Origin of the sequence: Streptomyces sp. NPDC055955, from assembly GCF_042270245.1 — a bacterium.
Lineage (GTDB): Bacteria > Actinomycetota > Actinomycetes > Streptomycetales > Streptomycetaceae > Streptomyces.
In genome coordinates this window covers 455418-511677 of record NZ_JBHJYS010000004.1, presented here as the reverse complement: position 1 = coordinate 511677, position 56260 = coordinate 455418, and the positions used below count along the sequence as shown (strand labels likewise).

Sequence of the window (56260 nt, the reverse complement as noted above, 5' to 3'; positions counted from 1 at the left end):
GGAGGCGTCGCCCGGATCGCCGGCCACGGCAATGCCCAGCGGTGGGCGTGGCTCCATGCGGGCCTCGGCGGCGGTGACGTACTGGAAGTGGTGGCCGCCGTCGCCCGCCGCCCCACCATGCGGTGGCTGCCACCCCTGCCAATGCTCCAGCTGCGGATCGGCGGCACCGACTGGCCACGCGACCCGTTGCTGACCGCGCCACTGCTGCACGCGCGGATCGGACTGCCCGACTGGTCGGTCACAGGCAGCACCGCGCGGCGCAGGATACGCGTCGATGTGACCCAGGACCCGGCCGACTGCGTGGCGCTCTCCTACGCCGACCCCGACGGAACGACCGCCACCTGCACCAACACCGAACGCGCCACCGTCGACGTGGTCGTCGAACGCCGCACCGGGCTGAACCGCTTCGAGGTGGAGCACCGCTGGCATCTGGATCACACGGGTCACGCGGAGGTGGGAACGCGCCCATGAGCCCCGTGCTCACGGCTCACCTCCACCACGACGCCCCTCTCCGGCTATCTCGAAGCGGGGCGCATGCCTCTACGCCGGCCCGGCCTTCACCCTCGGGCGGTGGTGACTCCCAGGCCGTCCATGTAGTCACGGACCCGCGTGATCAGTCCGCCGTGGACGCGCAGGATCAGGAGACCGGGGACGGTGAAGGTGGTCTGCTTGGTCGGCAGCGTCCCCAACACGACGTGCTCGGCGATGATCACTTCCGGATCGGCGGTCTCGTGGTCCGCGATCTTCCTGACCTCCTGCACCTGGACGGGGCTGCCGCCCCAGGCCGCGCGGTATCCCGCGCGCACGGCCTCGCGCCCCTCGAAGCGCGGGGGAAAGCCGGGAGAGGCGAACGGGAACTCATGCACCGCGTCCATGGCATAGAGATCGGCGAGATCGTCCGGGGACTTGTCGAGCATGGCCTGGTAGTAGCAGGCCAGCACCTCGCGAGGGGTGCGGACAGCAGGCAGTTCCAGATGCGACACAGAGGCCACTCCATTCGCTCAACAGCTCTTGACCTACCCGCCGTTCAGGTCGGCCGTCAGTTCGGTCAACGCCTCTGGCGTGCATCGGTTTCCACTCCTCGCCGGCCTCGCGCCGACCGCCGTCGAGCCATCGAGGCGCGCACCCCCACAGGGCCCGGGGCGTTCGCACAGAAGGATTCGAGCGCACCACTGTTCGCGCCGTGGCAGCCGCGGAGGGCGTCGACCCGCCTTCATCATGCAGCACTTCGGCTCGAAGGGTGACTTGTTCACCCAAGCGGTGCAGGCGATCACCGCGCCACTGAAGCCCACTGGAACTCCTCGCCATTCACACGGGTCACGTGGGCCTGGATCACCTCGGCCCGCTCACGAGCCGGACGCCGCGCGGCAACGGCGCAACCCGGACCTGCCGCAGGTCCTCTGCCTCCGCGCAGGGCGTCCTTGGCACGTACCGGACCTGCGAAGACAGCACCCACCGGGTCACCGTTCGCTTCCGTTGGAGTGAAGAACGCGATGAGCCGCTGCCTGCCACGCCCTCGACGCGTCATGGTTCCTATGGAACAAACGGGAACGAAAGGATCACCTCTGTGCAGGTAAGGCGTATCGGAACGATCCTGAGTGCTGCGGCGCTCACCATGATGACGATTCCGGCGAACGCTCACGCCGCGGCAGTCGCCTGCGGCGGTGGGGTGTCGACGGGCCGGCTGGCCGTCAACGGCTGCATCAGCGCCCAGCGCGGGAAGGAAGGCAGGGTCTACACGCGGGAGATCACCGCGTACCTCAAGGCGCGCAACACGGGACCGAGGGCCGTGAACGTCGCCTATGAGGCGTTCTTTCGTGTCGTCGACGGTGGCTACTGGGTGAAGTTGGGCAGCGGTCGCACCTATGTCCCGGCGGGTGGGACCGTCGACCCCACGGAGGTGGGGAGCTCGACCAGGGTGTGCGCGCCTGGCGTGAGGGTCGAGATTCGCGTACACGCCCGCGCCGACGGCGCAGCCTGGAGCGGATGGTCCACCGCCGGCACGGCGCAGTGCCAGACCTGAGCCGCTGAACATGCGCCCGACACCCGGGAGTTGATACTGGCCGGCTCGCCGTTCGGCTCACACGTTCCATGGTGGCCAGCTCCCCACCGGGCCGTTCACAGGCGGGTTACGGACCAGTCTGTCAGACCGTTGAACAGGCGATACCGACAAGGATGACCACGGCAGCCAGGCCCAGCATCGCGTAGCGGATCAGCCCTGCCACATCGCGCGCGGGCTGACCGTCCAGCGGACACTCGCACAAGCCATGGCAGTCGTGGGGTGAGTCGAGCCAGTACGCGCCGGTGAGGCGGGCGTACACGTCGTGTGTGACACCTTCGGTCTCCATGCCGCATCCAACGACCGGACCAGGGGCGCGGCATGGGGCCGTCAACCAGGTGGTCCACAGTTCATGTATTCGGCTCATGTATGCGCCGGGCTCTGGACCGCAGGCGGTTCGGTCATGCCCGGCGGGCCCTGCCCGGTGAGAGGGCAGCCGCGCCTGCTGAGGACGGAGCGCCCGTAGGGGCAAGCAGCTCGGCAACGAATTTCAGCAGCCACGCGATCGGGGCGCACGCGACCACGAGGACGGCAGAGATGCTTGATCGCGGAACGCCCCGCTGCGGTTGCGCGGTCGCCCCGCTGCCGGACCGGGGAGCCGGGCCCGGCGCTCGCGGCGGTGCCCGCGCCCGGGCTGCTTCGGCTCAGGTCTGCGAGTCCATCAGGGCGGTGGCCTAGGCATCAAGCCGCTCCTCCACTACTCGCGTCGTCAGGTCCGTCCTTCCTGCCTCGCGCCATGGCTGCGACACAAATTCCACTTCCTCCGAGAACGCCAGTCCGTCCCGCACCCGCCAGTACAGGCGGTCGCTGGCGGCTGCGGCCAGTCCCCCGCCGGCCTCCTCGTACGCCTCAGCGAACCGCAGGCCCCACGCCGGGCGGTGCAGCAGCGCGAGATTGGTGGAGCAGTGCGCCACGTCGAGATCCGCCGGGCCCCATGAGGTCCCTGCCCAGTCGACGACCCCCGTGATCCGGACACCCGCCGGCTTTGCGGGCCGCACGTCGAACAGCACGTTGCCCGATTGGAAGTCGCGGTGCAGGAAGCGCCCTTCATAGGGCGGCACGGGATCGCGGATCACATCGATCGCCGCGGCCCATGCCGCCGCGTCGGCGTGCTGTGCGCGGAGAGCCGGCGCTCGAGCAGGACGGAACCGTGATCGCGCGTCGGCCGGCGCACCGTCCGTCATGAAGGTTCCGCTCGACCCGTCACCGTTCCCCGGCTCGACCCGTCACTGTTCCCCGGCGGGCGTCGTCGCCATGCCGTAGCGGACGAGAGTGGTGGGCACGACGACGCGACGGGTGGTGTCGCGGGCACGCGCCTCACCGAGCCGGGACACGAGCAACCTGCCTGCCTCCCTGCCGAGTTCGTCGCTGTCGTACGCCGCGATGATCAGCGGCAGTCCGAGTACGTCGGCCAGTTCGAAGTCGTCGAAGCCCGCGAGTGCGGTGGTCGTACCGGCGCCACGGATCGCGCGGAAGGCACCGATGGTGTTGCGGTTGTTGGAGCAGAACAGTGCCGTCGGCGGCTCCGGCAGAGCCAGCAGTTCGGCCGCGGCACGCGAAGCCTCAGCGGTCTGCTGCTGGCCGAGCCGTATGTAGTCCGGTTCGCGTTCGATGCCCGCGTCGACGAGTGCGTCGGTGAAGCCGCGCAACCGCTCGGCGCCCGTATAGACAGCAGGCGGAGAACCGAGAAAGCCGATCCTGTGGTGTCCCGCGTCGAGCAGGTGTCGGGTGGCTGTGCGGGAGCCGCCGTAGTCGTCGACCAGGACGCAGTCGGCGGTGAATCCGCTCGGCGGGCGGCTGGCCACCACGACCGGTAGGCCGTTGGCCGCCGCGGCGGCCAGGTGGCGCTGGTCGTCGTCGGCGGGGACGACGATGATCCCGTCGACCCGTCGCGCGATCAGGTCCGCCACGAGGCCACGCTCGCTGTCGAGGCCGTGTCCCGTGTTCCCGATGACCGTCTTCAGGCCGTGCTCGGCCAGGACGGCGTCGACGCCGAGAGCGAGCCGGGAGTAGAAGGGGTTGGCGAGGTTGGTGACCACGAGCCCGACGAGCCCGGTGCCGCTGCCCAGGCGCAGACTGCGGGCCATCTCGTTGCGGTGGTAGCCGAGTTCGGCGACGGCGGCCCGCACTCGTGCGGCGGTGTCGGGCAGCACCTTGGGGTCGTCGCGCAGGACACGCGAGACCGTCATGGCGCTCACGTGCGCTCGCTGCGCGACGTCGCGCAGTGTCGGTTGCGGGTCCTTCGCCCCACGGGTGTCGGGCATGGTCGCGGTCTCCCCCGTCGTCAGTCGCGTACGGCAACGGCGCGGGCCGCGCCGATCAGCGCGGCGTCCCCGGCGAGGCCGGCCGGGTGCACCGCACGAGTATGCCGCCTGGGGCGTCGCGGCTCATCATCCGAGCCTGTGGCGTCCGGCGTCCAGCCTCCGTCCGCGAGTCCCGCGTGCAGCTCGGGGGCGACCAGGTCCCAGGAGCCGGCCATCGAACCGCCGACGACCAGTGCCGTCGCCCCGAAGGCGGTGAGCCGCGGTCCGAGGGCGGCGTCGAGGGTCACGAACGCGTCGTCCAGGACGCGCCGGGCCCGCCGTTGACCAGCTCTGGCCAGGTCGGCGATGTCGCCCGCGTCGGCTGACTGGTCTCCGAACCGGGCGAGGACGGACCGGCGGGACCCGGTCTCCTCCAGCGGTGAGCCGTCGGCCCCGGTGAGGTCCATGCGCCCGTCGGGCGGCACCCCCGGCCCGCGTGCGACGATCCTGCCGTCTTCGAGGAAGGCCGACCCGACACCGGTGCCGGGGGTGATGCCTTGCGCGTAGCCGAAAGGGCTCGGCGCCGGCGTGCCGCCCGACCCGGCCTTCGGGCAGGCCGACGACGGCCGCCGCGGCATGGGTGCCGCCGATTTCGATGACCGGGATCAACGGACGAGGGCCTTGACGACCCGGACCGGCCCCCCGTCCGCCGCACGCACGGAGTACCGGCCCACGGCGGCCGGAACGGTGAGCGTCTCCGCGTACGCCAGCTCGTGCCGGTCGCCTGCCGCGGTGAGCACGCTCACGCCGTCCCCCTCGACGACGTTCAGGATGTGGAACCGTCCCGCGGTGTCGTCCTCGGCTTCGGCCCCGGCCTCGAATGCATACCTCCTGACTTCGTAGAACATCTCCTCCAGTGCGCCGATGACCTCTTCCCGCCAGCCTGGTCCGGTGCGCACGGTGCGCGGTCGCTGCACCAGGTCGCGGGCGACCGCCTCACCGCGTCGCCCGGTCTCCAGGTTGGCGAAGCCGTGCTCGTAGGGCAGCGGGCGCGGGTTGCCGTCGGCGTCGGGTCGCAGCCAGTCGTAGAACCGCAGGCTGTACAGGTAGGGCGTGGCGCTGATCTCCAGAACGAGGTTGCCGGCCCCGCTGGCGTGCGGGGTGCCGGCGGGGATCATGAACAACTGGCCTTGTTCGGCGGGAAACGTCAGGACGTGTTCCTCCACGTCGAAGGGTGTCCCGTGTGTGGCGGCCTGCCGGACCTGCCCGCGGAACGCCTCCACGTCCGCGTCTTCGCGCAAGCCGAGGAACACCTTGGTGTCGGAGCCGCCGAGCGTCATGTAGTACGTCTCGTGCTGGGTGTACGGCCAGCCGAACCGCTCGCGCATGTACGGCTCTTGGGGGTGGCAGTGCACCGAGAGGTTGCCGCCGCCGACGGTGTCGAGGTAGTCGAACCGCAGGGGGAACGACGTGCCGAAACGGGCATGGACCTCCTGGCCGAGGACGCGGTCCGGCTCCAGGACGCACAGGAGCTGGAACGGCACCTCGGCCTGGGCCTGTGGCCCGGTACCGACGAGGATGCCCGCCTCGGGCGCGATCAGCTCGTAGCCGAGGGCGGTGTTGCGCGCCTCGGGGCTGAACCCGAGCGTGCGCTGCGCCCAATTGCCTCCCCATGGGGTGGAGTTGAAGTAGGGACGCGTGCGCACCGGCTTCGTCGCGAGAGCGGCGTACGTGGCCCGGAGGCCGGGTCCGTCCAGCGACACCGGGTGTTCGGGGTTCTGCACGTCGAGCCAGCCGTCGAGCCGGTGGACCAGCTCATCCCGATGCCGGTCGAGCATCGGCCAGTCGCTGTAGAACAGCCTCCGCAGGTCGGCTTTCTCGCCCGGAAGGCCGAGGTTCACTCCGTCGGTGCCCGCGACCGCGGCCGCCTCCGCGTACCGCTTCGGCACGTCGGCGTACCAGAGCAGATCGTGGTCGACGAGCGCGGCACCGGGCCCGTGGACGATGAGGAGTCCCTCGTCCGGCGGAGTCGGCGTCGGGAGCGTGTCGAAGAGGTCGTCGAGCGGGTTGTCGGCGAGTTTGCGGAAGTAGGGGTCGTCCTCGTCCTCCGGGCGCTCGGTGCGCTTGCGGATCTCGGCGGGTGGCGCGTAGTGGGCGCGTACGTCGAGCAGGGCGACCGGGGTGCCGCGGACGGTCAGTTCGCGGCACAGCTGCTCGCCGAGCGCGTCCCAGTCGACGGACGGCGATCCTTCCACGGCCAGCACTGCCGGTCCCGGTGGGAGTTGAGCGGCCACCGCCTGCCAGCCGGTGCTCAGAACGGCCTGTGGAGCAGGGGTGTATCGCGGGTCGAGCCGGTACACAAAGCCTCCTTCGGGCAGGGGTGTCAGCGACGGAAGAGCACCGCGGCCGTCCCGAGGGCGGGCAGGTCCACGCTCACCTCACCGTCCCGGACGGTCAGTTCGTCCCCGGCCCGGCCGTGGTAGTCGGCGCTTCGGGCCTCGGAGACCGGGAAGAGTGCGCGCACCGGGCACGTGACGGGTTCCTCGGCGAAGGACTGCAGGCGCAGCAGCACGGCGCCGTCCGCGTCGGGGGTGGTGGCTCCGACGAGACGCACGCGCGGGTCCGTGACCGTCACGAAACGCAGTTGGTCGGCCGCCTCGTCGGACTCGGGTCCGCGGGCCCGTACGGCGTGCAGCGGACGCGAGAGGCCGGCCGCGGTGCGCGGGCCGAGGCCGGCGGCGTCGGCACTGCGCGTGCTGGAGAGGCTGTAGCGGAAAGTGAACTCGAAGGCTTGCTCGCTGGGGAAGTTGGTGTCCCAGAGGTTGTTGTGGATCCAGGAGTAGACGGTCGCCGGCTCGTCGTGGTTCATGGTCTTGGGGAACGGAGCGTACGGCAGGGCGATATTGCCGAACTGGACCAGGGGTGCGTCCTGCGTGGCCCAGGCCACGGCGAGATCGTCCTCCTGCAGAGTGACCCAGCGGCGCACAGCCCTCATGTGCAGCGCCGAGCCGGGGACGACCGGCAGCCCGGTGCCGGTCGCTCCGCCGGAGGCCTCCATGCGCACCGTGGGCGCCTCGAAGGCGAACGGAAACGCGAAGTAGCCGCTCTCCTTGCCGAGGGTGGCGTCCTTGTCGACCTGGTTCTCGATGTCGAGGCGGCCGACGCCGCGCGGCAGGGTGAGCGTGGTGCGCACCCGGTTGGCGCCCGGCGGACGGGTCTCGTACGTGAGTGTCTCGGCGGTGGCCGTGGACCGGCGGGCGATGAGGGCGGCGGGCGGGGCGACGGAACGCTTGCCCAGGTGTTCGAGACGGTCCGAGGCCGTGGTGCGGCTGGAGTTGTGGTTGAAGCCGCCCGCGGTGGTGTAGCTGTCGTGGATGTAGGCGTTGAAGCCGGTGATGGCGTCCGCGCGCACCAGCTCGCGCCCGCTCGCCTTGTCCACGACGGACGCGATGCACGCAGTCGCCAGGTCGACCCGGACGGCGAGGTGTTCGTTCTCCAGGAGCAGCGGATCAGGGTGCGCGTGGGCTGCGGCGGCGCTGCGGGCCGGGTCCTCGCGTTCGCTGCCACCGGTGGGGTTCCAGCCGGTGGCGGCCTTGACCGAACCCTCCTCCCCCGCGCTCGCACCCTCGTCGTCGACCGCGAGCACGTCGAGGCGGACGGAACCGGCGGGCGGCACGTCGTCGACGCGGACCAGCAGGAAGCGGCCGGCGTCACGGTGGGTGTCGTTGACCTGCGGACGCTCCTCGTGCCGCAGACGCTCGCCGGTACGGGCGTCCTGCACGGCCACGGACCGTTCCGGCGGGACGCTGGATTCCGGGAGGAAGATCTCCGCGACTTCGGTGCGCGGCCAGGAGCAGGTGTTGACCACGTGGTACGAGGCCGGGACGTCGGCGGGACGGGAAAGGCGCTGGCCCAGACGGGCGCCCGCCCGGTTCAGGAGGGACTGCCCGTCGTCGTGGGCGCGCAGGGCCTGCCCGTACTTCCAGTGCCACTGCTGCTCGCCGGAGTGGCCGTGGTCGTGGCCGTGCGTCCAGGGGTCTCCGGCACCCCAGGTGTGCTCGTCGAACAGTGAGACCGCCTCGTACACACCGGCCGCGTCACGGGTGTCGTCGGCTGCTCCTGAGGCGTCGAGGACGCCCGCGAAGGTGCCGAGGGTCTGCGCGTCGGCGACGACCGCCTGCGCGGTACGGGCCAGGGACAGCGGGTGGGCCCCGGAGCCCACGCCGTCCACCCACCAGTCGGTCCAGTCGCCTTCGAAGGTGCGGATCCGGTCGCCGAGCCGGGACTCGGCGTCGGTGAAGAAGTCCTCGTTGCGCGAGAGCCTCAGCTGTGGGTAGGCCCAGGTCTCGTTCCAGCGGCGCACCGTGTCGGCGATGATCCGTCGCGGCGGGGCGTTGTCACCGAACTTGCCCTGCACGCGCAGGTGCAGCACGTCCCACGGGTAGGGCTCGCGCTTGATCTCCTCCTGGTCCATGGTCCAGCCGAAGACACCGCCCCGGTAGGGGTAGGGGTTCGTGGCGAGTGACGTCAGGTAGGCCGGGAGCAGGTCGTCGACGCTGGAGTAGTCGGTGTCGAAGCCGAGCAGCGGGCCCTCCATGTAGGCCAGGCCGTGCGGCGTGTCGGTGACCCAGACGAGCAGGCTGTTCCCGCTGGGCGCACGCCAGCGGAAGAGGCGGGGCAGCTTCTCCCCGCCCACCAGGTGCGGGACCGACCGCCCGGCCCAGTTGTGCGCCACCGAGAGGTACTTGACGCCTGCCGAGCTGAGCGCGTCGACGAGACCGACGACGGAACCGGGCACATCGGTCTGCATGGCCGAGGTGAAGGGGATGCCGTACTGCTCGCGCACGTCATGGGCCAGGCGCAGCAGTTCGTGCAGTTCGTCGGTGGAACAGGTCTCCGTGTGCAGGTTGAACGGCATCGCGGTGAGTTCGATCCGGCCCTCGCGCACCCGCTGGACGAACTCCTCGACCTGTTCCGCCGGCCGTGCGTCCGCCCACTGCTTGAAGGACCACAAGGACTCGACACACCAACGGAACCGGGACTCGGGTGCCCAGTCGTCGGTGGCCTGGGTGAGCTCCAGGCAGGAGTCGAGGAACGAGAGGTGTTCGGCGAGCACCCGGCCCTGCGGGTCGGTGTAGCCGATGTCCAGGTGCGAATGGTGCACCAGGTGGATGGTCCACTGGCGCTGGGGGGTGAGCGTCACGTCGATCCCGTCGGCGCCCGCCCCTTCCGGCAGGGTCAGCGTGACCCGCTGCGCCGTGTCGACGGCGGGCAGCAGCAGCCGGACGGAGCCGTTCGGCCCAGCGATGCGCTCGGCGGGCAGCAGCGCCCCGGAGGCGGTGCGCACGGCGAGGTCGGCCGGTATCGAGGAGCCGTTCACCGCTTCCACCCGGAGGGACTGCAGCAGGCCACCCCCTTCCGCCCGGCGCATCAGCGGCTCGGTGGTCAGCCGCAGCGGGCTCCCGCCCAGGCTACCTTCCGCGCTGACGACGTAGCCGCGCAGACTCTCGCGAATCCGGTCGTTGTCCCAGTCGGTGGTGCGGACGAGGGCCCGTGTGGTCATGCGGACATCTCCAAGTCTGGTGAGATCGGGTCGAGTCGGGAAGCTTCGGGTTCAGCGCGCGCTCGCCGTGACGCCGCGCAGGAACAGGCCCCGGAACGTCAGGAAGACGACGAGCGTGGGCAGCGAGACGATCAGCGCGCCGGCCAGGATGACCGGCGGGCCCGACGATGCGTAGGCGTTGTTGAGCGCGGTGAGGGCCGCCATCACCGGTTGGATGTCGGGGCTGCGGCTCAGCGTGATGCCGAACAGCAGGTCGTTCCAGACGGCGGTGAACTGGAAGATGAATGCTGCCGCCAGGCTGGAGCCCATCAACGGCACGTGGATGCGCCAGAAGATCCGCCGGAAGGAGGCACCGTCGATCATGGCCGCCTCGGTGATCTCCGGCGGCATCGTGGTCATCTGATTGCGGACGAGGAAGAAGGCGAAGGGGACGGCCCACGCCGCGTACACGAGCATCAGGCCGAGCCGGGTGTCGTAGAGATTGCCGTCGGCGTACATGCCGAACAGCGGGCCCAGGAACATCTGCAGCGGGAAGAGCGTCCCCGAGTAGATGAGCCAGAACCAGAACGCCGGTCTGGGAACGGGCAGCACGACCACGGCGAACGCGGCCATGGCGGCGACGATCACGGCGGCGGCGCCGCACACCACGGCGTACACCAGCGAGTTGAGGAAGCTGTCGCCGATGCCCGCCTGGCTCCAGGCGGTCGAGAGGTTGTCCCACAGCGCGAAGCCCTGCGGGGCCCAGTCGGGCCGGCCGGCGTACGCGGCGACCGGCGTCAGCGCGTTGACGGCCAGGAGGTACACGGGGATCAGCCAGAGCACCACACAACCGGCGACGAAGAGATTGCGGAAGGTCCTTCCCACGGGATGTCACTCCTTGTCGGGCGGCTCGGTTCAGCGCGGGGACGTCTCGGGCATCTGCCGGCGCAGGTACATCCACGAGGACGCGACGACGATGACGGACAGGACGAGGGCGACGGCGGAGCCGTAACCGACGTGGAAGAGCCGGAAGGACTCGCGGTACATGGTCAGGGCCAGGGTCTCGGAGGAGCGGGCGGGGCCGCCCTGGGTGAGCACCCAGATCATGTCGAAGGCCTTGAGGCTGTTGACGATGGCCATGCCGATCACCACCACGCTCACGGAACGCAGTTGAGGCAGGGTGATGTGGCGGAACATCCGCCATCCGGTGGCGCCGTCCAGCTCGGCCGCCTCCACGGTCTCCCGCGGGATGGCGCTCAGACCGATGGCGAACAGGACGACGTTCAAGCCGGTGGCCTGCCAGGTGCTGGCCACGATCATCGAGATCGTGTTCTGCGGCCATTCGAGCAGCCAGGGCCGCGCGAACGAGTCCAGACCGAGGCCCTGCAGCACTTGGTTGAGGGAACCCTCGGACGTGAGGATGAACTTCCACAACACGGCGGTCGCGGCACCCGAGATCGCGCACGGCAGCACGACGACCATCTGCGCGATCCGTCCGAAGCGCATGCGGTGCGTCGCCACTGCGATGGCGAGACCGGCCGCGACGGGCAGCAGGAGCGTGCCCGCCACCCACATCACGGTGTTCAGCAGGGAACGGCCGAAGATCGGATCCTCGGCGAGCCGCACGTAGTTGTCGAGGCCCGTGTAGTGGCTGGTGAAGCCGTTGTCGTCGAACAGGCTGCCGTAGACGCTGCGGAAGAACGGGTACACGAGCAGCACGCCGACGAGGAGCAGTGCGGGCAGTGCCCAGGGAAGACCGGTGAGGGGGCTGCCCATCCGGCCGCTGCCGCGGGCCACCCCCTTCGTCTGATGCGGTGTGCGGGTGGGAATCCGGCGTCGTACCGACGGCGCCTTGGCCGGCTCGGCCGCGCCGGGCACGCTCACGATGTCCGTCATGAGTCCTCCGCCTCCTTCCAGACCGCCCAGGCCTCGTCGGCCCGGCCCTGCATGGTCCGCAGCACCTTCCGGTACGAGGACGGGTTGATCAGGAATCCGGCCAGGTCGTCGACCGTGGACTCGACCAGCTCGGGCGGTCCGAGCTCCCAGAAGCGATTGAGCAGGCGTGCCTTGTTCTGCCGCACCGTCGTGGCCACGCCGTCGATGATCGTGTTGGCGGGCGGCACCGTCGGGTTGGGGCACCCGTCCTGCAGCGTGTGCGAGAACGCCTTCATCACCTGCGGGTGCGGCCAGGCTCCGGCGGCCCGGTAGGCCTCGTCGCGGTCGGGGCCCTTGACCGTGCAGACCAGGGCACTGGTCTCGAAGACGGTGGCAGGGCGGACCCGGGTGTTCTGCATCGGCAGGACGAACGCGTCGACGTTCTTGCCGGGCTTGCCACCGACGCCCACGAAGGTGCCGCCCAGCCAGGTCCCGCAGGGCACCATGCCGACTCTGCCGTGCACCACACCGGCGGCGGCCGCGGCGTGGTCCATGTCCATGGAGGTGAACCAGTCCTTGTCGAAGAACGACGCGATGGTGCGCAGGGCTCGCTCGGCGCGTGGATCGGTGTAGCGGGCCCGCCCGTTGAGGAGGTCTTCGTAGAACTGCGGGTCCTGACGGCTGAGGATCTCCTGGAACCAGATGAACGCGGGCCACCGCCCTGCGGTGGTGCCGTGCAGCGGGGTGATGCCCGCACGCTTGAGCCGGCCGGTGACGTGCAGGAAGTCGTCCCATGTCTCGGGCTTCCTCAGGCCGTTGGCACGGAAGACCTCGGGGTTGTAGAAGAAGACGTAGTAGGCCAGGTTCATCGGAAGGCCGTAGACGCGGCCTCGGTAGCTGACCGCGGAGCGCAGCGCCGGGTCGGCCCAGCCTTTGCGAGCCGCGCTCTCCCAGTGGTCCGACAGGTCGACGATGCCCCCGGTGCGGGCCAGATCCTGAAGGCGATACCCGGACCAGTACTTGAGCATGTCGGGTGTCTTGCCGGTGCGCAGTGAGGACTTGACGACCTGTTCGAAGGACTCGAGGGACGGGATGACCTCAGGGACGAGCTGGAGGCCGTCGATCGATCGCATCGCCTCGCCGGCCGCCTTGAGGGGCACGGCCCATGACGGGTTGTCCCCGTGCAGCGCCACCTTGCCGGGCGGGCTGTCCGGCGGCGGTGCCGCACGCGGTGACCAGTGGAGCCGCAACGGCGGTGGAGGTGCCGGCCACGGCGGCGCGCAGGAGCGTTCGGCGGCTGGGAAAGGTACGTCCGGTGGACGTTCGGGCGGGTCCGATGGGCGGGTGACGGCCTGTCATGGGGCGGCTCCCTCAGGCTGTTGACCAAGATCGTGTTATCGCTAACACTCGTTGCGGGGGAGCTTGGTCCCCGGTCCGGGCCGATGTCAATGGCCGCGTCACATCGGATCTCTGAGGGCCTTCTCGCCACGGGAGTTGCGGCCGGAGGACCCGTGACGAGACTGGGCATCGCCCTCTTCGCCTTCGTGCCACGGCCTCACGGCCGCGCATCAGAACGCGGGGAGGGCAGATGGCGGCGGGTTCGCCGCCGCTGCCGAAACGGCGGCACCGGGTCCTGCGAGGGCGGGGCACGGCGGGGGCGATGGGCACGCTTGAAATACGTTCGGCAACGAAGCATCTTATTGGCGACAAGCAGGAATGATTGAGCCGGTTCGATCAAGCCGAATCAGTGATGAATGAGGCCCGGGAGCCGCACGAGTTGACCAATCACAGACCCTTTGTTCCTGGGCGCGGTCATCGTAAGCGTGGTGGCTGTTCGGTGCCACGGCCGGCCGATATACAGGCCCTTTTCCTCGGGGCTCGCTCGGCCCGCCAGGCTGATGTGGAGCGTCTGCGACATGGACAAACGATGGCCGCCTGAGCTGGCTGCCCAGGCCCGTTGTGGTGCCTGCCCGTCGACGTTTTCGACTGCTGGCGACAAGCGGCGGACGAGCGCCGCCGATGGCCTTATATCGCCCTTGAGCCCTGACTTTCCCCATGAGGCTCATGCCGGCATCCCGGAGAGAATTGAGGAATTCAGAGCGGGGTCGGCCTTTTCGATCGCGGAATGTCGGTGGAGGACGAAGTGCCGTACCAGGATGGCATGTTGGGATAGGCGCAGGTGCTGACCTCGCGCCAGTACCGCTCGACCAGGACGATCACGAGTATCGGCAGCGTGCCGTCGGTGCAGTCCAGTACGCCGCAGGCGGTGACGACGACGAGCTGCCGCCTGAGGGGGACACGGTCCCGTCCGTGGCCCACTCGTGTCGCAGCGGTTGCAGGTGACTGGTGCCCGCGCAGCGCCCCTGTTTGACCTTGACACGGTGACAAGGTCTTCACTGCCTGCCAAGGAGGTGGTCTCCATGACGATCACAGGGCAGGACACGGATGCGGTGCGAGCGCTCCGGGGGTTGGAGGACGACCGTTCGTCCGTGCGGCTGCGGGCTGCTCTGGCGGTCGGCACGACGCCTGACCCTCGGTTCGTCGACAAGCTCGTCGAGCGATGCGCGATCGAGCCCGAGTTCTTCGTCCGCGACATGCTGACCTGGGCGCTCGTCCGCCATCCGGTGTCCATGACGCTTCCCGTACTGCTGCGCGAAGTCCGCTCGGAGCATGCGCAGGCACGAAGCCAGGCGCTGCACACACTGTCCAAGATCGGGGACCCGCGGGGTTGGCCGGCGATCACACGTACGCTTCTGTCCGATGCCGACGACGAGGTGGCGCGCAGTGCCTGGCGGGCGGCCGCCGTGCTGGTACCGGAAGGCGAGGAGTCCGCGTTGGCCGCGGTGCTGGCGACGCAGCTCGGGCGCGGTGGACGACAGACGCAACTCAGTCTCAGTCGGGCGCTGGTCGCGCTGGGTGAAGTGACGGTGCCGGCTCTGCGTGCTGCGGCAACGGCCCCTGACCCGCTCATGCGCGCGCACGCGCTCGCCACGCGACGGCTGCTGCGCGAACCGGACGCCGGATTCGAGTGCGCCATCGAGGAGGCGAAGCGCGTCGTGGCTCTCGGCGGGCGCGGCCAGGAGGGAGGATAGGACGTGTTGATCGGTGAGGTGGCGCAGCGGTCCGGAGTCAGTGCCCGCATGCTCCGGCACTACGAGTCGCTCGGTCTGGTGCGTCCTTCCGGCCGCACCGGCTCCGGCTACCGGGAGTACTCCGGAGAGGACATCCGGCGGATCTTCCATATCGAGAGCCTGCGGTCGCTGGGACTGTCGCTGCGGGAGATCGGACGCGCGCTCGACGACCCCGGCTTCACCCCCTCGGCGCTCGTGGACGACCTCATCCGTCAGACACGTGACCGCATCGCGGCGGAGACCGAGGTGCTCAGGCGGCTGCGCCGCATCGATGCCGCGGCCCCCGCCGACTGGGAGGATGTCCTCCAGGTCGTCGCGCTGCTCCAGGCGCTGGGATCGAAGAACGCCAACGCGCGCCAACGCGCGGCGCTTTCCGCGGCCGGCGAGGTTCCGATGCCGGTGGAAGCCCTGGTCGAGGCGGTATTGAACGAGACGGAGCCGAACGTCGCCGGAGCCCTTCGATGGGCGCTGGCGCGATCGGGCCACGGCGGCCCGGCACTGCTGGCGGAAGGCCTCGCATCACCGGTGGCCGCGGTACGGGAACGTGCCGTTCGGTCCCTCGCCGAGATGCCGGGTGGTGAGGCCACCGCACTGCTGCGGGACGCTCTCGCGCATCCCGACGTCGTGGTCCGCGACCATGCGGCTCTGGCGCTCGGGACCCGTGGAGCGGACGCCGTGGTCCCCACGCTCGTCGACATGATCGCGGAGGGAAGAAACGACACCGACGCTGCCGATGCACTGAGCGTGCTGGCGAACGACGCCGCGACGGCGGAGCGGATCGCGGCCCGGATCGTCGAGCGCCTCGCCCACGACACGACGCAGGCGCCTGCACGCGGACGTCTGACCCAGGCGCTGGCCGGAATCCCGGGCGCGACGGCGTCACATGCCCTCACGGAGCTGTCGCGTGACGTGGACCGTGCCGTCGCGCTGACCGCGGCGCACCTTCTTCAGCTGCGCGACGCACAGTGACGGATCCGCCCAGGGGCGCCGCGTTCGCGGCTCGCGGCGCGGAGGCGCCCCGGACTGATCGTCGCCCACCGAACGCGGACAGCGGACGGACGTCCTGGCCCGGTTGCCGCAGCACTGTGCGCCGGCGGACGGTCGCATGTGACGGCCAGAGCCGCGTCCTGCGACACCTGTTGAAAGGGAACGGCATGAACCCCACATACGTCGGCGCCGAAGCGGCCCGGCGCTCCCGCTAATCGCTGATGTCCGCGTTGCTCACCAAGATGTCCTCCGTGGCCTGCCAGAGGCGGGGCAGGAACTGGATGACCTCTTCGGCGCGGTGGAAGATGTCCCCGGTGGAGCTGATGCCGAGGTCGCTGACGGCTTCCAGGAAAGCCGGCATGCGGGCGTGGTGAAGCTCTGGGGCATCGGCGGCCAGGACGGTGTGACAGCGGGCGAAGGTCGCGATGCCTCGCGCTGATCCTCTCGCTACCGTTCCCCCATTCCCCGCCCACGCCAAAGATCATCTGCCGAAGCTCCTCCGTGGGCGGGCCGGGAACGCTTGAATGAACGCGAACACGTGAGACTCGAATCGGGGGGAAGCACGGTGCGCAAGTCGTATTACGCGGCACACGTCTACATGATCGTGGGAGTCGTCTCGGGGCTCTTCTACCGGGAGTTCACGAAAGCCGAGGACTTCGACGGCGAGACCCAACTGGCGCTCATGCACACTCACTTGCTGGCCCTGGGCATGATCGTCTTCCTGGTCGTCCTCGTCCTCGACAAGGTCTTCCAGCTGTCAGGGACAAGACTGTTCACCGCGTTCTTCTGGTTCTACAACACCGGCATCGCCCTCTCGACCGCAATGATGGGGGTCCACGGAATCCTGACCGTGCTCGGTCGCGACGAGGACCACATTCCCGAGGCTGTGCCGCTGACCGCCGGACTCGGCCACATCCTGCTCACCGTCGGTCTCATCCTGCTGTTCGTCCTGCTCGGCAAGCGCGTCAACGAACACGTGAAACAGACCGAGACGAACAGCGAGCGAACTGAGGCCACATCCGTGTGAGGCAACAGCCACGGATGAGATGAGCACAGCGAGCGGGGGCGACTTCGCTCGCTGAACGGGCGACACGCCCGTTCAGCGCCGCCAACTCATCACCCCCGCTCCGCCACATGGCGGGACCCTTCGTGGACTTGCCGGTCAGGCAGCGCCGCTCTTGATCCTTTTACGGGCTCCGAGGATTCTTCCGGACGGACCAGGTCCGCCATCGTGACCCCTCGAAGCCTTCCGGTCGGGTACGCGAGCGTGGAGCAGGCCACGAGCGACCAGTTCCAAGGTGACCGCGACAGCCACCGTCTGTACCGCCATCAGCGCGATGAGGACGAAGAGTTGTACCGCGCCCGCCTGGACGGGCGAGGAGCCGCCGAGGAGCATGCCGACGTAGGCACCGGGCAGGGTGACCAGGCCTACCGTGCGGGTCTGGTCGAGGCCGGGGATGAGAGCGTCCGACGCGGCCGGGCGCGCGATCTCCAGGCGGGCGTCACGTTCGAGGAAACCGAGAGCCATGGCCGCCTCGACCTCGCCACGACGGGCCTCCAGTTCCTCAAGAGCGCGCCGTCCGGCGATCACGGTGGCGGTGAGGGCGCCGCCGATGAGGATTCCCGTCACCGGGATGAGCGCGATGCCTTTGAGCGGCAGCAGGCCGGTCAGCAGGAGCGGCGCGAGCGTGGGCAGGACGCCTGCGGCGATCGGGAGGGCGGACCACCATCCGGTGCCGTTCCGGGCGATGCGACGGCCTGCGGTGAACGTGGCGACGGTGAACATGACCAGCACGAACGCGAGCAGCAGCGGCACTTGGTGCATCACGGCGCCGACCACCAGCGAGACGACGGCGAGCTGGGCGGCGGCCCGTACTCCGGCCGTGACGATGTCCTTCCAGTAGCGGCGCCGGTCGCGGGCGTCGGCGAAGCGGGCGAGGGCCGCGGTGCCTGTCGCCATGGCGAGCAGGGCCGCCATGATGATGCCCAGAGTGGCGTTGACCGGGAGCAGCATGGCCTCTCCTCAGGATCGGGCGAACATGTCGCCGGCCGGACGGCTCGCCCCGCGTGTGGTCAGGGCGCGCACGGCCTCGCGCCAGTCGGCGACCAGGCCGAAATCGCAGTGCTGGAAGATCGGGGCCTCGGGGTCGTGGTTGATCGCCACGATGGTACGGGCCCGTTCCACGCCGACGAGGTGGTCGCGGCTTCCTGAAACGGCGATCGCCAGATAGAGGCGAGGGGCGACGGAGCGTCCGGTGACGCCGAGCTGGCGTCCGTGGGCGAGCGCTCCCGTGTCGGTTACCTTGCGGGTCGCCGCGAGTTCCGCTCCCCACTGTCCGCGGAGGCCGTCGAGTTCGCCGTAGGCGTCCGCGGGGACGCCGGCGCCGAGCCCGATGACGACGTCGGCGCGATCCAGCGCGTCGTGGTCGTAGGCCGGGTGCGTGCGCAGGATGCGGATGCCGGCTTCGGCGACGACATCGAGCACGCGTACGGGCAGGGAGCTGCGCGGGCGTGCGGTGGGCAGCGGCAGGCTGCCCGTCTGGACGGTGGCGATCCGGACCTGACCGTGGGCCGTGATGTCGGCGAGCACGTCGCCTGCGGGCTTCGTGCCGATCAGGTGGAGGGGTGCGGGCTCTTCGCGGAGGGCCGTCAAGCCGGAGACCGGGTTGCCTGCGGGCTGCGTGTCCGACCGCTGCAGTGGTGCGGCCTCGACGCGGAGTGCGGTGAGGTCGCTCATCAGTCCCGCCCGGAGGTACGTGCCCAGGCGTGCGAGTACCTCCCGGTCCCAACTGGCCGAGGCACCCAGCACGGCCTGACCCTGCGCCGCGGCGAGACGCTGGCACTCGTCGGCGAGTCGGGCTGCGGCAAGTCCTCCCTGGCCCGGCTGCTGACCGCCGTCGACCGGCCGACCGCGGGCGAGGTCACCGTCCTCGGCACGCGTATCGACCAGCTGCGCGGCCGTACCCTGCGCGCCGCACGCCGAGGCATCCAGATGGTCTTCCAGGACCCGTACTCCTCACTCGACCCCCGCATGACGGCCGGCGACATCGTCCGCGAACCGCTCCTCATCCACCCGAACACCGCCCCACGCGCCGCGCATCGCCGGTACGTCGCCGACCTCCTGGAGCTGGTCGGACTCAACCCCGACCATGCGAACCGCCGCCCGCACGAGTTCTCCGGCGGACAGCGCCAACGCATAGGAATTGCCCGGGCGTTGGCGCTTCGCCCCGAGATCCTCGTCTGCGACGAGCCGGTCTCGGCCCTCGACGTGTCCGTGCAGGCCCAGATCGTCAATCTCTTCACGACGCTCCAGCGCGAACTCGGTGTCGCCTACCTCTTCATCGCGCACGACCTGGCCGTGGTCGAGCACATCGCCGACCGGGTCGCCGTCATGCGCGACGGCCGCCTGGTGGAGCAGGGGCCGACCGACCAGATCTACGACCGACCTCAACATCCCTACACGCAAACACTCCTGGCCTGCGCGCCCGCCCCTGAGCGCCCGTCGACCGCGGCGCCCGGGAAGCCGCCCGCGTCCGCCGAGGAGACCGCCCTGGACAGCCCTTCGCCGTGACACCGTCCCAGAGGGGCAGGTGGAGCAGAAGCGGCACATCACCGTGCGCTCGATCGACGGCGCCCCGGCCCCCGGCCGCGGCGCCGTCGATCGAGCGGACCTGCGAGCGGCCGGCCACCTGATCAGCCACTTCGGTCAGGTCCTCTCAGTGAGGCACGGCCTCGTTGCAGAAACCGGTGACGAGGTCCGGCCGAATGCGCACGACAGCGTCCTTCGCCCGCCCCGCCCATGGAGGGGGCCGCTCCTCGTCGCCGTTCACGTTCCGTTCCTCGGCCTCCCCTTCGAGGCGGGCGTAGCCGGTGACGACCACGCTCCACCCGAGCCGGGTCTCGGAGTCGATGACATCCGCTTCGTAGGCGACGACGACCGCGGGAGCGCCGGGATCCGTCAGCAGGGAGCCGAGGGCTGCCCTGTCGTCGAGGCGCACGACGACGTCGTCCCCCTCCACCAGGTGGTGGGCGGGGCGGACGGCCGGCAGGGCGTGCTGGGTGAAGACCATGCGTCCGGACGAGACCGCGCCGAGCAGCCCGAGCGCCTCATCGCGGTCCAGCTGCCGCGTTCGCCGGTCGCGCTCCGCGCTCCCCTCGTGCCGCACATGTGTTCCGGTCGGCTCACGCTCCCACGCCTGTTCCGCCTTGTGCGTCTCGACTCGGTCGTCCCGCTCGGCCGGCAACGGGGACGGCGCGGCAGGGACGGCGCGCCGCTGCGAGGTGCGGTTGCCACTGCCACGGAACAGGGCGGCCCACGAGACGGTCGCGGTGACCAGGAGCAGGAAGCTGAGCGACAGGGCAAACCAACCCCATCCGCTCGCGCCATGGTCGATCCAGAGCATGTCTCCATCCTTCCGATGAAGGCTGCGTGGTGCTGTCGCGGTGTCCGGGTGACCGAGCCTCCGGTCTCAGCCAGTGTCCCGCCGTCCCCTGTTCCGGGCTTGAGCCGGTCGGGCCACGACGGGGGCCGGTCGGCCCAACCCGGAGGGTGAGGCCGGCTTCCCTCATACGGAACGGTGCGGCCCCGGCCTTGCTGGGACACTGGTGATTCCGGCCCCATGCCGCAGCGACCAGAGGTACGGGCGCGCACGTCTCACCCGCGGTCCGGCGGGCGGGACGAGTGCCCCCGTCAGGCCAGTGCATAAATGTCCGGTCAGGCCTGAACCCATCCGCCGTGCGCACCGCACACAGGGCCACCGGGCCGGCTGTCCCCGTGGCAGAGCGAGGACAGGGCCGATCGGCCCCAGATGGGGACGCCTGGCCCCTGCTGCCGTCCACCCGGCCGGGGCGACCCTGGACGTACAGGTCGTCCTCCTACGCATACGGGCGGCAAGGGACGGGCCACCACGCGCCCCTCCTCCTCGACAGCAGACCGGACGAACCCGCCGGAGCAGCCTCAAACCCACAACTTTGAGGAGCCTCATGGACCACCACATCACCGTCGGGCTGGACGGATCCCTCGAAAGCACCGCAGCAGCCCGCTGGGCCGCTCGCGAGGCCGAGCTGCGCGGCGTGGAACTGCGCATCACCCATGCCGAGGAGTGGTTGTCACCGCTCGGCGTTGCCCCGGCCGCCTCCGAGATACGTCGTGAATGGGCCGAAGCCCTGCTCAGCGAATCGGCCGACGCTCTGCGCCGTGATCACCCGCGACTCGGCATCACCAAGCAGTCGGTCGACGGCCCGCCCGCGCCTTCGCTGGTCACCGCCGCGTCCACAGCGGACATGCTCGTCCTGGGTTCCCGTGCGCTCGGCACGGTCGCCGGGTTCGTTCTCGGCTCGGTGGGGATGGCTGTGCTGCAGGCCACCGAGCAGCCCGTCGTGCTCGTACGCCGCTCAGGGGACGCGCTGCCGAACCCCGACGGCGAGCAGCCGGGTGGCCTGGTCGTCGGCGTCGACATCGGCGTTCCGTGCGACGACTTGCTGGCCTTCGCGTTCGCGGAGGCGTCATGCCGGTCCTGCCGGCTGCACGTCCTGCACGTGTGCCAACCGCCACCGCTGTTCGGGTACGGAGGCGCCTACGACCCCGGTGTCTACGCGGAGGTCAAGGAGAGGGCGACCACGAACCTGCTCGACACCGTCAAGCCCTGGCGGGACAAGTTCCCCACCGTCGAGGTGGCTGTCCGGACGCCGGTGGCGCACGCCGCGCACACGCTGGTGGGCGCCGGCGCGGAGGCCGACCTGATCGTCGTCGGCCGCAGGATCCGCCCCTCGCCGCGGGGCCCTCACATCGGCTCGACCACCCACGCCGTGATCCACCATGCCACCGCACCGGTCGCCGTCGTCGCACACGACTGAGGCCGGCCGCACAGACAAGGAGCCTCCCGTGCCGACAACACTCCTGGCCCCCGCAACCGTCGTCCCCCTCGTCGAAGACGCCATCGCGGCGCCCTCCATGCACAACGCCCAGCCCTGGAGGTTCGCCTTCAAGCCGGAGGCTGCCCTGCTCGAGCTGTACGCCGATCCCGACCGGACCATGCCACGCTCCGATCCCACCCTCCGAGCCCTCCACCTCGGCTGCGGAGCGGCGTTGCTCAACCTGCGCGTGTCCGCGGCGTTCGCGGGCTACGAAGCCGCTGTCGAGCTACTGCCCGACAGCAAAGACCCCTGGCTCCTCGCCAGGGTCCGGCTCCAGTCGTCGACCAGCACGGACTGGGACCTGGCCACGCTCCACATGGCCGTACGGAACCGGCACTCCAGCCGTTTCCCTTTCACCGACGAGGAGATCCCCGCCGCACTGCTGGACGGCCTGTGCGCCGCCGCCCGGATCGAGGGGTGCCACCTGCTCGTGCCCGACGCCTGGCACACCGACACCCTGCTGAGCCTCGTCCACGACTCCGAACACCGGGAGGAGATGGACCAGGCGGTCCGCGACGAGACGTCGGCATGGACGGACGTGGAACCGGAGACGCGGAACGACGGCATTCCCGCCACTGCGTTCGGCCCCCGTCCGACCGGCGGGTCCGCCCCGGTCCGGGACTTCGGCCGGTCGAAGCCGGTACCAGGACGCAATTGGGCCACCTTCGAGAAGGATCCGTGCATCGCCCTCCTCGGCACCACCGGCGACGCCCCGAGGGACTGGCTGCAGGCGGGACAGGCGCTGGAACGTGTCCTGCTCCAGGCCACCGCTGACGGCCTCGTCAGCTCCATGACCTCCCAGCCGCTGGAGTGGCCGGAACTCCGATGGGCGCTGCGTGATCCCGTCACCTCCATGAGCTACGCCCAGATGGTCCTCCGGCTGGGCTACGGCCCCCAGGGCCCGGCGACCGCCCGTCGGCCGGCCAGCGAGGTCCTTGACATCATCTGACCGCAACGCAATGCCCCCGACCTGCGACGTCCGGTTCTGGAGCGACGCGGGCCCGTGGTCTGTCGACGGCTCCTACGAGGCGTCGGTGTCCAGCCATCCCCTGTAGGGCCTGAGACCGTCCTTCGGGTTGGGCTCCGCTCCGACCGCGCGCATGTCCGAGTAGGCCGTGGCCTTCAGTTGCCCGGCCATGTTCTCCATGGCACGTGACACGGCGAGGTCGTCGCCGATCTCGGGAACGTCACTGTCCTCGGGGTTACGGCGGGCGTGGCCGTGCCCGGTGAGTCTGGCCGTCCCGGTATCGAGTTCCAGGCGCGCCTTGGTGGTGCGGTCCTCTTCGACCACGTAGAGATGGATCTTCCATTCGGCGGTGTGCGGCATGGCGAGCCTCCCAAGGTCACTCGAGGGTGTGGCCGACTGACCGGGGCGGGCGGCCGGACCAGCGCCGTTCCGAGGGCTTCCCCCCTCAGCTTCCCACCCCGCGGCGCCCGTGGCATTCCCCTCAGCGGGAAGCGGTGAGGCCGGCGCTGAGCTGGTGTGCCCCCGATCCTGGATCCGCCTGGGGTGACGGAAGCCCCCGGTGCCGGCGCCCCGGCTCCGGCGGGCAGCGACACATGCGCGGCCTTCGCCGACAAGGTCATCCGCCATCCACGCGGGCAGGCGGAAGGCCGCCGCGAAGCTCAGGGCAACGGGCGCTCGGCGGCCATCCCCGATGCACAACTCGACTGGCGCGACTGACCGCCCTCGCTCCCTTCTCCGCCCGCGCTAGCCTCGGCCTCATGATTGTTTGGCTCAACGGCACCCACGGCGCGGGCAAGACGACGACCAGTGCGCTCGTGCAGCAACTGCTCCCTGATTCACGGGTGTTCGACGCCGAGAAGGTCGGCGAGACACTTATGGACATCACACCGGCGCTGCCCGCGACCGACAACTTCCAGCACTGGCCACCGTGGCGGCAGCTCGTCGTCGAGACCGCCCGGCGCGTACTCGACTACACCGACGGCACGCTGGTGATGCCCATGACCGTCCTGGTCGAGGAGTACTGGCGCGAGATCAGCTCAGGCCTCGCCCAACATGCCATCCCGGTACGGCACTTCGTCCTCCATGCCGACCAGGACACCCTCCGCGGACGGATCGAAGGGGACACCGTCATGGGCCCCTCCCCATTCCGACTCGCCTACCTCGAGCCCTACGCCGAGGCGGCCCGCACATGGCTGCACAAGGAGGCCGAGGTCATCGACACGACCAGCCTCACCCCCGCCCAGGCCGCCCGGCAGGTCGCTGAGGCTGTGAGCGGAACACCTGATCGGATGCGCTAGAGCACGCGTCCGCGCCGCCGTCGAACTGCAGCTCCGAGGGCGGCGCGGACGCGTCGAGTGCCGGTCGCCCTCTTGCCCGGCAAGACCGGCAGAAGCCTGAGTGCCGGTCGCCCTCTTCCAGGACAACCCGGACCGAAGCGCACCGGGCGGAGCGGGACGCCGCTGGGAAGCAGCGCCGGGCACACCCTTACCGAGGCCGCGGAGTAGAGGGCGTACGTGGGCCCCGGCGACCCGCCAGACCCCCTCCCGGACTCCGATGGGCGCCGCGTTCGGTCTCGGCGGGCCGCTCCGGGTGCTCGCCCTCCTCGCCACCAGCGCCCGGCTCCCCGCCTCTCGATCCGACGCGGCCACCAGCACCTTCATGGCGCTCACCCCCACACGCGGCCGACCACGGAGGTCGGCCGCGCCACCGCCACCGCCACCGCCACCGCCACCGCCACCGCCACCGCCAGGAACGACACCTTGGATGTGACGGGCATCACTTTGTGCTCTATGACATCCGCAGGTCATCATATGACCCGATCGCTGCTCGTGACTGGAGCAGCGCAACGACACGTACCAGTCGACGAGTCAACGATGACGAGGGCGGACATGAACGACCAGGAGCGGCCGGCGCGGCCGCGTGTGGGCGTGGTGGGGCTCGGGGCCATGGGCCTCGGCATGGCCCGCAGCCTGCGCACCGCCGGATACGACGTAGGCGTCCACGACCTGAGGCCGGAGGTGGCCGCCGGGTTCGCCCGTGACGGCGGGACGGCGTTCACCTCCCCCGCCGAACTGGCGGCCGAGGTGGACGTCCTGATCGGCGTCGTGGTCAACGCGGCGCAGGTCGAGGCGGTCCTCTTCGGCGACGGCGGGGCTGCCGAGCGGCTGCGCCCCGGTTCCGTCTACGTCATGTGCTCCACGGTCGACCCGGACTGGTCCGCCGACCTGGAGGACCGTCTGAGCGCGTCGGGCGTGCTCTATCTGGACGCGCCCATCTCCGGCGGCGCCGTCCGCGCGGCCGCCGGTGAGCTGACGATGATGACGTCGGGCAGCGCCGCCGCGTACGCGGTCGCCGACCCGGTGCTCGAAGCCATGAGCGCCACCGTGTACCGTCTCGGCGACCACGCCGGTCTCGGCTCGAAGGTCAAGATCGTGAATCAGCTGCTCGCGGGCGTGCACATCGCCGCTGCGGCCGAGGCGATGGCTCTGGGGATCAAGGCCGGCGTTCCGGCCGAGGCGCTCTACGAGGTCATCACGCACAGCGCCGGTAACTCCTGGATGTTCGAGAACCGTATGGCCCATGTGCTGGCGGGCGACTACACGCCGCTGTCCGCCGTCGACATCTTCGTCAAGGACCTGGGGCTCGTCCTGGATTCGGCCCGGCCGCAGAAGTTCCCGCTGCCGCTGTCCGCCACCGCCCACCAGATGTTCCTGCAGGCGTCCGCCTCCGGGCTCGGCGGTGAGGACGACAGCGCGGTCATCAAGATCTTCCCCGGCATCGATCTGCCGCAGCCCCTGAACCAGCCCCTGCCGACCGACCAGCCCAAGAAGGAGGACTGACGTGAGCGTCCGCCTCGGGTGCATCGCCGACGACTTCACCGGCGCCACCGACCTGGCCAACAACCTGGTGCGCGCCGGCATGCGCGTGGTCCAGCTGATCGACGTACCGGGCGAGGGCACCGACCCCACGACTGATCCCGCCGCCGACGCGGACGCGGTGGTCATCGCTCTCAAGTCGCGTACGGTCCCGGCGGCCGAAGCCGTCGAGGCGTCCCTTCGTGCCCTTGAGTGGCTGCGCGCCGCGGGCGCCGAACAGATCTACTTCAAGTACTGCTCCACCTTCGACTCGACGCCGGCCGGCAACATCGGCCAGGTCACCGAGGCCCTGATGGACGCGCTCGGCACCGACTTCACCGTCGCGACGCCCGCGTTCCCCGACAACGGGCGCACCGTCTTCAAGGGGCACCTGTTCGTCGGCGACGTCCTGCTCGGCGAGTCCGGCATGCGCCACCACCCGCTCACGCCGATGACCGACTCCAATCTGGTGTCCGTGCTCGACGCCCAGACGACGCGGCCCGTCGGCCTCATCGACCACAAGGTGGTGGCACAAGGCGCCGACGCGGTCCGGGCCCGGATCGCGCAGCTGCGGGACCAGGGGGTCGGCGCCGCGATCGTCGACGCCGTGTCCAATGACGATCTCGTACGGCTCGGTGCGGCGGTCAAGGAGCTGCCTCTGGTGACCGCCGGCTCCGGTCTGGCGATCGGGCTGCCCGCGAACTGGGGTTTCGAACCGTCCTCGGACGCCGCCCAGCTGCCGCCCGCCTCCGGCCGGCAGGCCGTCGTCGCCGGTTCGGTGTCCGCCGCCACGAACGGCCAGGTACGGGAGTTCCTCAGCACCGGCCGCCCCGCGTTCAGCGTCGACCCCCTGCGGATCGCGGCCGGCGAGGACGTCGCCGCCGAGGCGCTCGCCTTCGCCGACAAGCACCTCGCCGACGGGCCCGTGCTCGTCTACTCGACCGAGTCGCCGGACGCGGTCCGCTCGGTGCAGGGGCAGCTCGGCGCCGCAGAGGCGGGTGCGTTGGTGGAGCAGACACTCGCCCGCGTCGCCCAGGGACTCATCCAGCGCGGCGTACGGCAGCTCGTGGTCGCGGGCGGCGAGACCTCCGGCGCGGTCGTGCAGGCGCTCGGCCTCACCGGCCTGCGCATCGGCGGGCAGATCGACCCGGGTGTGCCGTGGTGCGCGGCGCCGCTGCCCGACGGCGACACCCTTCACATCACGCTCAAGTCGGGCAACTTCGGCGGCCCTGAGTTCTTCACCACAGCCTTCACCCTCCTGACCGGGGAGTCCCAGTGACACAGGACATCGAGACCCAGGCCCGCAGGACAGAGGACACCGACACGGCCGCCGACAGCGCACGCGCCGAGATCGTCCGCGTCGGCACCACCCTGTTCGCCCGCGGCTACGTCCACGCCAGCGCCGGCAACATCAGCGCGAAGCTCGACGACGGCCACCTCATCACGCCGACCGATGCGGCCCTCGGCTTCCTCGACGCTGGCCGGCTCGCCCAGGTCGACGGCGCCGGTGAGCGGATCGCGGGCGACCGTGCCAGCAAGACGCTCACGCTGCACCGGCGCATCTACGCGGCCGACCCCGCCGCCCGGTTCGTCATCCACACCCACTCCACACACCTGGTCGCGCTGACGCTGGCCGGCGTGTGGCGGCAGGACGACGTGCTCCCGCCCCTCACCCCGTACTACGTGATGAAGGTGGGCCACGTCCCGCTGATCCCCTACCACCGGCCCGGTGACCCGCGCGTCGCCGACCTGGTCGCCGAACGGATCACCTCCCGTGCGGCGAACGGCACTCCTGTCCGGGCGGTGCTGCTCGACCGGCTCGGCCCCGTCGTCTGGGGCCCCGACGCCGCGTCCGCGCTGGCCGTACTCGAAGAGCTGGAGGAGACCGCGCGCCTGTGGCTGACGACCGGCCGCAGGCCCGAGCCCCTGGCCGACGACGCCATCGCCGAACTGAGGACCGCTTTCGGCGCCTCCTGGTAGAACCCCGCTTTCGCTCCCGCTCCCGTCCCCATCCGCTCGAGAACCACTGAGCCGCACAAGGAAGTGCCCCTCATGTCGACGACCGTGACAACGGCCGAAACCCCTGAGCTCGCCCGCGAGAACGCCGTGTTCCGCAAGGTCATCCGGCGCATCGTCCCCTTCCTGATCCTGTGTTACGTCGTCTCGTACCTGGACCGGGTCAACGTCGGCTTCGCCAAGCTGCAGATGTCCCAGGACCTCGGCTTCAGCGAGGCGGCGTACGGCCTCGGCGCCGGCCTGTTCTTCATCGGCTACTTCCTGTTCGAAGTCCCCTCGAACCTGATGCTGCAGAAGGTCGGCGCCCGCACCTGGATCGCCCGGATCATGATCACCTGGGGCGTGGTCTCGGCGTTGTTCGTCTTCGTCCACAACGAGGCGACGTTCTACGTGCTCCGGTTCCTGCTCGGCGCCGCCGAGGCCGGTTTCTACCCGGGCGTCATCCTCTACTGCACGTACTGGTTCCCCTCCGCGCGGCGGGCCCGGGTGATCGCGATGTTCATGTCGGCCATCCCCGTGGCGGGCATCTTCGGCAACCCGCTCTCGGGCTGGATCATGGACGTCTTCGAAGGCACCGGCGGCTGGAACGGCTGGCAGTGGCTGTTCCTCATCGAGGCGCTGCCCGCCATCGCGGTGGGCGTGATGACGCTGTTCTACCTGGACAACGGTGTGCGCGACGCGAAGTGGCTGAACGACGACGAGAAGACCGTGATCGAGCGCGCACTCGCGAAGGACACCAAGCACCACGGCGAGCACGGCAAGACGTGGGACGCGTTCCGCGACCCCAAGGTGTGGCTGATGTGCCTCATCTACTTCTTCTTCGTGATGGGCCAGTACGCGCTCACCTTCTGGATGCCCACCTTCGTCGAGTCCACCGGCATCAAGGGCGGCTTCGCGATCGGCGCGCTGAGCGCCGTGCCGTACCTGGCTGCGCTCATCGCGATGAACCTCTTCGGCCGCTCCGCCGACAAGCGGCGCGAACGCCGCTGGCACCTGGTCATCCCGAGCCTGATGGGCGCCGTGGGCTTCTCGCTGGCCGCGAGCTGGACCGGGTCGACCGCCCTGTCCCTCGTCGCGCTCTCGATCGCCGCCGCGGGCGTGCTGACCTGCGCACCGCTGTTCTGGTCGCTGCCGACCGCCTTCCTCAGCGGCACGGCGGCCGCCGCCGGACTCGCCGTCATCAACTCGGTGGGCAACCTGGCCGGCTTCGTCAGCCCGTACATGATCGGCTCGCTCAAGGACGCCACCGACTCGACGGCGATCCCGATGTACGTCCTGGCGCTGGGCCTGGTCATCGGCGCCGCGGCCGTCCTCGCCACCAAGAAGAGCGTCGTCAACCGCTGACCGAGCCTGCCTCACACCTACGGAGTCACCATGCCGAGGTTCGCCGCGAACCTGTCCACCCTGTATCCCGAACACGACTTCCTCGACCGCTTCGCAGCGGCCGCTGCGGACGGCTTCGAGGCCGTCGAGTACCTCTTCCCGTATGCGTACGAGGCGGCCGAACTGCGGCGCCGTCTCGACGCGCACGGCCTGCGGCAGGTGCTGTTCAACGCGCCGCCCGGAGACTGGGACGCGGGTGAGCGCGGGATCGCGGCGCTGCCCGGACGCGAGGCGGAGGTGCGCGAGGGCGTCGACCGCGCCCTGGAGTACGCCGCCGCGCTCGACTGCCCGCGCGTGCACATGATGGCCGGCCTGGTACCGCAGAACACCGACCCGGCGCCGTACCGCGCGACATACCTGTCGAACCTCGCCCACGCCGCGGAACGGGCGGCGACCGCCGGCGTCGACATCCTGATCGAGCCGATCAACGGCCGCGACATGCCGGGCTACTTCCTGAACCGGCAGGCCGACGCCCACACGATCGTGAAGGAGGTGGGCGCCCCCAATCTGAAGGTCCAACTCGATCTGTACCACTGCCAGATCGTCGAGGGCGACCTCACCGCGACCCTCCGCCGCGACCTGCCCACCGGTCGCGTCGCCCACCTCCAGATCGCCGGCGTACCCGACCGTCACGAGCCCGATGCCGGGGAGCTGAACCTCCGTCATCTCATGTCCGTCGTCGACGAGCTGGGCTTCGACGGCTGGATCGGCTGCGAGTACTTCCCCAAGGCCGGCACGAGCGAGGGTCTCGGCTGGCGTCACACGTTCCAAGGAGACAACGCATGAGGATCGTCATCACGGGTGGCTTCGGCTTCCTGGGCCGTCAGGTCGCACAGGCACTGCTGGAGCAGCGCACGTTCGACGGCGCCCCCCTCACCCGCCTCGTGCTCGCCGACCTCTTCGTACCGCAGGACTCGCCGCTGGCCGCCGACCCGCTCGTGGACGTGGTCCAGGGCCAGGTGACCGAACGTCTCGGCGAGCTGTTCGCGCAGCCCGTGGACGTGGTCATCCACCTCGCGGCCGCCGTCTCCGCCGAGTGCGAGGTGGACTTCGACCTCGGTATGGGCGCCAACCTGGACACGACCCGCGCCCTCCTCGAGGCCGCGCGCGCCCAGTCGGCCGCCGGCGGTCCTAAGGTACGGGTGGTCTTCGCCAGCAGCGTCGCCGTCTACGGCTCGGACGCCGCGCTGCCCCTGCCGGAGGTCGTCAGCGAGTCGACGCTGCCCACGCCCCAGTCCAGCTACGGCGTCCAGAAGCGGATCTGCGAGCAGCTGATCGCCGAGTACACCCGCCGCGGCTTCCTCGACGGCCGCGTCACCCGCCTGATGACGGTCTCGGTGCGCCCCGGCAAGCCGAACGCGGCGGCCTCCGGCTTCCTGTCCGGCATCGTTCGCGAGCCGCTGGCCGGCCTCGAGGCGACCTGCCCGGTCAGCCCGGACCTGCGGGTCGCCCTCGCCTCCCCGCGCCGCACGGTCGAGGGCATCCTGCGCGTGGCCCAGGCCGAGCGCGGCGAGGGCCCCGGGCAGCTGTCCGGCAGCCTCCCGGTCAACCTCCCGGCCCTCACGGTCACGGTGTCCGAGATCCTCGACACGCTGCGTCAGGTCGCCGGGGACGCCGTCGCCGACCTGGTGAAGGTCGCCCCGGACCCGGCCGTCGAGGCCATCGTCGGCTCCTGGCCGGCCGCCTTCGACAACGCCCGCGCCGCCCGGCTCGGCCTTGAGCCCGACGCGGACTTCGCAGCCGTGGTGCGCCAGTACGTCGCCGATCACGCGCAGGCGGTCACCGCCCCGGCGGCCGAGCCCACGCCGATAGACTGACCACCATGTTTACCAAGGTGGACGGGCCCGTCCGACTCGCGGACCGCGTCGCCGCGATGCTCGCGGACGAGATCGAGTCCGGACGGCTGACCACGGGCGACAAACTGCCGACCGAGGTGGAACTGGTCAAGCAGCTCGGTGTCAGCCGCACCGTCGTGCGCGAGGCCGTGTCCCGGCTGAGCAACGCGGGCCTGGTCGAGCCGCGCCAGGGGCGGGGCGTCTTCGTCCTGCCCCGGCGCACCCGGCCGCTCGACCTCGAGGGCGACACCACCGACACGGCCGACACCAAGGCCAAGGTGCTGCAGATCGTCGAGGTCCGCCGCGCCATGGAGGGCGAGGCGGCCGAACTCGCCGCCACCCGCGCCACCGCCGCCGACCACGCCCGGATGCGGCAGGCCCTGGACGCGATCGACGCGGCGGTCGCGGCGGGCGGCGACGGCGCGGACGAGGACCTGGCCTTCCACCGCTCCATCGCGGAGTCGACCGGCAACGCGGTCATGGTCTCCACCGTCCGCTACCTCGGCGAGGTCTCCCGCGGCGGCATCCGCGTCACCCGCGCCAACGAGGCCCGCCGGGACGACTTCTTCGACGCAGTCCGCGAGGAACACCACGCCATCCTGGCCGCCATCGAGCAGGGCAACGCCAAGGCGGCCCGCACGGCCGCCCGCCGCCACCTCAAGCACGCGGCGGCCCGGCTCCAAAAGGCAGGCCCAGAGTTCTGGGACTCGACACAGGACCTGGACGTGGAACTCGACGCGGCCGAGTGATCCCCTTCAAGTCCCGCCGCGCGAGCGGCGGTTCGCGGAGGGCACTCGGTCGATCCGGGTAGCGAGCGCCTAACGCGTGCGGATGACGGGGCAACCCGTACGGCATCATTGCCGCCCGTCCACCAGAGTTGGTGCTGCCGGTACCCTCCCTGGCCCGCCACAAGCGGGCCGGCATCCAGGGCGCGCGAAGCGGGGACCGGAAGGCTTGGGTGACGCTCGGCCCGGTCCAGCGCATATCCGGGTGGCCGGTGCCGGCAGGCCGGCGACCCATGCATTCCCTCAAGGGCCTGTCGTCACATTCCCGTCGTCCGCCCGAGGGGCGGGCCCGGCGGCGTCTGGTGCGTGCGATCGCAAGGCGCCGGAGAGTCCTTGTAGCGGAGCTACCAGGGCTTTTCGGCAACGCCGCATGGGGGTCCCCCCCTGCTCGACCAAAGCCGAGAGCTAGGGGGAGTGCGTGCCAGACGCCGCCGGGCAGACGGGAATTTGACGACAGGCCCTAGGGCGCATCCGTCGAGGCCGTCGGGCGATCACCGCTCCGCCCGACGACCACCGGTCCGCCCGACCGGCGTTCCCCTGGCTCTGTCGGCAGCCATGCGGACACTCCGCGCCCACGTACCAGAGGCAGCGGTACTCGGCGCCGCGACACCGGGACGCGATTCCTCCCCTGCATGAACGCGGGGCACCCGCACAGGAAGCCCTCCCTTGGATCTCACACCGCCTCCAGTCGGTACACCCCTCCCCGCCGGTGAGCAATCCCGGGATGGCGAACTCCGGCACATCCCGGTCACTGCCTGACGGCAGCCGCTCATCCTGGCCACCCGCGTCGGTTCTCGGGGTGGCTGCGCGGGATGCGCGCCAGGCTGGCGCCCAGAAGCGCCCGGCCGAGTGAGGTGGGCGCGGTTCGGTGCCCTCCGGCGAGCGGGGTACCGGTTTTTGCGAGACCTTGAGGAGGAGGGCGCCCCACAGTGGCGACGCGTGTCCAGGGTGACACTCACACCCAGCGAGAAAGGCGAGCCACGGTGAGCGATTCCGATACGGGTGCCGGGGGGCGGAGCCAGGGCGAGACGGCCCAGCTCTCGACGATCGAGTTGAACGTCAACGATCAGGTGCGACGGCTCGAGGTGGATCCACGGACCTCGCTGCTCGACGCGCTGCGCGAGCACCTGCGCCTGAGCGGGACCAAGAAGGGGTGCGACCACGGGCAGTGCGGCGCCTGCACCGTGCTGGTCAACGGCCGGCGTGTCAACTCCTGTCTGGCGCTCGCCGTGATGCATGAGGACGACGAGATCGTGACGATCGAAGGCCTGGGTGATCCCGACGGCCTGCACCCGATGCAACGCGCCTTCGTCGAGCGTGACGGCTTCCAGTGCGGCTACTGCACTCCTGGCCAGATCTGCTCGGCCGTCGGCATGCTCGCCGAGGTGGAGGCGGGCTGGCCCAGCCACGCCACCGCTGACGTGGCCGCGCCGCGAATCGCGTTGACCGATGAGGAGATCCGCGAGCGGATGAGCGGCAACATCTGTCGATGCGCCGCCTATCCGAACATCGTCGCGGCCATCCGTGGCATCGCGGAAGGAAGCCCGGAATGAGGTCCTTCACGTACGAACGAGCCACGGACGCACAGGCCGCCGTCGCCGCGGTGTCCCGCACAGGCGCGAAGTTCATCAGCGGCGGCACCAACCTCCTCGACCTGATGAAGCTCGACATCGAGAGGCCCAGCCATCTGGTCGACATCAGTCGGCTCCCCTTGCGGGCCATCGAGGAACTCCCGGACGGCGGACTGCGTATCGGGGCCCAAGCGGCGAATTCCGATGTGGCCGCCGATACCCGGGTGCGTACCCGCTATCCGATGCTGGCGGAGGCACTGGTGGCCGGCGCCTCGGGCCAGCTGCGCAACAAGGCGTCCACCGGGGGAAATCTGTTGCAGCGCACTCGCTGCCCCTACTTCTACGACACCGCCGCGGGCTGCAACAAACGGGATCCGGGTTCCGGCTGCTCGGCGATCGGCGGGTTCAACCGGATTCACGCCGTTCTCGGTGCCAGCGATTCCTGTATCGCCACCCACCCCTCGGACATGGCCGTCGCGATGACCGCGCTGGAGGCGGAGATCGAGCTGCTCGACGCCGACGGATCGGTACGCCGCGTCGCCATCGCGGACTTCTACCGGCTGCCGGGCGAAACACCGCACATCGAGACCGTGCTGCGTCCTGGCGAGATGATCACGAGCGTGCTCCTTCCCCCGCCCCCGTCGGGCCGGCAGATCTACCGCAAGGTGCGAGACCGGGCGTCGTACGAGTTCGCGCTGGTCTCGGTGGCGGCTGTCGTCTCGACCGACCAGGGAGCGATCAGCGAGGCGCGGGTGGCCTTCGGCGCTGTGGCGCACAAGCCCTGGCGCTCCGTGGAGGCCGAGGCCGCGTTGGCCGGCCGTCCCGCCACGATGGCCACCTATCGCGCCGCCGCCGAGACCGCGATGCGCGACGCCGTGGGACAGGGAGACAACGACTTCAAGATCGAGCTGGCCCGGCGCACGCTGTGCCGCACGCTGGCGCAAGCGGCTCAGGCGAGCTGAGGAGACGAGATGATCGGGCAAGCTCTGAACCGCGTGGACGGCCCGTTGAAGGTCGCCGGCCGGGCCACCTACACCTACGAGCAGTGGGGAGCCGGCCAGCCTCTCTACGGGTTCATCGTCGGCGCGACGATCGGCAAGGGCCGCATCACCCGGATCGACACCGAGAACGCCGAACGCGCACCCGGCGTACAGATGGTGATGACCCATCACAACGCCCCCGCGCAGGGTGCCCGTGATGAGTCCATTCAGTTCGAATACTGGCGCGCCCAGCCGGTGCTGACCGGCCCCGATATCCACTACTACGGCGAGCCGGTGGCACTCGTCGTCGCCACGACCCTCGAACAGGCCCGAGCGGCGGCCGATCTGGTCGAGGTCGAGTACACCAGCGGGCGGGGACGTTTCAACTTCGCCGAGCAGGAAGACGAGGTGTACATCCCGAAGGTGGTCAACGCCGGTCTCCCCACCGACACCGCGGTCGGCGATTTCGATGCCGGGTTCGACAGCGCGGCGGTCAAGGTCGACCAGCAATACACGACGCCGTACGAGTTCTCGATGCCGATGGAACCGCACGCGTGTCTGGTGGAACCGCGCGACGAGGACCTGGTCGTGTACGTCAGCTGCCAGATCGTCGACGCGGCGCGGGCCTCGGTCGCCGCCACCCTCCGGATCGACCCGGAGCGGGTGCACGTCGTCACCCCCTTCGTCGGCGGTGGATTCGGCTCCAAGCTGGGCATCCATTCCGAGGCGATCCTGGCGGCGCTCGCGGCTCGCGAGTTGCGCCAACCGGTGAAGATCGCGATGACCAGGCAGCAGATCTTCCAGCTCGTCGGCAACCGTGCCACAACCAGGCAGCGGGTTCGACTGGGCGCGGAGCCGGACGGACAACTGACCGCGATCGCCCACGACGTCACCATGCACACCAATCCCGACGTGGAGTACGCCGAGCAGACCGCCGCCACGACCCGCAGTCTCTACGCCGCGCCCCACCGGTCGACCACCCACCGGCTGGCACCGCTCGACCTGCCGCCCGGGACGGACGTACGCGCGCCGGGCGAGGCGCCGGGCATGCTGGCGGTCGAGTCGGCGATGGACGAGCTGGCCCATGCGATCGGGATGGACCCCGTCGAGATGCGGATCCTCAACGAGCCCACCGTCGATCCCGAGCGGGACGTGCCGTACAGCGACCGGCACCTGGTCGACTGCCTGCGCGAAGGCGCGCGACGGTTCGGCTGGGAGCACCGACCCGCCACCCCGGCGAGCGCGCGCGACGGGCGCTGGTTGGTCGGCTACGGCATGTCGGCCGCGATCCGCGGCCACTTCCAGGGGCCGACGGCGGTGCGCGTGCGGTTGGAGGCCGACGGCACCGCCGTCGTCCAGTCGGACATGACCGACCTCGGCACGGGCACGTACACCGTCCTGACCCAGGTCGCGGCCGACGGGCTCGGACTGCCGCCCGAGCGGGTGCGGATCGAGCTGGGGCGTTCCGATTTTCCCACCAGCTGGGGGTCCGGCGGCTCGTGGGGCGCGGCCAGTTCGAGCAATGCGGTGCATGGTGCGTGCATGGCCCTGCGCGAGCAGCTCCTGGCAGCGGCGCGCGGCGACACGCGCTCGCCGCTGCACGGCCTGGACTCGGCGGACGCCGTGTTCTCCGACGGCACCGTGGCGGTCGGCGGCGCGTCCGAAGCACTGAGCGAGATCGTCGCACGCAACCGTCCGGAAGGGTTCGAAGCGCAGGGCGGAACCCGCTTCATGGGCGATGATCCGAACTACACGAACTACTCGATCAACACCTACGGGGCCCATTTCGCTGAAGTGGGGGTCGACGCGGACACCGCCGAGATCCGTCTGCGGCGGATGCTCGGCGTGTTCTCGGTGGGCCGCGTGCTCAACGCCAAGACGGCTCGCTCGCAGCTGATCGGCGGCATGATCTGGGGAGCCGGCGCGGCCCTCGAAGAAGAGGCCGTGGTGGACATGCGATCCGGCGCCTTCGTCAACCGGGACTTCGCGCAGTACCTGGTGCCGGTCCACGCCGACGTCCCTGACGTCGACGCGGTCGTCCTCGACGGGTACGACGACAAGGCCAATGCCCTGGGCGCGAAGGGCGTCGGCGAGCTGGGCATCTGCGGGGCCGGTGCGTCGATCGCGAACGCGGTGTTCAACGCCACCGGCGTGCGCGTGCGTGACTTCCCCATCACCATCGAGAAGGTGCTCCCCGGTCTGCCCCTGATGGACAGCTGAATCGGGGTCAGCGGTGCCGGATCGTCAACCAGTGGGCGTGAGCGTTGCGGAAGACGATGTCATCCACGCAGCCGACGAGCCGGCCGATGCCATGACCCGGTGAGCGAGGAGGCTCACCGGGCCGACGGCCGAGATCGGACCGAACAGCAGCAGGCGCACGCCCGGCCCCCGGTCAGGTGGCGCCGTCCTTCGGCGGTTCGGATTGGGTGTGGAGGATGTCGCGGGCCTGTTCCGCCGCGCGGGCAATGCTCTCGGAGACGAAATCGAGGAAACGGGCGATGTTCTCCAGACGGTTCGCCGCCGGTGTGCCTGACCCGAGAACACCGACACCCTGCCGCGCGATGTCGACCATGTGGGCGGTGGCACGGGCCGACGCCATCATCGACTGGTACATGATGTCGTTGTCCACGACGTAGCGCTCACGGCGGCGCTCGTCGCGCTCACGGCGGATCATGCCCTGACTCTCCAAGAACGCGACCGCCTTGGAGATCGACGCAGGGCTGACCTGCAGACGCTGGACGAGTTCGGCGGCGGTGAGACTGCCCGTGTCCGTGAGGGTGAGGCAGGACATCACCCTCGCCATCATCTTCGGCGTGCCGGACTGTATGAGGACCGTCGTAAACGTCTCCTCGTACGCAAGCACCGCCTGGGCATCCCGCCCATAAGCCTGCGCGGGGGTGGCCGCGTCCCGGGGCGTGGCCTGTTTGCGGCGCGCCCGTTGTTCCGTGGCCCGGTGCGCGAGGTCCGCACGATAAGCGGTCGGGCCACCGTTACGCATCACCTCACGCGTGATCGTCGACGTCGGACGCTCCAGGTTTCTGGCGATCTCGGCATAGGCGAGGCCGTCGGCCAGCCCCAGCGAGATCTGCTGGCGTTCCTGCTGGGTGAGTCTGCCTCCCGGCATTAGCTCCCCTTCTCCCTCTCCATAGCGGCCCCTGCACCGGCTTCCCCGGCACCCGCGCGCGGGCATCGACGACCGGCGCACGTGCCCGGCCCCCGGGCCCGTGTCCGGCGCCGGGGCGCGGCTTCCGACGTCCGGTGTCGGGTGTCCGCATCCGGGTTCCGACGGGTCGACTATAGCGTTCACTTCCATTTCATTGCAACGACCCGGGATGAAGTCCGTTGCATTAGAGTCCAGATCATTGCAATGAAATCCCTGCAACTACCTGCATTTATAGGGTTCTTGAGCAAGAAACCTGTTGCCCACTCGATGAATGCAACGTAGCGTTTCACCCATCAGAAACAACGAACCGAAGGAGCGCACCATGCAGAAGTTCGACACCCCCTCCCCCGTCGCCGCCGTCCTCGACATCCCCGCGGGCCGCATCCAGTTCATCGCCGCCGACCGCGCCGACACCACCGTCGAGATCCTGCCCGCCGACAAGTCCCAGAGCCGCGACGTGAAGGCCGCCGAACAGACCACAGCCGCCTACAGCGACGGCGTCCTGCGCATCGAGGCGGCCACCCCGAAGAACCGGATCCTCGGCCACTCCGGCTCCGTCGAGGTGACCGTCCAACTGCCCGCAGGCTCCCGCGTCGAGGCGAAGGCCGCCAGCGCCGAACTCCGCGGCGTCGGACGCCTCGGCGACGTCACCTTCGAAGCCGCGGAGGCCTCGGTCAAGCTCGACGAGACCGCGAGCGCCCGCCTCACCCTCCAGGCCGGCGACGTGCTCGTCGGCCGCCTGACCGGCTCCGCACACATCAGCACCCAAAAGGGCGCCCTGAACATCGCCGAAGCCCAGGGCGGCACGGTCGAACTGCGCACCGCGTACGGCGACATCACCATCGGCGCCGCCTCCGGCACCTCCGCCACCCTCGACGCCGGCACCGCCTACGGCCGCATCCACAACACACTCCAGAACACCGCGGGCGCTACCGCCGGCCTCACCATCCAGGCGACCACCTCCTACGGCGACATCACCGCCCGCAGCCTCTGACCACCCGTAGTCTCTGAGGAGCAGTCACCATGACCAACCTGGCCATCGCGGCGAACGGGCTGCACAAGTCCTACGGCGACAAGACCGTTCTCGACGGCATCGACCTCGCTGTCCCGCAAGGAACCGTCTTCGCCCTGCTCGGCCCGAACGGCGCGGGCAAAACCACCGCCGTCAAGATCCTCTCCACCCTCATCTCCCCCGGCCCCGCCTCCGGCGAGATCCGCGTCGGCGGGCACGACCTCGCCTCCCAGGCACAGGCGGTGCGCGGCGCGATCGGTGTCACCGGGCAGTTCTCCGCCGTCGACGGCCTGATCACCGGCGAGGAGAACATGCTCCTCATGGCAGACCTGCACCACCTGCCCAAGCGTGAGGGCCGGCGCGTCGCCACCGAACTCCTCGCGCGCTTCGACCTCACCGACGCCGCGAAGAAGCCCGCCTCCACCTACTCGGGCGGCATGAAACGCCGCCTCGACATCGCCATGACGCTGGTCGGCAACCCCCGGATCATCTTCCTCGACGAACCCACCACCGGCCTCGACCCCCGCGCCCGCCACAACATGTGGGGCATCATCCGCGAACTGGTCGCCGACGGCGTCACCGTCTTCCTCACCACGCAGTACCTCGACGAGGCCGACGAACTCGCCGACCGCATCGCCGTGCTCCACGACGGCAGGATCGCCGCCGAGGGCAGCGCCGAGGAACTCAAGCGACTCATCCCCGGCGGACACATCCGGCTCCGCTTCACCGACCCCGACGCCCACCAGTCCGCCGCCCTCACCCTGCACGAGGCCCACCGCGACGACGAGGCCCTCACCCTGCAGATCCCCAGCGACGGCAGCCAGCGCGCACTGCGCTCCCTCCTCGACCGCCTGGACTCCGCCGGCATCGAGGCCGACGAACTGACCGTGCACACACCCGACCTCGACGACGTGTTCTTCGCCCTCACCACCACCGTGCCGGCCCAGCCCAACCAGCCCAAGGAGGAAGCCCGATGAGCTCCCTGTCCCTCGCCGTGCGCGACTCGTCCACGATGCTGCGCCGCAACCTCCTGCACGCTCGGCGCTACCCCTCGCTCACCCTGAACCTGCTGCTCACCCCGATCATGCTGCTGCTGCTCTTCGTCTACATCTTCGGCGACGTGATGAGCGCCGGCATCAGCGGCGGCGGCGCCGACCGCTCCGTCTACATCGCCTACATCGTCCCCGGCCTTCTCCTGATGACGATCGGCTCCACCACCATCGGAACCGCCGTCTCCGTCTCCAACGACATGACCGAAGGCATCATCGCCCGCTTCCGCACCATGGCCATCCACCGCGGCTCCGTCCTCATCGGACACGTCATCGGCAGCGTCCTTCAATGCATCGCCAGCGTTGTCCTCGTCGGCGCTGTAGCCGTCGCCATCGGCTTCAGGTCCACGAACGCCACCGTCCTGGAGTGGATCGCCGCCTTCGGGCTCCTTGTCCTGTTCGCGATGGCGCTCACCTGGATCGCGGTCGGCATGGGCCTGGTGAGCCCCAACGCCGAAGCCGCCAGCAACAACGCGATGCCCCTCATCCTGCTCCCCCTGCTGTCCAGCGCCTTCATCCCCACCGACACCATGCCCGGCTGGTTCCAGCCCATCGCCGAGTACCAGCCCTTCACCCCCGCCATCGAGACCCTCCGCGGCCTCCTCCTCGGCAGCGAGATCGGCAACAACGGCTGGCTGACCATCGCCTGGAGCCTCGGCCTCACCGTCCTCGGGTACCACTGGTCCAAGGCAAGGTTCGACGACGACCCGAAGTAGCCCGCATGACCAGGCGAACCACCACGCACACGTCCCGCACCACCTCGTGGCGGCGCACCCGACCTCACGTCGGAGTACGCCGCCACGCCCCGTATCTGCTCAACGCAGGTCGAACCCATACGCCACTTCCCCGCACGCGACCGGCAGTTGGACTCAGAAACAGCCGGAGCCGATCGGGGCCGGGGATCCGGGGTCGGCATACGGCGAAGTCAGCGGCGGGACATGTAGAGGTTGAATGCCTTGTGCAGAACCTTGTTGAGTGGGAAGTCCCATTCCCCAAGGTATTCAACGGCCTGTCCGCCGGTGCCGACCTTGAACCGAAGCAGGCCGAGGTGGTGGTCGCCCTCCTCCAGCGTGTCGGTGATGCCACGGAAGTCATAGATGCCGGCGCCGAGTTCGTAGGCATCGGACATCATGCGCCACTGGATGGCGTTGTTGGGCTGGACCTCACGCTTACGGCTGGTGGAGGCCCCGTAGGAGTACCAGACGTGCTCGCCGACGATCAGCATCGTGGCGGCCGCGAGTACCTCTCCCTCGTGGTGGGCGAGGTAGAGGCGCATGCGATTGTCGTCCTCGGCCTGCAACGCGGTCCACATACGCTGGAAGTAGGCCAGCGGGCGCGGGATGAACCGGTCCCGTTCGGCCGTCTCGACGTAGATCGCGTGGAAGGCGGGCAGGTCTTCGTAGCCGCCCTGGACCACTTTGACGCCGGCCTTCTCTGCCTTTCTGATGTTGCGTCGCCACTGCTGGCTGAGATCGCCCTGGATTTCTTCCAGCGACCGTCCCTTGAAAGGGACTTGGAACACGTAGCGCGGCTGGCCTGCGGCGAAGCCGTCCTCACCGTCGGACTCCGTCTGCTGCCAGCCCATTCCGCGCAGCCGGTCCGCCAGGTCGAAGGCCTGCGGGTCGTGCATGGTGGCCTGCACATCCCGCAACTTGGTGGCCTGCGGGTCAGCGATCGCGGCCTTGACCGCCTCGGCGCTCCAGCGGCGCTGCACCACGGGCGGCCCCATTTTCACGGAGAAGACGCCCTGTGCTTTCAAGTACGCGAGCATCGGCCGAAGCCACTGGTCCAGGCCCTCCACCGTCCAGTCGATGGCAGGGCCCTCAGGCAGGTAGGCGAAGTACTTCTTCACCTTCGGCAAGGGACGGAGCAGCGCCAGTCCGGCGCCGACGAGGGTGCCGCCTTCGTCGAACCAGCCCAGGCTCTCCCCCCGCCAGTCCGGCTTCACGTCCGCCCAGGCCGGAACCTGCATGTGGCTCACTGACGGCTGGGCTGCGACGAAAGCCAGATGTTCGTCACGGGTGATCGCCTTCAGGCGATAGCTCATGCGCAGCGCTCCTCTGTTCGACGCGCCACTCTGCTGAGGCACGTTGCACGAACCCAGGCCTCACAGAATGTCACCGATCACGGAATATCGCACAGGCTCTCAACGCGCTGTCGGCGTAAGGGCGCCGCCAAAGAGAGTCCAGTGACTACGCGAAGTGACGACAAGCCGCGAGCGAACGTCCGTATCCGCCGGTGAGGCGGCATCGCGTCTTTCAGGGTCGGGGCCACTCGACCCCGACGGCGATCCGAACAGTTGCGGGTGTCTGTAGAGGGCAGGGTGCGCGCGTTTCGGTCTCGATCGACTGCACCGGCGTCCTCACTCTGCGGGTGCCGGTTCGGCGGCCCGGGGCGTGAAGAAACGGACGATGTCCTCCGCCGCGGTGGGAGACAGCATCATCGCCTGAACTCGTGCGGACATTTCGGCGATCGAGTGAATCCTGGCGAACATCGCCTCTTCGTACTCCTGGATCGCCGCATCCGGGTCGGCGGGATTCGCGGCCAGTCGGCCCGCGAGTTCGGCGGCGTCGAGCATGGCCTGGTTGGCGCCCTCGCCGACCGGCGGCATGAGGTGCGCGGCGTCGCCGATGAGAGTGACGCCCTGCCGGCTGGACCAGCGCGTGCCCAGGGGCATCGCTTCGATCAGGCGCGGCACCGGCGCGCTGTCGCCGGCCTCGATGAGTGCCGTGAGGCGTGGGTCCCAGCCCCCGAACATGTCCAGCAGAGCGCGCTTGCCGCGGTAGGTGTCGATGGGGCGATCGGCTGCGCGCAGCGAGATCCCGACACGCAGGCTGCCGTCGCTGAGGCGTTGCGCTGCCAGGATCTGATTCACGCCGACGCACCACAGGTTCCCGGGGCCGACCAGCTCGGCGAGGTGGGGATGGCGCCGGTCGACGTCTTCGATGTTCAGCTCTACGAGGGTGGCCACATAGGAAAGTTGGACATCGGCCAGCAGCGACCGGACGATCGAGCGGGCGCCGTCCGCGCCGATGAGGAGGTCGCAGTCGGTTCGGCGGCCACCGTGGAACGTCAGCTCCCAGCCCCCGCCAGATCGCGGGGACGCCGCGGCAAGCCGGTGCCGCCAGACAACCATGTCGCCGGGGAGGGAATCGAGCAGCAGATCACGCAGCGCCCTCCGGTCGATCTCGGGACGTCCGGAGAACGAGCCGGGTTGCGGCTCATGGTGGACCAGGCTCCGTCCGGACGGGTCGACGATGCGATGCTCCTCGCCCTCGGGCCGCGCCTTTGACCGGAACCGGCCGGCGAGACCCGCCTCGGCCAGGGCCCGTTGCCCGGACTCCGGGTGCAGGTCGAGCGAGCCGCCCTGTGGCCGCTCGGATCGGCTTGCCTCGCGCTCGTACACCACCGCATCGATCCCGTGCTGATGCAGGATTCGTGCCAGCGTGAGCCCGCCGAGGCCGCCACCTGCGATCGCGATACGCATTCTCACTCCCTTACCGTACACTGTATTGATGGATACACCGTACGGTAACGAAACGTTGCCCGTTTGGGAACGGCCCGAACCTCAGCCGCGAGCGGCGCCGGTGTCGTTGAGCCGCGAGAAGATCGCCGCAGCGGCGATCCGGCTTGCCGACGCGCACGGCCTGGACGGCCTGTCGGTTCGCAAGATCGCAAAAGAACTCGGCGTCGGTCCCATGAGGCTCTACGACTACGTCATCAACAGATCCGAACTGCTCGATCTGATGGTCGACGTCATCTACGCCCGGATCGCCGAGGTCGGCCGGCACTCCGCGTGGCGCGCCACGGTACTGGCCATCGCCCACGCGACCCGCGAGGCCGCCCTTGATCATGAATGGTTCTCCGACCTGCTCGGCGGACGGCCGCACTTGGGACCTCACGCGCTCGCCGTGGGCGAAGCGACCGCGGCGGCGCTGAGCCAGGCCCCCGGCGTGCGCGGCATCGACGATCTCCAACGGACTCTGGGCGCGCTCAACTCGTTCATCATCGGAGCGATCCGCAGAGAGGTCACCGAGCGACGCACCACCCGTTCCACGGGCACCGACGAAGCCGGCTTCCAGGCAAGCCTCGGCCCCTACCTCACCCGCATGTTGGACACCGGCAGGTACCCCACCGTCGCCCGGCTCGTCATCGACGGCGCCCACCTCAACGCAGAGGAAACCTTCCACCACAACCTGACCACCGTCCTGGACGGCATCACCAGCGGACCCCGCACGTGACCTACCACTCGGCGGCCGGCTGGAAGCCGATGACGCGTACGCGCGGCCATTGGCACCGGGTGAGATCACCGTGAGCGAGGCATCGACAGTCAACGCCCCGGGACCAGAAGTCCCGGGCGTGCACAACGGGCCCAAGTGGCCGTGGCGTTGGTGGCCGCTTCTCGGCGCGTGATCACGTCGCTCGGCGCACGATTTCCCGTGGACCGGAACCCGGTCAGCGAATTGGGGAAGGTCAGGAGCCGACTCTGAGGAGGGGCGGCGTGATGCCGGTCCCGTCGGCGTTGACGAGGATCCAGCCGTCGTCGCGGCCAGGCACAAGTTGGGCGGTCTCGGCGACGTCGTCCGCGCCGTCGCGGATCAGCGGCCCCTTGCCGAGGTGTCCGGTGCGCGGGTCGAGGGAGCTGTTCCGCCCGCCCGCGAGGACGGCGAGCCTGTTCCCGGTCAGCCGGGTGAGGGCCGTGATCGGCCCGCCCGCCCCGGCGTGCCACAGACGCCCTCCGCCGCCGAGCCTGTAACCGGACACCGCGCCGGGGACGTCCTCGCCCGGCTTCGTCACCGCGGTCACCAGAACGTCTCCGACGACCACGGCGCGGAGCGCGGGCCGGGCGTCGAAGCCCCGTCCGGCGTCCACGGCCACGCGCAGGTCCTCCTCGCGCTCCGAGACCTTCACCGACCCGCGCAGGCGGTCCCGGTCGTCGAAGGAGAGCACAGCGTCGGTGCCGCGGTCGTCCTTCTCCTTGAGCCAGAGCGTGAACGGCCGGGCGGAGAGAACCATGGCCGCCTCCCAGTGGCTCTCCGCCGGCAGCGCGGTACGGCGTACGTGGGTGCCGGTCGCGGTGTCGAGCGAGACCAGTTCCAGCGAGCGGAACGCGGAGCCGCTCATGCACTCGACAACCACCCGGGTACGGCCCGCCGCGGCCGAGGCGACGACCGGCGAGCAGCCGTCGCCGAGGTCCAGTTGCCAACGCGGGACGCCCGCGCGCAGGGCGAAGCCCCGTACGGCAGTGTCCTCCAGGGCGACGGCGACACCGCTGTCGGCGGCGACCCTGCCGTCCGTGGGCGGCCCGAACCCGGCGCCGCCCGTGATCTTCCGCTCCCAGAGCCTGCGGCCGCTCGCGGTGTCCACGCCCCACACCGTGTTGCACGGCTCGTCCTCGCGGCCGAAGGCGATCACACCGATGCCGTCGACCACTGTGTCGCTCATCGCGCACGCCGACTCGCGCACCGGCGCGTCCATGCTCCAGCGCTCATGCCCATCGGCGAGGTCGTAGCTGGTCAGACCGTCGGTGCGGGCGCGGACGACTGCGCCGTCCAGAGCCCAGTTGCCCACGCCCTTCACGGTGCCCGGCCGGTCGACCGGCGCCTGCCAGGCCCGGTCGAGGACAGGGCCGCGCATCCACGCGTACGCCTGCCATCCCGGCCAGAGGGCGAGGATCACGCCCGTCACGACGAGCACGGCGGGCAGGGCCTTGCCGGGCCGGACCTTGGTCAGCTCGGCAACCCGCCAGCTGACCAGGCCCGTACCCGCGAAGGTGCAGAGGAACGCCAGCAGGATGGTGGGGGTGGTGCCTTCGGGGCAGGGGCTGAAACGGCCGCCGCACGCGTTGCCCGGTATCGAGGTCCAGCCGAACCAGTGGAAGGCCAGGGCGAGTCCGGCGACCAGGCCGGCCACCACGACGAGCAAGGCCCTCCCCCACACAGGTCCCGATGTTCTGCGCGCAGGCCTGCTGTCTTCCACCACATCGCCCCCAGGCGTCAACTGCCGTATTTCTTCCCAGAGATGCGGCGTTTGATCGTAGCGCCCGAACGGTGGAGCGGCCCGAGGTCGGGCGAAGCCCGGATCGCCGGTGACCGTGGCCCAGCCTGCCGGCATCGAAGCCTCGTCACGGTCGGGTACCTCGGCGGCACCGGCCTGCGCGCGGAGGTCGATGAGGCCGGCGGAGTTTCGATGAGGCCGGCGGCGTCGAGCTGTCCGGCCTCGCGTAGCGGGTCGCCGACCTGCGCGTGGTCATGCCGCGGATCGTCGATCCGTTTCGGGGTGGGGCGAAGACCCGCGGGAGGACGACACCGCAGTGTCAGTCACCCCACTGCAGGTAGAGGACAAGGCAAAAGGCTGTAGGGCGATCCGCATCGAGGGAGGTTGCTCTCCACGTCAACAGGAACACTTCTGGCGATCGTCATCCCGGGGGCGTGGCACTCCTTCTGATGGCCGCACGGGACGTGTGTGCGGAACGGACCGCTGGAAGCCGATGCCGAAGGTCGCACCGCTGGCGACGGATCTCGGCGGTACAGCGGCGCATACGGACGTCGGCACACACACGTCGTGTTCGCCCTCGGTGGCATCCTGCTCGTCAGCCCCCTCACCGGAATTTCGGGCCTGTGGACCGTCGGGTCATCCTGGCCGTGATGGGCGGCGCGCGGCCAGCAGATCGGCGCTGGGTGCGTGCACGACGTGCAGGCCCTGTGCCTCAAGTTCTGCGCCGAGCTCCGCGGCACTGGCCGGCCACAGCTCGAATGTCTCCCGCTGCCGGCGCAACACCCGGCCGTCTCGTTCGACGTGATAGGTGAAGATCATCCGCACGAACCCCGCATCGGGTTCTCGGATGATGTCCGCGCCGTACATGTCCGGGCCCACCCGGACCGGCCCGAGCCGTCCCACCTTCTCGCGCCCGGCCGGTAGTTCGGTGGGCGGAGGGTCGAAGAGCAGGAGCCCGCCCGGCAGGAGTGCGCGGCTGACGGCCTGCCAGGTGGATCGTCGGGTGGCGGGGTCGAGGCAGGCGATGATGTTGGACGCGACGGCCAGGTCCGCGACCTCCTCGAGTCCCGCTCTCTCGATGCACTCGGGGTAAAGAGTGACGCGGGCGCGCTGGTCAGCGCCCAGACCAGCCAGGCGGGACAGCAGGGCCGCGCGCATCGGGGCCGCCGGCTCGACAGCGTGGATCGGCGCGGCGGAAGCGGTCAGCAGGGTCTCGGTGACGATCCCGGTACCCGCACCGACATCAAGGATCCCGTGCCGGGCGTGGCCGGCCGCCTCGGCGAAGCGCCGTTTCGCCAAGCGGCGGTCGGTTTCGGCCTGGAGCAGATCGTAGAACTCGACAGAGACCGTGTAGCCGGAGCCGAACATCTCACTCACGTCCGCGCGGCCAAGGGAACGCGGGCGCGTAGCGGCCATGGTCCGCAGGCGCACCGCTGTTGAGACAGGCGAGAGCTCCGGCGCCACCGACGTGCCCTTCCAGGCGCCGGCCGAGAGCAAGGTCCGCCCGCCGGGTCCGCGGGACGGCACCACGGTGAACAGCATCTTGGCCCGGGTCGCGGCCTGCACGCCCTGTGAGGCTGGAGCCGGCGACCAGCGCTCGGGCCGGTCCCACGCCCGCCTCCTTCACAGCAACAAGCCTGCGGTCGGCAGCGGGCTTCCCACTGTCCACCCCCTCCGCTCCGGTGTCGGTGTCGGCGTCGATCACGTCATCCGCGTCCAGGACGTACCACCTGACCGCGAGGTCCCTCACCGGGGCCGACACAGCGAGGTCGATCGTCCGGCCGCGCCTCATCAGCGTCCGCGGCAGCCCGGAAGCGCCGACGAGGGCCCGCATGCGGGGCCAGGGGCCGGCGCACAGCTCCTGATGCGCCGTTCCGACCGCCTGGGCCCGGCCACAGTCCTCACCGGTCGCGGGTACGTGGTCCTGCAGCCCGTCGCCCCCTGTGCCGCGCGCTCCGTCGAAGCGCGCCGTCGCCCGGCTGCGGCCGCACTGGGCGAGCGCCTCGGTCCGGGCGATCGGGTGGCAGTGGCTCATGACGAGCGGAGGCCCACCGGCATGGAACTGCGTCACGACCGGCATCAGTCGCCTCCCTCGCTCGAGCCTCGTCTGCCTGTTCTCGACCCTACGATCAGCCCACCCCCACGGCACGGTCCCCACGGCCGTTTGACGGCGTTGATCAGGGAAACCCGCACCGTATGACACATCACGCAGGCGCGTGCCGCACGGTGGTGGTCACCGGCACCAGCAGCGGCATCGGGTGCGCGTGCATGGCGGCGTTCGGCTCCCGGGGCTACCGGCCCGCGGCGATCGCCCGCGGCCGGGCAGGCCTGGACGGGGGGTGCGCGAGGCCGAACGAGGCGGCGCCGCGAGAGTGATCGTCATGGAAACTCGAACACAGCCTCGGCCGGTAGGAGCCGTGATCATGGGAACTGTGCCTGTACCAACCGACCCCGACGTCACGCCGATGCCGCCCGAACCCCCGCCACGCCCCAAACCCCCGGGCCCCGGCGAACCGCCCGATGGGCCGAAACCGGTCGATCCGCCAAGCCCACCGAATCCCCCGACACCGCCGCCCGACTCACCCGTCCCGCCACCTGACCCGGCCGCGCCCCCCCAGCCCGGATGAGCCCGACCCTGCAGAGCCGAAGCCGGATCGCCCTCCGCCGACGGAGCCGCCGGACTGATGGATCCTACGAGTGACGGCATCGGCCATCAGCGTTCTTGGTCGTCATCGCGGCTTCACGCTCGCGGCGACCGGCGGCCGGCGGCAACAAGCCATTCGCTCCGGCTGTGGCTTTGGCCGAAGCTTGTGAGCTGCCGCTTTGGCTGAGGCTTGTGAGCTGCGGCTTTGGCTGAGGCTTCTGACCAGGACGCGTCAGGCTATTTCGAGGTTGGCCATCATGCCCATGTCCTCGTGTTCCGCGTTATGGCAGTGGAACAGGTAGCGGCCACGGTAGCCGTCGAAGCGAGTGATGATCTCCGCTGATTCACCCGGTCGCAGCGAGATCGTGTCTTTCAGTCCGGCATCGTGCGGCAGGGGCGCGCGCCCGCCGCGGGCCAGCACCCGGAATCCGACCAGGTGGAGGTGGATGGGGTGGTGGACATCGGCGACCAAGCGCCATACCTCCACGGCTCCGAGGCGGGTGCGGACATCGGTGCGTGAGGGGTCGAAGGCTCGTCCGCCGATGACCCAGCCGCGGCCGTGCTGCATCTGTCCGGCGCGGAAGGCGAAGTCCCGGATCGTGGTTGCCTCCGAGCGCCGCCAGGTAGGCAGGTCGTCGGCGAGCAGTGCGGGGATACGGGTGTCTTCCCGGCCTCGCCGTGCGATACGGAACGCCATCACCTCGCGGGTCCGTCCGATGCCGAGCCGGTTGATCAGGCGCACCCGGCTGCCGACCGGCAGGCCAGCGAAGTCGACTGTCACGTCGTAGCGTTCCGCCGGTGCGATCGGCAGGGATGTGTGCGTGACGGGGGCGGCGAGCAGACCTTGGTCGGCGCCGATCTGCACCAGGTCCAGGCGGCGTCCGTCGTCGGCGACGGCCCGGAGTTCGTAGTGGCGGGCGTTCGAGGCGTTGAGCAGCCGCAGCCGGTACCGGGACGCGTCGACCTCGTGGATCGGCCACGGTGCGCCGTTGACAAGGATCACGTCGCCGAGCACACCGGCCTCGTACGGCGCCCTCACACCGGGCCGGTCGCGCAGTGCGGGGTCGAAGGACGGGTACATGAGGGTGCCGTCGGAGTCGAACGACCTGTCGGCGATCATCAACGGCAGTTCGCGTTCTCCGCGAGGCAGGTCGAGGGCGTCCTCGGTGTCGTCGCGGACGATGTGCATCCCGGCCAGGCCGCGCCAGATCGCCGGGGCGGTGAAGTCCATGCGGTGGTCGTGGTACCAGAGCATCGCCGCGCGCTGGTCCATCGGGAAGGTGTACTCACGCGTGGTCCGGCTGGTGACCGCGCGGGCGTCGGGCATTGCGTGCGCGCCGGTGTGCGGCTGCTGGTGGTGGTGTGCTGCCGGATCGGGCCAGCCGCGCGGGAGGACCAGGTCGGTGGGGTAGCCGTCGGAGGCGGCGGGGGTGCGCCCGCCGTGCAGATGTACCACGGTCGGCACGGGCAGCTCGTTGCGGTGCGCCACGGTGATCGGTCGTCCGCGGCGGGACTCGATCGTCGGGCCGGGGAAGGTGCCATCGTACGTCCACAGCCCCGTTCGGATCCCGGGGAGGATCTCCGAGGACACCTGGCGCTGGGTGATCTCGTACCGGTCGGTGTCCCCGGAGGTGTCGACTGGCTCGAGGACGGAAGGGATCGGCAGCGGCATGGTGTACGGCTTGGGCAGAGGAACGGCGCTGCGCAACTGATTGCCGGTACTCGCGGGACGGTGCGCCATCGCACCCGAGATGGTCAGCCCGCCCGCCGTGGCGAGCCCCAGCGCGCCGCCGAGGCCGAGCACGTGGCGGCGGCTCCACTCCGTGCCGCTCCGGCCGTGGTGACGGACGGGTCCAGGTCGCTCAGACATGGGGCTCCTCCCGCCCCGGCTCGCCGGCGTCTGCGGCCCGGTCGGCTACGGCGCGGTTCGGCAGCGGCCGCACCCAGACCGCGGCGGACAGGACGGCCAGGGCCGCGATGAGCATCACGCCCAGGGGGAAGTGCACCCACAACAGGCCGGACACCCCTGCCATGTACTGCCCTGCCTCGGCCGCCACGATCAGCACCGACAGGGATATCGGCCACAGGCTGCGCGTCCGCGCCCAGGCCGCGGCGCCGGCGGCGGCCTGCAGCAGTCCCAAGGAGAACACGATGTCGGCGCCGCGGGCGTGCCAGTCGAGGCCGCCGATCTCCCCGGTGAGGTAGACGCCCGCGAAGACCGGTTGGCCGAAGGCCGCGACGGTGTGCACGGTCACCGCCGCCCGGAACAGCCGACCGCCAATGCCGGTGCGCCGCAGGGTTGTTGATGGTCGTTCATGTGTGGTGGCCATGCCCTCCACAGTCATGCTCACCGCAGCATCGAGTCAAAGATCAATATTGCTATCCTGCTATGCCTTCGGCGCTATGAGAGGGGAGGGCGACGATGGATCTGCATGCGCTCGAACAGTTCCTCGTGGTCGCGCGGCTGGAACACCTCAGTCGGGCGGCCGGAGAACTGCGGGTCGCTCAGCCGTCGTTGAGCCGCACCATCGCAAGGCTGGAGTCCGAAGTCGGCGCGCCACTGTTCGATCGGGCTGGGCGTCTGCGGCTCAACGAGTCGGGGCGGCTCTTCCGAGATCACGTCGAGCGCTCCCTCGGGGAGCTGGCGGCAGGACGCCGCGCTGCGGTGGAGGCGGCCCGCGAGGGCGTCGGCGGCGTACGGCTCGCCTCGGAGACGTTCCTGACCATCACCGGCCCCCTGGCCGCGTACAAAGACGCCCACGCCGATGTCGACGTCGAACTCCACCAGATGCCGGCCACGGACATGCACCGTGCCCTGCGCGCCCGCGAGGTCGACCTGTGCGTCGCGTCCCAGCCGATCCCGGGCGACGGACTGGACAGCGTCCACCTGTACGACGAGCCTGTCTGGCTGGCCGCGCCGCCCGGCCACCGGCTCGCCTCCCGCGCCTTCGTCGGTGTCGAGGAACTGCGCGAGGAGCCGTTCGTCATCTCACGGCGGGGCCACTGGCAGCGCCGCCTGCTCGACCGACTCTTCGCGGGCCACGACCTGACCCCGCGGATCGTCTGCGAGGGCGACGAGCCGGCCGCCCTCGCCGGCCTGGTCAGCGCCGGCATCGGCCTCACCCTCGTCCCGGCCATGGCCCGCGGTTCCGGCATCAGCGCACCGACTGCCTGGATCGGCATCGACGACCCCGCCTGCCGCCGCACCCTCACCCTGCACCGGGCCGCCGACAGCCGACTCTCGACCGCCGCCCGGCTGATGCACACCACCCTCGCCACGTGGCCCTGGAACACCACAGGCAACGAGCAGCCGGGCAGCCAGCCGCAGCGATGACGCGCCGGCCGCCCGGCCCAGGTGCGGCGGGTGCCGTCCGCAGCTTGATCCCGACGGTCCGGACGGCACCCCGTGATCCGGACGGCACCCGTTATCCGAACGGCACCCGTTATCTGGAGGGCGCCCGTCATGTGGAGGGGGCAGATCTTCCCGATGGCTGAGGCCGCGGGCGTCACGGCTCCGGGCGCAGCTCCACCAGACGGCCCTCGACGCTCAAGGCAGCTTTCGAATCTGTCACTGGAGCACCTCGGCGCTCCGGCCGGCCGCGACCACCGTGCGGAGCGGGAACGCGATGAGCAGCGCGACAGCGACCAGGAGCCCGCTCGCCCACAGCGGCCCTAGATCCCCGACCCTCGTCCTGAGGGTGGTCGCGGCGACGAGAGGCCCGGCGGCGGCACCGATGTTGAGTGCTGCGGTCGCATACGAGCCGGCCATGGTGGGGGCTTTCGATGCCTCGTAGAGGACCCGCGTGATCAGCGTGCTGCCCAGTGCGAACGACAGCGCACCCTGTACGAACACGAGGGTGCACAGGGCGACCGGGTTGTCGGCCAGTACCGCCAGGGCCGGCCAGCCGACGAGCAGGAGCGGACCGCCGGCCGCGATGACCAGACCGGGTCGCCGGTCGGACAGCCGGCCGGCGACGGTGACACCGACGAAGGAACCGGCACCGAAGAGCACCAGAACGACGGAGATCCACAGTTCGCTCAGCCCGGCGGTGTCGGTCACGACGGGGGCGAGGAAGGTGAAGCTTCCGAATGTTGCCGCGTTCACCAGCGCGCCGAGCAGCATCACGAGGATCAACCGCGGCGTTGCGAGCTGGGCGAGCTCAGCTCGCAACGCCGGCCCGCCGGTTGCCTCTTCCTTCCCCCGCCCCTGTGAAATGCCCTTCAGAATGCCGAGAGCCGCAGGCAGGCAGAGAGCGGCGACTGCCCAGAATGTGGCTCGCCAGCCGAGCACCGTGCCGAGTACCGACCCGCCGGGGACACCGGCGACAGTTGCCACCGTCGTGCCCGACAGCAGAACGGCGAGCGCACGTCCCTTCTTGTCGGCCGGAACCAGCGTGGCGGCAGCCGTCAGCGCGACGGCAATGAACCCTGCGTTGGCGAGAGCGGCAACGACCCGGGCAGCGACCAGGACCGGAAAGCTCGTGGTGAGGGCGCCCACAGCGTGGGCTGCCGCGAAGGTCAGCACGAATCCGAGAAGGCTGGAGCGCCTGGGCCAGTTGCGTGCGAGCCCGGCCACGAGAGGGGCGCCGACCATCATGCCGATCGCGAAAGCTGAGGTGAGCACGCTCGCTGTCCCGACCGTGACGTCGAAATCTGAGGCGATGGCCGGCAACAGCCCGGCGAGCATGAACTCCGAGGTGCCCATGGCGAAGACCGCCATGGCAAGCAGATACAGCGGAAGAGGCATCGAAGACTCCGAGGTGAGGAGAAGAACGAGAAAGTCATCTCGTCACCGCGGCCAGCCCCACGAGCGCACGCGTCCCACCGCAGACTGCGGCGCAACGACAGGGCTACGAGTTCAGGGCTTCAGGGGGCTGACGGCGTGACCGAAAGCCCCCACCTTGTCTGACTCAGGACTCGACATGGCTCGCACGCTACCCGACCGATGCTCGTCGAATCACCCGGGTTTCGCTGTCATCGGCCTGTGTCACCGTCGGCCTGTGTCACCAACATCATGTCCCCGCACACTTCGTCCCGCGCGGATGTCCAGCCCGCTTCCAGGGGGCTCTCGGCAGGCTCGTCGTCCAACGGCGTGTGGAGCCGGCCGAGTGTGCCTCCTCGAAGCCGAGCTCCGTGACATGCACCTCGGTCTTCGCAGGCCGGTTGCTTCTCGTGACCGGCTCCCTCAGGTGTCCGGTTCGGTTCCCTCTGCCCAGAGCCACAGCCTCGCGCGCGGAACCCAAGGCGCCCCATCTCGCACTGATCACGGGGCCCAACTGAGGCCGACTGGCCCGCATTTCTGAACGTCAGACGGAATGAAGCGTCGCACCGTACAGACGGATGGATTCTCGCCTCCGCGGAAGGCTGCGATGCAGGGCCGGCCTGCGCTGGGGCACAGCTCTCTACTGGCAGGGACGGGCAGGGGCCGACAGGGACGGGACGGGTTCAGTGGGGATGGCGGTGGACGGCGGGCAGTCGGCTGATCGCGACGAGCTGGTCGAAGTCGACGGCGACGCCGCATAGAAGCAGGTCGGTCAGCCGGCGGGCGGCCGCCCTGTCGAGGGGGGCGGTGCCGAGCAGGACACGCTGGTAGACGACGGATGCGAGCAGGTCCACCACCAGGCCGGGCTCCGTGTCGGGGCGCAGGTCGCCCCGGTCGACGGCGCGCCGGACCGCGGCCTCGGCGGCGGAGCGACTGGGTTCGACCAGGGCGGTCAGCAGATGGCGGTGGAGCTCCGGGTCGGCGGCGCACTCCGCTACCAGCGGGGCGAGCACAGCGGGCGGCAGCCTGGTGTCCAGGGCCTCGGCAAGGAGTTCGACGCTCTGCTGGAGATCGCAGCGGGTGCAGTGGGTGTCGGGGGTGGGCGGGGTGACGAGCACCGACGCCAGCGCGTCGATGACCAGCCGCTGCCGCGTCGGCCAGCGGCGCCGGATGGCCGCCTTGGTGGTCCCGGCCCGGGCGGCCGCCTTCTCCAAAGCGAAGCCCGTGTAGCCGTCCTCGCGCAGCAGCTCGATGGTGGCGGCCAGCACCGCCGCCCCGATCGCCGGGTCGCGCGGCCGGCCGCCGGAGGGGCTCATCGCCGGTCGTCCTGTGGGTACCAGCGCAGCTCGACCGTGTTGCCGTCCGGGTCCCGCACGTACACGGACTGCGCAGAGCCGCGGGCGCCCCAGCGCGGCACGGGGCCCTCCAACACGGTGAACACTCCCGAGTCGACGACCTCCTGCCAGTCGAGCGGCTCCACGACCAGGCAGAGATGGTCCACGTTGGCTCCCTTCCCCACCGCGCCCTCGGTTCGTTGGACGAGATCGATGACGGTCCCGGCGTTCACCCGCACCGACGGGAACGGCGCCTTCTTGGCCCGCCACTCGTCGACCCGCTCGCCGGCGAGCCCGAGCGGGCCGCAGTAGAAGGCGAGCGACCGCTCGATGTCGGCGACGTTGAGCACCAGATGATCGAAGCCGGTGACACGCATGTGAGGTCCCCTCGGTGGACGCCGTCATTAAGATCCGAACCGATCCGGATCGTATTACCGCTCGCGGACCGCCCACAACCCCTCTTGCCGGAACCGGCCCCGAACCCCCACCCATCTGCCCGTGTGGATCGGCCGGAGCGACGTGACATCTGGTGCGGCACATCGCAGAACTCCGCGCCGCCCTCACCATTGGCGCTCGACCGGCGCTCCATCGCCCGCATCACCAGCCCTCAGGCCGGTGCGCCGGATCTGTCCGCGCCTGCCGGGGCACCGGCCGTTCGGAGAGAGTCAGTGGGGCCGGGGACGGAACCGGCGCAACCAGTCCTGGGTATGGGTGATGTGCGCTCCCGCGGCGAGCGCCGCGGCCATGGGATCGCGTGCCGCGATCGCCGCCGCGATCGCCCGGTGACCCTTGTCGCTGTCCCGGCGGACCTCCTCGATCGAGTAGATGTCGTAGTGGCTGCCGCGCGAACGGAACACCTCGACCAGCGCTGCCAGCGACTCGTTCCCGCCCGCGTCGCAGATCCGCTGGTGGAAGCGGGCGTCCAGGTCGCTCAGTGCGGTGTGGTCGGTCTCGCGCTCCATGGCGGCGAGCAACTCCGACAGTTCCGTGTCGAGTTCGGCGGTGGCACGCGCTGCGGCCTGTCCGGCCGCGTGGGACTCCAGGACGCGGCGGATCTCGACGAGTTCGAGGAGGCCGTCCAGCGGGACCAGGTCCACGGTGGCGGCGAAGCCTCGCATCATCTCGGCCGGGCGCAATTGGGAGACATAGGTGCCGGAGCCGTGGCGGGCCTGGAGCACGCCGAGCGCCTCCAGTTCACGCACGGCCTCGCGCAGCGAGCCGCGGGAGGCTCCGAGCTGATCGCAGAGTGCGGGTTCCGCGGGCAGCTTCTGACCGGGCGTCAGCTCGCCGGAGGCGATCAGCCTCCGGAGCTGGGCCACTACGTCCTGTTTGGCAGCCATCCACTCCCCCGTTGTCTCTGCTCGGCGAGCCTATCGCCTCAAGTCATCGTATGACTCTGCGCCACATCCGTTCCGTTGCACGTATCCATGCTGCTACTTTCCCACTGCCCAGAGAACTCATCGGACAACTTTGAGGAAGTCTCGCCATGCCTCAGGCCGACCTCCGCCCCCTCGCCCCCGATCCGGCGCTCCGGCCGGACGGCCTCCCGGCACTGGACGACTGGTCACTCGACCCAGCGGTACGCCACCTCAACCACGGATCCTTCGGCGCGGTGCCGTCGGCGACCGGGGCGTGGCAGCAGGCGCTGCGCGAGGAGGCCGAGCGCGACCCGGTCGCGTGGTTCCGCCACCTGCCGGCACGTGTGGCCCAGGCGCGGTGCGCCATCGCCGACTGGCTGCACGCACCGCGAGAGGCGACGGCGCTGGTCCCCAACGCGAGTGCGGGCGTCACGGCCGTACTGTCCTGCCTGCCGCTGCGCGCGGGTGAACGGATCGTGGTCACCGACCACGCCTACGGCGCCGTCGACATGGCGGTACGGCGCCACGCGGCACGCGCCGGCGCCCAAGTCGACACCGTGCACATCCCGCTGGCCGCGGACGCCGAGCAGAGCGCCGCACTGGTGCGCGAGGCAGTGGACTCACACGACCGTACGGCCCTGGTCGTGGTGGACCACATCACCTCCGCCACCGCCCGGCTGATGCCGGTTCAGCAGATCGCCGCGGACTGCCGTGAGCGCGGCATCGCGCTGCTGATCGACGGCGCGCACGCACCCGGAATGCTCGCCGAGCCGCTGCGCGGCCTTCAGGGCACGTA

The 56260-nt window shown here is 70.1% G+C and carries 54 protein-coding genes (2 of these 54 only partly in view); 27 read left to right on the top strand and 27 right to left on the bottom strand.

The genetic code is table 11. The annotated features are described in order from the left end of the window. On the top strand, nucleotides 1-471 hold the 3' portion of the coding sequence (locus tag ACFC96_RS10895) for a hypothetical protein (RefSeq protein WP_376259518.1). The gene continues 468 nt to the left of window position 1, outside the view; 471 of the gene's 939 nt are visible here — the last part of the coding sequence; its start codon lies off the left edge, out of view; the stop codon is at nucleotides 469-471. Nucleotides 472-557: 86 nt separating this feature from the next. On the opposite strand, the gene ACFC96_RS10890 is transcribed toward ACFC96_RS10895, so the two are convergent. After that, a complete protein-coding gene (locus ACFC96_RS10890; protein WP_376611520.1) occupies nucleotides 558-983 on the bottom strand; it encodes a nuclear transport factor 2 family protein in 426 nt (141 codons plus the stop codon). A gap of 338 nt (nucleotides 984-1321) precedes the next feature. Between ACFC96_RS10890 and ACFC96_RS10885 the strand changes: the two genes are divergently transcribed. Further along, entirely contained in the window at nucleotides 1322-2023 is a 702-nt protein-coding gene (locus ACFC96_RS10885) for a hypothetical protein (RefSeq protein ID WP_376611517.1), read from the top strand. A gap of 121 nt (nucleotides 2024-2144) precedes the next feature. Here ACFC96_RS10885 and ACFC96_RS10880 read toward each other — a convergent pair whose 3' ends face one another. The 9 genes from ACFC96_RS10880 to ACFC96_RS10840 form a co-directional block, all read right to left on the bottom strand. Then, nucleotides 2145-2348: a hypothetical protein gene (locus tag ACFC96_RS10880; RefSeq protein WP_340460175.1), complete on the bottom strand. Its 204-nt coding sequence runs from the start codon at nucleotides 2346-2348 to the stop codon at nucleotides 2145-2147. Nucleotides 2349-2733: 385 nt separating this feature from the next. Continuing rightward, entirely contained in the window at nucleotides 2734-3243 is a 510-nt protein-coding gene (locus ACFC96_RS10875; protein WP_376611515.1) for a phosphotransferase, read from the bottom strand. 42 nt (nucleotides 3244-3285) lie between these two features. Further along, nucleotides 3286-4323 (bottom strand): LacI family DNA-binding transcriptional regulator, encoded by a 1038-nt coding sequence (locus tag ACFC96_RS10870; RefSeq protein WP_376259513.1) that lies wholly within the window; start codon nucleotides 4321-4323, stop codon nucleotides 3286-3288. 20 nt (nucleotides 4324-4343) lie between these two features. Next, complete coding sequence (locus ACFC96_RS10865) at nucleotides 4344-4940, bottom strand: hypothetical protein (protein ID WP_376611513.1); 597 nt, start codon at nucleotides 4938-4940, stop codon at nucleotides 4344-4346. Between the two features lie 27 nt (nucleotides 4941-4967). After that, nucleotides 4968-6662, bottom strand: a complete 1695-nt coding sequence (locus tag ACFC96_RS10860; RefSeq protein ID WP_376611512.1) for a class I mannose-6-phosphate isomerase — start codon at nucleotides 6660-6662, stop codon at nucleotides 4968-4970. 23 nt (nucleotides 6663-6685) lie between these two features. Continuing rightward, nucleotides 6686-9865: an alpha-mannosidase gene (locus tag ACFC96_RS10855; RefSeq protein ID WP_376611510.1), complete on the bottom strand. Its 3180-nt coding sequence runs from the start codon at nucleotides 9863-9865 to the stop codon at nucleotides 6686-6688. A gap of 51 nt (nucleotides 9866-9916) precedes the next feature. Continuing rightward, nucleotides 9917-10729 carry a carbohydrate ABC transporter permease gene (locus tag ACFC96_RS10850; RefSeq protein ID WP_376611509.1) on the bottom strand — a complete coding sequence of 271 codons (813 nt, stop codon included), beginning with the start codon at nucleotides 10727-10729 and terminating at the stop codon, nucleotides 9917-9919. Between the two features lie 30 nt (nucleotides 10730-10759). Further along, nucleotides 10760-11740: a sugar ABC transporter permease gene (locus tag ACFC96_RS10845; RefSeq protein WP_340458663.1), complete on the bottom strand. Its 981-nt coding sequence runs from the start codon at nucleotides 11738-11740 to the stop codon at nucleotides 10760-10762. Next, nucleotides 11737-12852, bottom strand: coding sequence for an ABC transporter substrate-binding protein (locus tag ACFC96_RS10840; RefSeq protein ID WP_376611507.1), 1116 nt, complete (start codon nucleotides 12850-12852; stop codon nucleotides 11737-11739). The genes ACFC96_RS10845 and ACFC96_RS10840 overlap by 4 nt, the downstream gene beginning before the upstream one ends. A gap of 1287 nt (nucleotides 12853-14139) precedes the next feature. On the opposite strand from ACFC96_RS10840, the gene ACFC96_RS10835 reads away from it, so the two are divergent. Then, nucleotides 14140-14811 (top strand): HEAT repeat domain-containing protein, encoded by a 672-nt coding sequence (locus ACFC96_RS10835; protein WP_376227512.1) that lies wholly within the window; start codon nucleotides 14140-14142, stop codon nucleotides 14809-14811. A gap of 3 nt (nucleotides 14812-14814) precedes the next feature. Beyond that, on the top strand, nucleotides 14815-15819 hold the full coding sequence (locus tag ACFC96_RS10830; RefSeq protein ID WP_376611505.1) for a MerR family transcriptional regulator: 1005 nt from the start codon (nucleotides 14815-14817) through the stop codon (nucleotides 15817-15819). A gap of 229 nt (nucleotides 15820-16048) precedes the next feature. Here ACFC96_RS10830 and ACFC96_RS10825 read toward each other — a convergent pair whose 3' ends face one another. Beyond that, complete coding sequence (locus tag ACFC96_RS10825) at nucleotides 16049-16198, bottom strand: hypothetical protein (protein ID WP_376611503.1); 150 nt, start codon at nucleotides 16196-16198, stop codon at nucleotides 16049-16051. A gap of 204 nt (nucleotides 16199-16402) precedes the next feature. Here ACFC96_RS10825 and ACFC96_RS10820 point away from each other — a divergent pair, with 204 nt between their 5' ends. Beyond that, entirely contained in the window at nucleotides 16403-16864 is a 462-nt protein-coding gene (locus tag ACFC96_RS10820) for a DUF2871 domain-containing protein (protein ID WP_376259502.1), read from the top strand. Between the two features lie 135 nt (nucleotides 16865-16999). Here the strand turns inward: ACFC96_RS10820 and ACFC96_RS10815 are convergent, their stop codons facing one another. Then, the gene (locus tag ACFC96_RS10815) at nucleotides 17000-17851 is read right to left on the bottom strand and encodes an ABC transporter permease (RefSeq protein WP_376611502.1); all 852 of its coding nucleotides are present in this window, start codon (nucleotides 17849-17851) and stop codon (nucleotides 17000-17002) included. A gap of 9 nt (nucleotides 17852-17860) precedes the next feature. Continuing rightward, nucleotides 17861-18427, bottom strand: a complete 567-nt coding sequence (locus tag ACFC96_RS10810) for an electron transfer flavoprotein subunit alpha/FixB family protein (protein WP_376611500.1) — start codon at nucleotides 18425-18427, stop codon at nucleotides 17861-17863. On the opposite strand from ACFC96_RS10810, the gene ACFC96_RS10805 reads away from it, so the two are divergent. After that, nucleotides 18404-19408 (top strand): ATP-binding cassette domain-containing protein, encoded by a 1005-nt coding sequence (locus ACFC96_RS10805; protein ID WP_376611498.1) that lies wholly within the window; start codon nucleotides 18404-18406, stop codon nucleotides 19406-19408. The genes ACFC96_RS10810 and ACFC96_RS10805 overlap by 24 nt on opposite strands. A 145-nt stretch (nucleotides 19409-19553) precedes the next feature. On the opposite strand, the gene ACFC96_RS10800 is transcribed toward ACFC96_RS10805, so the two are convergent. Next, the gene (locus ACFC96_RS10800; protein ID WP_376611496.1) at nucleotides 19554-20240 is read right to left on the bottom strand and encodes a pyridoxamine 5'-phosphate oxidase family protein; all 687 of its coding nucleotides are present in this window, start codon (nucleotides 20238-20240) and stop codon (nucleotides 19554-19556) included. Between the two features lie 580 nt (nucleotides 20241-20820). Between ACFC96_RS10800 and ACFC96_RS10795 the strand changes: the two genes are divergently transcribed. Together ACFC96_RS10795 and ACFC96_RS10790 are read left to right on the top strand one after the other, a co-directional pair. Continuing rightward, entirely contained in the window at nucleotides 20821-21693 is an 873-nt protein-coding gene (locus ACFC96_RS10795) for a universal stress protein (protein ID WP_340459790.1), read from the top strand. A gap of 28 nt (nucleotides 21694-21721) precedes the next feature. Further along, nucleotides 21722-22702 (top strand): Acg family FMN-binding oxidoreductase, encoded by a 981-nt coding sequence (locus ACFC96_RS10790; protein ID WP_376611494.1) that lies wholly within the window; start codon nucleotides 21722-21724, stop codon nucleotides 22700-22702. A 72-nt stretch (nucleotides 22703-22774) separates the two neighbouring features. On the opposite strand, the gene ACFC96_RS10785 is transcribed toward ACFC96_RS10790, so the two are convergent. Beyond that, entirely contained in the window at nucleotides 22775-23080 is a 306-nt protein-coding gene (locus tag ACFC96_RS10785; RefSeq protein ID WP_376611492.1) for a dsRBD fold-containing protein, read from the bottom strand. Nucleotides 23081-23263: 183 nt separating this feature from the next. Here ACFC96_RS10785 and ACFC96_RS10780 point away from each other — a divergent pair, with 183 nt between their 5' ends. From ACFC96_RS10780 to ACFC96_RS10725, 12 genes are all read left to right on the top strand, one after another. Next, nucleotides 23264-23437: a hypothetical protein gene (locus ACFC96_RS10780; protein WP_376611490.1), complete on the top strand. Its 174-nt coding sequence runs from the start codon at nucleotides 23264-23266 to the stop codon at nucleotides 23435-23437. Nucleotides 23438-23478: 41 nt separating this feature from the next. Next, complete coding sequence (locus tag ACFC96_RS10775; RefSeq protein ID WP_376259474.1) at nucleotides 23479-24018, top strand: AAA family ATPase; 540 nt, start codon at nucleotides 23479-23481, stop codon at nucleotides 24016-24018. Nucleotides 24019-24609: 591 nt separating this feature from the next. Continuing rightward, nucleotides 24610-25560 (top strand): L-threonate dehydrogenase, encoded by a 951-nt coding sequence (gene ltnD / locus ACFC96_RS10770; protein WP_376611575.1) that lies wholly within the window; start codon nucleotides 24610-24612, stop codon nucleotides 25558-25560. Nucleotide 25561: 1 nt separating this feature from the next. Further along, complete coding sequence (gene otnK / locus ACFC96_RS10765) at nucleotides 25562-26854, top strand: 3-oxo-tetronate kinase (RefSeq protein WP_376611488.1); 1293 nt, start codon at nucleotides 25562-25564, stop codon at nucleotides 26852-26854. After that, on the top strand, nucleotides 26851-27555 hold the full coding sequence (locus ACFC96_RS10760) for an aldolase (RefSeq protein WP_376611486.1): 705 nt from the start codon (nucleotides 26851-26853) through the stop codon (nucleotides 27553-27555). Before otnK ends, ACFC96_RS10760 begins: the two co-directional genes overlap by 4 nt. A 72-nt stretch (nucleotides 27556-27627) precedes the next feature. Next, nucleotides 27628-28935, top strand: coding sequence for an MFS transporter (locus ACFC96_RS10755; RefSeq protein ID WP_376611485.1), 1308 nt, complete (start codon nucleotides 27628-27630; stop codon nucleotides 28933-28935). Nucleotides 28936-28965: 30 nt separating this feature from the next. Then, complete coding sequence (gene otnI, locus ACFC96_RS10750) at nucleotides 28966-29760, top strand: 2-oxo-tetronate isomerase (protein ID WP_376611483.1); 795 nt, start codon at nucleotides 28966-28968, stop codon at nucleotides 29758-29760. Next, nucleotides 29757-30791: a D-erythronate dehydrogenase gene (gene denD, locus ACFC96_RS10745; protein ID WP_376259465.1), complete on the top strand. Its 1035-nt coding sequence runs from the start codon at nucleotides 29757-29759 to the stop codon at nucleotides 30789-30791. Before otnI ends, denD begins: the two co-directional genes overlap by 4 nt. Before the next feature lie 5 nt (nucleotides 30792-30796). Next, nucleotides 30797-31558, top strand: a complete 762-nt coding sequence (locus ACFC96_RS10740; RefSeq protein ID WP_376259463.1) for a FadR/GntR family transcriptional regulator — start codon at nucleotides 30797-30799, stop codon at nucleotides 31556-31558. A 1019-nt stretch (nucleotides 31559-32577) separates the two neighbouring features. Beyond that, complete coding sequence (locus ACFC96_RS10735) at nucleotides 32578-33147, top strand: 2Fe-2S iron-sulfur cluster-binding protein (RefSeq protein WP_376259855.1); 570 nt, start codon at nucleotides 32578-32580, stop codon at nucleotides 33145-33147. Further along, nucleotides 33144-34127, top strand: coding sequence for an FAD binding domain-containing protein (locus tag ACFC96_RS10730; RefSeq protein ID WP_376259461.1), 984 nt, complete (start codon nucleotides 33144-33146; stop codon nucleotides 34125-34127). Before ACFC96_RS10735 ends, ACFC96_RS10730 begins: the two co-directional genes overlap by 4 nt. 9 nt (nucleotides 34128-34136) lie before the next feature. After that, nucleotides 34137-36365, top strand: a complete 2229-nt coding sequence (locus tag ACFC96_RS10725; protein ID WP_376611481.1) for a molybdopterin cofactor-binding domain-containing protein — start codon at nucleotides 34137-34139, stop codon at nucleotides 36363-36365. Nucleotides 36366-36537: 172 nt separating this feature from the next. Here ACFC96_RS10725 and ACFC96_RS10720 read toward each other — a convergent pair whose 3' ends face one another. Further along, a complete protein-coding gene (locus tag ACFC96_RS10720) occupies nucleotides 36538-37269 on the bottom strand; it encodes a helix-turn-helix domain-containing protein (RefSeq protein ID WP_340460127.1) in 732 nt (243 codons plus the stop codon). A gap of 361 nt (nucleotides 37270-37630) precedes the next feature. Here ACFC96_RS10720 and ACFC96_RS10715 point away from each other — a divergent pair, with 361 nt between their 5' ends. From ACFC96_RS10715 to ACFC96_RS10705, 3 genes are read left to right on the top strand one after another with little or no spacing between them, the layout of a single operon-like run. Continuing rightward, nucleotides 37631-38302, top strand: coding sequence for a DUF4097 family beta strand repeat-containing protein (locus tag ACFC96_RS10715; RefSeq protein WP_376611479.1), 672 nt, complete (start codon nucleotides 37631-37633; stop codon nucleotides 38300-38302). A 29-nt stretch (nucleotides 38303-38331) separates the two neighbouring features. Beyond that, nucleotides 38332-39297 carry an ATP-binding cassette domain-containing protein gene (locus tag ACFC96_RS10710; RefSeq protein ID WP_376611477.1) on the top strand — a complete coding sequence of 322 codons (966 nt, stop codon included), beginning with the start codon at nucleotides 38332-38334 and terminating at the stop codon, nucleotides 39295-39297. Then, nucleotides 39294-40085 (top strand): ABC transporter permease, encoded by a 792-nt coding sequence (locus ACFC96_RS10705; protein WP_376611475.1) that lies wholly within the window; start codon nucleotides 39294-39296, stop codon nucleotides 40083-40085. The genes ACFC96_RS10710 and ACFC96_RS10705 overlap by 4 nt, the downstream gene beginning before the upstream one ends. Nucleotides 40086-40294: 209 nt before the next feature. Here ACFC96_RS10705 and ACFC96_RS10700 read toward each other — a convergent pair whose 3' ends face one another. Both ACFC96_RS10700 and ACFC96_RS10695 read right to left on the bottom strand, forming a co-directional pair. Beyond that, on the bottom strand, nucleotides 40295-41416 hold the full coding sequence (locus tag ACFC96_RS10700; RefSeq protein ID WP_376611473.1) for a lipid II:glycine glycyltransferase FemX: 1122 nt from the start codon (nucleotides 41414-41416) through the stop codon (nucleotides 40295-40297). Nucleotides 41417-41731: 315 nt separating this feature from the next. Further along, entirely contained in the window at nucleotides 41732-42856 is a 1125-nt protein-coding gene (locus ACFC96_RS10695; RefSeq protein ID WP_376611472.1) for an FAD-dependent oxidoreductase, read from the bottom strand. 100 nt (nucleotides 42857-42956) lie between these two features. Here ACFC96_RS10695 and ACFC96_RS10690 point away from each other — a divergent pair, with 100 nt between their 5' ends. Continuing rightward, complete coding sequence (locus tag ACFC96_RS10690; protein WP_376261214.1) at nucleotides 42957-43610, top strand: TetR/AcrR family transcriptional regulator C-terminal domain-containing protein; 654 nt, start codon at nucleotides 42957-42959, stop codon at nucleotides 43608-43610. 232 nt (nucleotides 43611-43842) lie between these two features. Here the strand turns inward: ACFC96_RS10690 and ACFC96_RS10685 are convergent, their stop codons facing one another. From ACFC96_RS10685 to ACFC96_RS10675, 3 genes are all read right to left on the bottom strand, one after another. Continuing rightward, entirely contained in the window at nucleotides 43843-45285 is a 1443-nt protein-coding gene (locus tag ACFC96_RS10685; RefSeq protein WP_376611573.1) for a PQQ-binding-like beta-propeller repeat protein, read from the bottom strand. Between the two features lie 717 nt (nucleotides 45286-46002). Beyond that, nucleotides 46003-46734 carry a class I SAM-dependent methyltransferase gene (locus ACFC96_RS10680; protein ID WP_340459877.1) on the bottom strand — a complete coding sequence of 244 codons (732 nt, stop codon included), beginning with the start codon at nucleotides 46732-46734 and terminating at the stop codon, nucleotides 46003-46005. A gap of 1 nt (nucleotide 46735) precedes the next feature. Then, entirely contained in the window at nucleotides 46736-47446 is a 711-nt protein-coding gene (locus tag ACFC96_RS10675) for a hypothetical protein (RefSeq protein WP_376611470.1), read from the bottom strand. Nucleotides 47447-47562: 116 nt separating this feature from the next. On the opposite strand from ACFC96_RS10675, the gene ACFC96_RS10670 reads away from it, so the two are divergent. Next, nucleotides 47563-47742 (top strand): hypothetical protein, encoded by a 180-nt coding sequence (locus ACFC96_RS10670; protein ID WP_340459875.1) that lies wholly within the window; start codon nucleotides 47563-47565, stop codon nucleotides 47740-47742. 500 nt (nucleotides 47743-48242) lie between these two features. Here the strand turns inward: ACFC96_RS10670 and ACFC96_RS10665 are convergent, their stop codons facing one another. Together ACFC96_RS10665 and ACFC96_RS10660 are read right to left on the bottom strand one after the other, a co-directional pair. Then, entirely contained in the window at nucleotides 48243-49880 is a 1638-nt protein-coding gene (locus ACFC96_RS10665; RefSeq protein ID WP_376611468.1) for a multicopper oxidase family protein, read from the bottom strand. Then, nucleotides 49873-50340 carry a hypothetical protein gene (locus ACFC96_RS10660; RefSeq protein WP_376611466.1) on the bottom strand — a complete coding sequence of 156 codons (468 nt, stop codon included), beginning with the start codon at nucleotides 50338-50340 and terminating at the stop codon, nucleotides 49873-49875. Before ACFC96_RS10660 ends, ACFC96_RS10665 begins: the two co-directional genes overlap by 8 nt. 92 nt (nucleotides 50341-50432) lie before the next feature. Here ACFC96_RS10660 and ACFC96_RS10655 point away from each other — a divergent pair, with 92 nt between their 5' ends. Then, nucleotides 50433-51344, top strand: coding sequence for a LysR family transcriptional regulator (locus ACFC96_RS10655; RefSeq protein WP_376611464.1), 912 nt, complete (start codon nucleotides 50433-50435; stop codon nucleotides 51342-51344). Between the two features lie 234 nt (nucleotides 51345-51578). On the opposite strand, the gene ACFC96_RS10650 is transcribed toward ACFC96_RS10655, so the two are convergent. The 4 genes from ACFC96_RS10650 to ACFC96_RS10635 all read right to left on the bottom strand — a co-directional run bounded on the left by ACFC96_RS10650 (nucleotide 51579) and on the right by ACFC96_RS10635 (nucleotide 55446). Next, nucleotides 51579-52757, bottom strand: a complete 1179-nt coding sequence (locus ACFC96_RS10650) for a Cmx/CmrA family chloramphenicol efflux MFS transporter (RefSeq protein WP_376611462.1) — start codon at nucleotides 52755-52757, stop codon at nucleotides 51579-51581. Between the two features lie 698 nt (nucleotides 52758-53455). Further along, nucleotides 53456-54088, bottom strand: coding sequence for a TetR-like C-terminal domain-containing protein (locus ACFC96_RS10645; protein WP_376611460.1), 633 nt, complete (start codon nucleotides 54086-54088; stop codon nucleotides 53456-53458). After that, entirely contained in the window at nucleotides 54085-54483 is a 399-nt protein-coding gene (locus ACFC96_RS10640) for a VOC family protein (protein WP_376611459.1), read from the bottom strand. The genes ACFC96_RS10645 and ACFC96_RS10640 overlap by 4 nt, the downstream gene beginning before the upstream one ends. Before the next feature lie 288 nt (nucleotides 54484-54771). Next, nucleotides 54772-55446, bottom strand: coding sequence for a FadR/GntR family transcriptional regulator (locus ACFC96_RS10635; RefSeq protein ID WP_376261230.1), 675 nt, complete (start codon nucleotides 55444-55446; stop codon nucleotides 54772-54774). Between the two features lie 146 nt (nucleotides 55447-55592). Between ACFC96_RS10635 and ACFC96_RS10630 the strand changes: the two genes are divergently transcribed. Beyond that, a protein-coding gene (locus ACFC96_RS10630; RefSeq protein WP_376611457.1) for an aminotransferase class V-fold PLP-dependent enzyme crosses the window boundary here: on the top strand, nucleotides 55593-56260 show its 5' portion. 541 nt of this gene lie beyond the right edge of the window; the window shows 668 of its 1209 coding nt (coding positions 1-668); the start codon lies at nucleotides 55593-55595; the stop codon falls past the right edge of the window.

What these genes read in the sequence shown, in the direction of transcription:
- ACFC96_RS10880 (WP_340460175.1), bottom strand. Translation starts at nt 2,348, where the DNA reads ATGGAGACCGAAGGTGTCACACACGACGTGTACGCCCGCCTCACCGGC.
- ACFC96_RS10875 (WP_376611515.1), bottom strand. Translation starts at nt 3,243, where the DNA reads ATGACGGACGGTGCGCCGGCCGACGCGCGATCACGGTTCCGTCCTGCT.
- ACFC96_RS10870 (WP_376259513.1), bottom strand. Translation starts at nt 4,323, where the DNA reads ATGCCCGACACCCGTGGGGCGAAGGACCCGCAACCGACACTGCGCGAC.
- ACFC96_RS10865 (WP_376611513.1), bottom strand. Translation starts at nt 4,940, where the DNA reads ATGCCGCGGCGGCCGTCGTCGGCCTGCCCGAAGGCCGGGTCGGGCGGC.
- ACFC96_RS10855 (WP_376611510.1), bottom strand. Translation starts at nt 9,865, where the DNA reads ATGACCACACGGGCCCTCGTCCGCACCACCGACTGGGACAACGACCGG.
- ACFC96_RS10845 (WP_340458663.1), bottom strand. Translation starts at nt 11,740, where the DNA reads ATGACGGACATCGTGAGCGTGCCCGGCGCGGCCGAGCCGGCCAAGGCG.
- ACFC96_RS10840 (WP_376611507.1), bottom strand. Translation starts at nt 12,852, where the DNA reads ATGCGATCGATCGACGGCCTCCAGCTCGTCCCTGAGGTCATCCCGTCC.
- ACFC96_RS10835 (WP_376227512.1), top strand. Translation starts at nt 14,140, where the DNA reads ATGACGATCACAGGGCAGGACACGGATGCGGTGCGAGCGCTCCGGGGG.
- ACFC96_RS10825 (WP_376611503.1), bottom strand. Translation starts at nt 16,198, where the DNA reads ATGCCGGCTTTCCTGGAAGCCGTCAGCGACCTCGGCATCAGCTCCACC.
- ACFC96_RS10815 (WP_376611502.1), bottom strand. Translation starts at nt 17,851, where the DNA reads ATGCTGCTCCCGGTCAACGCCACTCTGGGCATCATCATGGCGGCCCTG.
- ACFC96_RS10800 (WP_376611496.1), bottom strand. Translation starts at nt 20,240, where the DNA reads ATGCTCTGGATCGACCATGGCGCGAGCGGATGGGGTTGGTTTGCCCTG.
- ACFC96_RS10795 (WP_340459790.1), top strand. Translation starts at nt 20,821, where the DNA reads ATGGACCACCACATCACCGTCGGGCTGGACGGATCCCTCGAAAGCACC.
- ACFC96_RS10785 (WP_376611492.1), bottom strand. Translation starts at nt 23,080, where the DNA reads ATGCCGCACACCGCCGAATGGAAGATCCATCTCTACGTGGTCGAAGAG.
- ACFC96_RS10775 (WP_376259474.1), top strand. Translation starts at nt 23,479, where the DNA reads ATGATTGTTTGGCTCAACGGCACCCACGGCGCGGGCAAGACGACGACC.
- ltnD (WP_376611575.1), top strand. Translation starts at nt 24,610, where the DNA reads ATGAACGACCAGGAGCGGCCGGCGCGGCCGCGTGTGGGCGTGGTGGGG.
- ACFC96_RS10755 (WP_376611485.1), top strand. Translation starts at nt 27,628, where the DNA reads ATGTCGACGACCGTGACAACGGCCGAAACCCCTGAGCTCGCCCGCGAG.
- otnI (WP_376611483.1), top strand. Translation starts at nt 28,966, where the DNA reads ATGCCGAGGTTCGCCGCGAACCTGTCCACCCTGTATCCCGAACACGAC.
- denD (WP_376259465.1), top strand. Translation starts at nt 29,757, where the DNA reads ATGAGGATCGTCATCACGGGTGGCTTCGGCTTCCTGGGCCGTCAGGTC.
- ACFC96_RS10740 (WP_376259463.1), top strand. Translation starts at nt 30,797, where the DNA reads ATGTTTACCAAGGTGGACGGGCCCGTCCGACTCGCGGACCGCGTCGCC.
- ACFC96_RS10730 (WP_376259461.1), top strand. Translation starts at nt 33,144, where the DNA reads ATGAGGTCCTTCACGTACGAACGAGCCACGGACGCACAGGCCGCCGTC.
- ACFC96_RS10725 (WP_376611481.1), top strand. Translation starts at nt 34,137, where the DNA reads ATGATCGGGCAAGCTCTGAACCGCGTGGACGGCCCGTTGAAGGTCGCC.
- ACFC96_RS10720 (WP_340460127.1), bottom strand. Translation starts at nt 37,269, where the DNA reads ATGCCGGGAGGCAGACTCACCCAGCAGGAACGCCAGCAGATCTCGCTG.
- ACFC96_RS10715 (WP_376611479.1), top strand. Translation starts at nt 37,631, where the DNA reads ATGCAGAAGTTCGACACCCCCTCCCCCGTCGCCGCCGTCCTCGACATC.
- ACFC96_RS10710 (WP_376611477.1), top strand. Translation starts at nt 38,332, where the DNA reads ATGACCAACCTGGCCATCGCGGCGAACGGGCTGCACAAGTCCTACGGC.
- ACFC96_RS10705 (WP_376611475.1), top strand. Translation starts at nt 39,294, where the DNA reads ATGAGCTCCCTGTCCCTCGCCGTGCGCGACTCGTCCACGATGCTGCGC.
- ACFC96_RS10700 (WP_376611473.1), bottom strand. Translation starts at nt 41,416, where the DNA reads ATGAGCTATCGCCTGAAGGCGATCACCCGTGACGAACATCTGGCTTTC.
- ACFC96_RS10695 (WP_376611472.1), bottom strand. Translation starts at nt 42,856, where the DNA reads ATGCGTATCGCGATCGCAGGTGGCGGCCTCGGCGGGCTCACGCTGGCA.
- ACFC96_RS10680 (WP_340459877.1), bottom strand. Translation starts at nt 46,734, where the DNA reads ATGTTCGGCTCCGGCTACACGGTCTCTGTCGAGTTCTACGATCTGCTC.
- ACFC96_RS10675 (WP_376611470.1), bottom strand. Translation starts at nt 47,446, where the DNA reads ATGCCGGTCGTGACGCAGTTCCATGCCGGTGGGCCTCCGCTCGTCATG.
- ACFC96_RS10670 (WP_340459875.1), top strand. Translation starts at nt 47,563, where the DNA reads ATGACACATCACGCAGGCGCGTGCCGCACGGTGGTGGTCACCGGCACC.
- ACFC96_RS10665 (WP_376611468.1), bottom strand. Translation starts at nt 49,880, where the DNA reads ATGTCTGAGCGACCTGGACCCGTCCGTCACCACGGCCGGAGCGGCACG.
- ACFC96_RS10660 (WP_376611466.1), bottom strand. Translation starts at nt 50,340, where the DNA reads ATGGCCACCACACATGAACGACCATCAACAACCCTGCGGCGCACCGGC.
- ACFC96_RS10655 (WP_376611464.1), top strand. Translation starts at nt 50,433, where the DNA reads ATGGATCTGCATGCGCTCGAACAGTTCCTCGTGGTCGCGCGGCTGGAA.
- ACFC96_RS10650 (WP_376611462.1), bottom strand. Translation starts at nt 52,757, where the DNA reads ATGCCTCTTCCGCTGTATCTGCTTGCCATGGCGGTCTTCGCCATGGGC.
- ACFC96_RS10645 (WP_376611460.1), bottom strand. Translation starts at nt 54,088, where the DNA reads ATGAGCCCCTCCGGCGGCCGGCCGCGCGACCCGGCGATCGGGGCGGCG.
- ACFC96_RS10640 (WP_376611459.1), bottom strand. Translation starts at nt 54,483, where the DNA reads ATGCGTGTCACCGGCTTCGATCATCTGGTGCTCAACGTCGCCGACATC.
- ACFC96_RS10635 (WP_376261230.1), bottom strand. Translation starts at nt 55,446, where the DNA reads ATGGCTGCCAAACAGGACGTAGTGGCCCAGCTCCGGAGGCTGATCGCC.